The 57,197-nt window shown below is 68.4% G+C and carries 48 protein-coding genes and 1 tRNA gene (1 of these 49 only partly in view); 25 read left to right on the forward strand and 24 right to left on the reverse strand.

The genetic code is table 11. The annotated features are described in order from the left end of the window. Positions 1-6, reverse strand: partial view of a hypothetical protein gene (locus tag BLV92_RS31980; RefSeq protein ID WP_167626986.1) — the 5' end (the start) only. The gene continues 384 nt to the left of window position 1, outside the view; only the first 6 of its 390 coding nucleotides appear in the window; it begins with the start codon at positions 4-6; its stop codon lies off the left edge, out of view. A gap of 102 nt (positions 7-108) precedes the next feature. Between BLV92_RS31980 and BLV92_RS05100 the strand changes: the two genes are divergently transcribed. Then, positions 109-390 carry a hypothetical protein gene (locus BLV92_RS05100; RefSeq protein ID WP_090542843.1) on the forward strand — a complete coding sequence of 94 codons (282 nt, stop codon included), beginning with the start codon at positions 109-111 and terminating at the stop codon, positions 388-390. 103 nt (positions 391-493) lie between these two features. Here the strand turns inward: BLV92_RS05100 and BLV92_RS05105 are convergent, their stop codons facing one another. After that, positions 494-1,177, reverse strand: a complete 684-nt coding sequence (locus BLV92_RS05105) for a LysE family translocator (RefSeq protein ID WP_090542845.1) — start codon at positions 1,175-1,177, stop codon at positions 494-496. A gap of 78 nt (positions 1,178-1,255) precedes the next feature. Next, on the reverse strand, positions 1,256-2,827 hold the full coding sequence (locus tag BLV92_RS05110; RefSeq protein WP_090542847.1) for a UbiD family decarboxylase: 1,572 nt from the start codon (positions 2,825-2,827) through the stop codon (positions 1,256-1,258). A 590-nt stretch (positions 2,828-3,417) separates the two neighbouring features. Between BLV92_RS05110 and BLV92_RS05115 the strand changes: the two genes are divergently transcribed. Then, a complete protein-coding gene (locus BLV92_RS05115) occupies positions 3,418-4,593 on the forward strand; it encodes a lytic transglycosylase domain-containing protein (protein WP_090542848.1) in 1,176 nt (391 codons plus the stop codon). A gap of 124 nt (positions 4,594-4,717) precedes the next feature. On the opposite strand, the gene BLV92_RS05120 is transcribed toward BLV92_RS05115, so the two are convergent. From BLV92_RS05120 to ribBA, 4 genes are all read right to left on the reverse strand, one after another. Continuing rightward, positions 4,718-5,911 carry a pyridoxal phosphate-dependent aminotransferase gene (locus BLV92_RS05120; protein ID WP_090542850.1) on the reverse strand — a complete coding sequence of 398 codons (1,194 nt, stop codon included), beginning with the start codon at positions 5,909-5,911 and terminating at the stop codon, positions 4,718-4,720. A gap of 130 nt (positions 5,912-6,041) precedes the next feature. Next, positions 6,042-6,476 (reverse strand): transcription antitermination factor NusB, encoded by a 435-nt coding sequence (nusB, locus tag BLV92_RS05125; RefSeq protein WP_090542852.1) that lies wholly within the window; start codon positions 6,474-6,476, stop codon positions 6,042-6,044. Continuing rightward, positions 6,473-6,982, reverse strand: coding sequence for a 6,7-dimethyl-8-ribityllumazine synthase (ribH, locus tag BLV92_RS05130; protein ID WP_090542853.1), 510 nt, complete (start codon positions 6,980-6,982; stop codon positions 6,473-6,475). Before ribH ends, nusB begins: the two co-directional genes overlap by 4 nt. 68 nt (positions 6,983-7,050) lie before the next feature. Then, the gene (gene ribBA, locus BLV92_RS05135) at positions 7,051-8,223 is read right to left on the reverse strand and encodes a bifunctional 3,4-dihydroxy-2-butanone-4-phosphate synthase/GTP cyclohydrolase II (RefSeq protein WP_090542855.1); all 1,173 of its coding nucleotides are present in this window, start codon (positions 8,221-8,223) and stop codon (positions 7,051-7,053) included. A gap of 236 nt (positions 8,224-8,459) precedes the next feature. On the opposite strand from ribBA, the gene BLV92_RS05140 reads away from it, so the two are divergent. Both BLV92_RS05140 and BLV92_RS05145 read left to right on the forward strand, forming a co-directional pair. After that, on the forward strand, positions 8,460-8,738 hold the full coding sequence (locus tag BLV92_RS05140; RefSeq protein WP_090542857.1) for a type II toxin-antitoxin system RelE/ParE family toxin: 279 nt from the start codon (positions 8,460-8,462) through the stop codon (positions 8,736-8,738). 11 nt (positions 8,739-8,749) lie between these two features. Beyond that, positions 8,750-9,049 (forward strand): HigA family addiction module antitoxin, encoded by a 300-nt coding sequence (locus BLV92_RS05145; RefSeq protein ID WP_090542859.1) that lies wholly within the window; start codon positions 8,750-8,752, stop codon positions 9,047-9,049. A 63-nt stretch (positions 9,050-9,112) separates the two neighbouring features. Here BLV92_RS05145 and BLV92_RS05150 read toward each other — a convergent pair whose 3' ends face one another. The 8 genes from BLV92_RS05150 to BLV92_RS05180 form a co-directional block, all read right to left on the reverse strand. Further along, positions 9,113-11,485: a tetratricopeptide repeat protein gene (locus BLV92_RS05150; RefSeq protein ID WP_244283748.1), complete on the reverse strand. Its 2,373-nt coding sequence runs from the start codon at positions 11,483-11,485 to the stop codon at positions 9,113-9,115. Further along, on the reverse strand, positions 11,482-12,951 hold the full coding sequence (locus tag BLV92_RS32500) for an ATP-grasp domain-containing protein (protein ID WP_244283749.1): 1,470 nt from the start codon (positions 12,949-12,951) through the stop codon (positions 11,482-11,484). The genes BLV92_RS05150 and BLV92_RS32500 overlap by 4 nt, the downstream gene beginning before the upstream one ends. Before the next feature lie 29 nt (positions 12,952-12,980). Next, complete coding sequence (serC, locus tag BLV92_RS05155; RefSeq protein ID WP_090546837.1) at positions 12,981-14,075, reverse strand: 3-phosphoserine/phosphohydroxythreonine transaminase; 1,095 nt, start codon at positions 14,073-14,075, stop codon at positions 12,981-12,983. A 296-nt stretch (positions 14,076-14,371) separates the two neighbouring features. After that, the gene (locus BLV92_RS05160; protein WP_090542862.1) at positions 14,372-15,184 is read right to left on the reverse strand and encodes an alpha/beta hydrolase family protein; all 813 of its coding nucleotides are present in this window, start codon (positions 15,182-15,184) and stop codon (positions 14,372-14,374) included. Positions 15,185-15,314: 130 nt separating this feature from the next. Further along, positions 15,315-15,950 (reverse strand): riboflavin synthase, encoded by a 636-nt coding sequence (locus BLV92_RS05165; protein WP_090542864.1) that lies wholly within the window; start codon positions 15,948-15,950, stop codon positions 15,315-15,317. Positions 15,951-15,987: 37 nt separating this feature from the next. Continuing rightward, positions 15,988-17,109 carry a bifunctional diaminohydroxyphosphoribosylaminopyrimidine deaminase/5-amino-6-(5-phosphoribosylamino)uracil reductase RibD gene (gene ribD / locus BLV92_RS05170; RefSeq protein ID WP_090542865.1) on the reverse strand — a complete coding sequence of 374 codons (1,122 nt, stop codon included), beginning with the start codon at positions 17,107-17,109 and terminating at the stop codon, positions 15,988-15,990. 73 nt (positions 17,110-17,182) lie between these two features. After that, positions 17,183-18,478, reverse strand: coding sequence for a glutamate-1-semialdehyde 2,1-aminomutase (gene hemL, locus BLV92_RS05175; protein ID WP_090542867.1), 1,296 nt, complete (start codon positions 18,476-18,478; stop codon positions 17,183-17,185). A gap of 430 nt (positions 18,479-18,908) precedes the next feature. After that, positions 18,909-19,484 (reverse strand): hypothetical protein, encoded by a 576-nt coding sequence (locus BLV92_RS05180; protein ID WP_090542869.1) that lies wholly within the window; start codon positions 19,482-19,484, stop codon positions 18,909-18,911. A 248-nt stretch (positions 19,485-19,732) separates the two neighbouring features. Here BLV92_RS05180 and BLV92_RS05185 point away from each other — a divergent pair, with 248 nt between their 5' ends. Beyond that, a complete protein-coding gene (locus BLV92_RS05185) occupies positions 19,733-20,965 on the forward strand; it encodes a Bcr/CflA family multidrug efflux MFS transporter (protein WP_090542871.1) in 1,233 nt (410 codons plus the stop codon). 148 nt (positions 20,966-21,113) lie between these two features. Here BLV92_RS05185 and BLV92_RS05190 read toward each other — a convergent pair whose 3' ends face one another. The 3 genes from BLV92_RS05190 to zwf all read right to left on the reverse strand — a co-directional run bounded on the left by BLV92_RS05190 (position 21,114) and on the right by zwf (position 25,284). Further along, the gene (locus BLV92_RS05190) at positions 21,114-23,030 is read right to left on the reverse strand and encodes a bifunctional transcriptional regulator/glucokinase (protein WP_090542873.1); all 1,917 of its coding nucleotides are present in this window, start codon (positions 23,028-23,030) and stop codon (positions 21,114-21,116) included. Further along, positions 23,008-23,736, reverse strand: a complete 729-nt coding sequence (pgl, locus tag BLV92_RS05195) for a 6-phosphogluconolactonase (protein WP_090542875.1) — start codon at positions 23,734-23,736, stop codon at positions 23,008-23,010. Before pgl ends, BLV92_RS05190 begins: the two co-directional genes overlap by 23 nt. An 87-nt stretch (positions 23,737-23,823) precedes the next feature. Then, positions 23,824-25,284: a glucose-6-phosphate dehydrogenase gene (gene zwf / locus BLV92_RS05200; RefSeq protein ID WP_090542877.1), complete on the reverse strand. Its 1,461-nt coding sequence runs from the start codon at positions 25,282-25,284 to the stop codon at positions 23,824-23,826. A gap of 528 nt (positions 25,285-25,812) precedes the next feature. On the opposite strand from zwf, the gene BLV92_RS05205 reads away from it, so the two are divergent. From BLV92_RS05205 to BLV92_RS05220, 4 genes are all read left to right on the forward strand, one after another. After that, the gene (locus tag BLV92_RS05205; protein ID WP_090542879.1) at positions 25,813-27,060 is read left to right on the forward strand and encodes an ABC transporter substrate-binding protein; all 1,248 of its coding nucleotides are present in this window, start codon (positions 25,813-25,815) and stop codon (positions 27,058-27,060) included. A gap of 137 nt (positions 27,061-27,197) precedes the next feature. Continuing rightward, a complete protein-coding gene (locus BLV92_RS05210) occupies positions 27,198-28,142 on the forward strand; it encodes a carbohydrate ABC transporter permease (protein WP_090546838.1) in 945 nt (314 codons plus the stop codon). Then, positions 28,132-28,989 (forward strand): carbohydrate ABC transporter permease, encoded by an 858-nt coding sequence (locus BLV92_RS05215; protein ID WP_090542881.1) that lies wholly within the window; start codon positions 28,132-28,134, stop codon positions 28,987-28,989. The genes BLV92_RS05210 and BLV92_RS05215 overlap by 11 nt, the downstream gene beginning before the upstream one ends. A 37-nt stretch (positions 28,990-29,026) precedes the next feature. Then, entirely contained in the window at positions 29,027-30,145 is a 1,119-nt protein-coding gene (locus BLV92_RS05220; protein WP_090542884.1) for an ABC transporter ATP-binding protein, read from the forward strand. A gap of 94 nt (positions 30,146-30,239) precedes the next feature. Here the strand turns inward: BLV92_RS05220 and BLV92_RS05225 are convergent, their stop codons facing one another. From BLV92_RS05225 to trxB, 3 genes are all read right to left on the reverse strand, one after another. Next, positions 30,240-30,863, reverse strand: a complete 624-nt coding sequence (locus BLV92_RS05225) for a trimeric intracellular cation channel family protein (RefSeq protein ID WP_243842708.1) — start codon at positions 30,861-30,863, stop codon at positions 30,240-30,242. 13 nt (positions 30,864-30,876) lie between these two features. Then, positions 30,877-31,656, reverse strand: a complete 780-nt coding sequence (locus tag BLV92_RS05230) for a Smr/MutS family protein (protein ID WP_090542887.1) — start codon at positions 31,654-31,656, stop codon at positions 30,877-30,879. 209 nt (positions 31,657-31,865) lie between these two features. Next, positions 31,866-32,861: a thioredoxin-disulfide reductase gene (gene trxB, locus BLV92_RS05235; RefSeq protein ID WP_090542889.1), complete on the reverse strand. Its 996-nt coding sequence runs from the start codon at positions 32,859-32,861 to the stop codon at positions 31,866-31,868. A gap of 392 nt (positions 32,862-33,253) precedes the next feature. Here trxB and BLV92_RS05240 point away from each other — a divergent pair, with 392 nt between their 5' ends. Both BLV92_RS05240 and lolA read left to right on the forward strand, forming a co-directional pair. Beyond that, positions 33,254-35,575, forward strand: coding sequence for a DNA translocase FtsK (locus BLV92_RS05240; RefSeq protein WP_090542891.1), 2,322 nt, complete (start codon positions 33,254-33,256; stop codon positions 35,573-35,575). A gap of 42 nt (positions 35,576-35,617) precedes the next feature. Further along, positions 35,618-36,343, forward strand: a complete 726-nt coding sequence (gene lolA / locus BLV92_RS05245) for an outer membrane lipoprotein chaperone LolA (RefSeq protein WP_090542893.1) — start codon at positions 35,618-35,620, stop codon at positions 36,341-36,343. Positions 36,344-36,457: 114 nt separating this feature from the next. Here lolA and BLV92_RS05250 read toward each other — a convergent pair whose 3' ends face one another. Beyond that, positions 36,458-37,528 (reverse strand): MBL fold metallo-hydrolase, encoded by a 1,071-nt coding sequence (locus BLV92_RS05250; protein ID WP_090546842.1) that lies wholly within the window; start codon positions 37,526-37,528, stop codon positions 36,458-36,460. Between the two features lie 177 nt (positions 37,529-37,705). Between BLV92_RS05250 and BLV92_RS05255 the strand changes: the two genes are divergently transcribed. From BLV92_RS05255 to bioB, 11 genes are all read left to right on the forward strand, one after another. Continuing rightward, positions 37,706-38,101, forward strand: a complete 396-nt coding sequence (locus BLV92_RS05255; RefSeq protein WP_090542895.1) for a MerR family transcriptional regulator — start codon at positions 37,706-37,708, stop codon at positions 38,099-38,101. 192 nt (positions 38,102-38,293) lie between these two features. Further along, positions 38,294-40,120 carry a bifunctional isocitrate dehydrogenase kinase/phosphatase gene (aceK, locus tag BLV92_RS05260; protein ID WP_090542897.1) on the forward strand — a complete coding sequence of 609 codons (1,827 nt, stop codon included), beginning with the start codon at positions 38,294-38,296 and terminating at the stop codon, positions 40,118-40,120. Positions 40,121-40,165: 45 nt separating this feature from the next. Beyond that, positions 40,166-40,933: a carbonate dehydratase gene (gene can, locus BLV92_RS05265; protein WP_090542899.1), complete on the forward strand. Its 768-nt coding sequence runs from the start codon at positions 40,166-40,168 to the stop codon at positions 40,931-40,933. After that, complete coding sequence (locus tag BLV92_RS05270) at positions 40,926-42,119, forward strand: acetyl-CoA C-acetyltransferase (protein ID WP_090542900.1); 1,194 nt, start codon at positions 40,926-40,928, stop codon at positions 42,117-42,119. Before can ends, BLV92_RS05270 begins: the two co-directional genes overlap by 8 nt. A gap of 43 nt (positions 42,120-42,162) precedes the next feature. After that, the gene (locus BLV92_RS05275; protein ID WP_090542902.1) at positions 42,163-42,843 is read left to right on the forward strand and encodes an SDR family oxidoreductase; all 681 of its coding nucleotides are present in this window, start codon (positions 42,163-42,165) and stop codon (positions 42,841-42,843) included. Positions 42,844-42,914: 71 nt separating this feature from the next. After that, positions 42,915-43,376 carry a YchJ family protein gene (locus tag BLV92_RS05280; protein ID WP_090542904.1) on the forward strand — a complete coding sequence of 154 codons (462 nt, stop codon included), beginning with the start codon at positions 42,915-42,917 and terminating at the stop codon, positions 43,374-43,376. A 507-nt stretch (positions 43,377-43,883) separates the two neighbouring features. Continuing rightward, positions 43,884-45,242 (forward strand): dienelactone hydrolase family protein, encoded by a 1,359-nt coding sequence (locus BLV92_RS05285; RefSeq protein WP_090542906.1) that lies wholly within the window; start codon positions 43,884-43,886, stop codon positions 45,240-45,242. Positions 45,243-45,759: 517 nt separating this feature from the next. Then, entirely contained in the window at positions 45,760-47,118 is a 1,359-nt protein-coding gene (gene bioA / locus BLV92_RS05290; RefSeq protein WP_090542907.1) for an adenosylmethionine--8-amino-7-oxononanoate transaminase, read from the forward strand. Continuing rightward, positions 47,118-48,317, forward strand: a complete 1,200-nt coding sequence (gene bioF, locus BLV92_RS05295; RefSeq protein WP_090542909.1) for an 8-amino-7-oxononanoate synthase — start codon at positions 47,118-47,120, stop codon at positions 48,315-48,317. The genes bioA and bioF overlap by 1 nt, the downstream gene beginning before the upstream one ends. After that, the gene (bioD, locus tag BLV92_RS05300) at positions 48,314-49,045 is read left to right on the forward strand and encodes a dethiobiotin synthase (RefSeq protein ID WP_090542910.1); all 732 of its coding nucleotides are present in this window, start codon (positions 48,314-48,316) and stop codon (positions 49,043-49,045) included. Before bioF ends, bioD begins: the two co-directional genes overlap by 4 nt. 57 nt (positions 49,046-49,102) lie before the next feature. Then, positions 49,103-50,158 (forward strand): biotin synthase BioB, encoded by a 1,056-nt coding sequence (gene bioB / locus BLV92_RS05305; RefSeq protein WP_090542912.1) that lies wholly within the window; start codon positions 49,103-49,105, stop codon positions 50,156-50,158. Positions 50,159-50,556: 398 nt separating this feature from the next. On the opposite strand, the gene cytX is transcribed toward bioB, so the two are convergent. Continuing rightward, entirely contained in the window at positions 50,557-51,873 is a 1,317-nt protein-coding gene (gene cytX, locus BLV92_RS05310; RefSeq protein ID WP_090546843.1) for a putative hydroxymethylpyrimidine transporter CytX, read from the reverse strand. 431 nt (positions 51,874-52,304) lie between these two features. Here cytX and BLV92_RS05315 point away from each other — a divergent pair, with 431 nt between their 5' ends. The 3 genes from BLV92_RS05315 (at position 52,305) to BLV92_RS05325 (ending at position 55,304) form a co-directional block, all read left to right on the forward strand. Beyond that, positions 52,305-53,636 (forward strand): replication-associated recombination protein A, encoded by a 1,332-nt coding sequence (locus tag BLV92_RS05315; RefSeq protein WP_090546845.1) that lies wholly within the window; start codon positions 52,305-52,307, stop codon positions 53,634-53,636. Between the two features lie 133 nt (positions 53,637-53,769). After that, entirely contained in the window at positions 53,770-55,065 is a 1,296-nt protein-coding gene (gene serS / locus BLV92_RS05320) for a serine--tRNA ligase (protein ID WP_090542914.1), read from the forward strand. A 148-nt stretch (positions 55,066-55,213) separates the two neighbouring features. Next, positions 55,214-55,304, forward strand: a tRNA-Ser gene (locus tag BLV92_RS05325). 172 nt (positions 55,305-55,476) lie between these two features. On the opposite strand, the gene BLV92_RS32860 is transcribed toward BLV92_RS05325, so the two are convergent. Beyond that, positions 55,477-57,027 carry a methyl-accepting chemotaxis protein gene (locus BLV92_RS32860; protein ID WP_090542916.1) on the reverse strand — a complete coding sequence of 517 codons (1,551 nt, stop codon included), beginning with the start codon at positions 57,025-57,027 and terminating at the stop codon, positions 55,477-55,479. Positions 57,028-57,197 lie beyond the last annotated feature (170 nt).

Raw genomic sequence — 57,197 nt, forward strand, 5'->3', positions numbered from 1 at the left:
TTGCAACAAATGGTCTTCTCCGCCGGTCTGCCTTTTCGATACATTGGTACGCGTAGGCAGTATTCGTCATGCGGTGCGGCACGGTTGCCGGCCGCGAGGAGAAGAGAAGTGAACAAGAGCGTTCCGTATATCGTCGCCGCGGCGTTGGCCGTCGGCCTTGTCAGCGCGGCAGATGCCCATGTTTCGGTCGGGATCGGCATCGGCCTGCCGATCGCGCCGGCTTATCCGGTCGTCGCAGCGCCACCGGTCGTGTACTCGCCGCCGGTCGTTTATGCTCCGCCGCCGGTGGTGTACGCGCCTCCGCCGGCTGTCGTGGTCGGCGGTTATTACGGCCGTCCGTACTGGCATCACGGCTACTATCGCGGTTATCGCGGCTACTATCGTCGCTGAGCGGGCAGGCGGCCGTCGGCTACCTTCGAATGCGAGAACGGCGCAACGCCGGCTATCCGCCGGGTTGCGCCGTTTTGTTTTCCGGTGAAGTTCGTGTTGTGTGTTACAGCGCGCCGGCGGCGTTCGCGCCGTTCACGATCAGATCCCGGTAGCCGTGGACGATCACGCTGTACGAGAAATACGCAAACAGCAGCGCGGACAGCACATGGCAGCCGCGCAGCAGTCCTGCGCCAGCCCGCTTGCGTCCATGGCTTGCGAGGCCGCACAGGAAGATCGTCCATGCGAGCCCGCCGAGGAAGAATCCGCCGAGGAACAATAGGGCCGTGCCCGCCGTCGTCGCGCCCGACTTCGCAATCAGCGCGCCGCCGACCGCCGCGAACCACAGGATCGCCGTCGGCGACGACAGCGCGAGCAGCGCGCCGCGCAGGAAGCCGCGCGACGCATCGAGGTTCGGCGACGCCGCATCGGCTTCGCCCTCGACCGGCGGCGCGGCCGCCGGATTAAGCGCCTCGCGGGCCATCTTCCACGTGAGCATCAACAGGATTGCCGCGCCGCCGATCCACACGACCCAGCGGACCGGGCTGAATTGCAGTAGCGCGGCCATCCCGGCCAGCGCGAGCGCCGCATAGGTCAGGTCGCCGAAGCATGACCCGAGGCCGAGCCAGAAACCGGGCCGGAAACCGTGCGACAGCGTCAGCGAGATGATCGCGACATTGACGAGGCCGATATCGAGACACAACGACAGCGACAGGAAAAATCCATCGGACAGCAGCGACAAGTGAGACATGCGGACAGCTTTTTATTCGGATGAAGCGGCGGCGCGACCCGGTGCGCGCCGTATTAAAAAGATCGGTGAATCCCGCGGTCAACCCAGCCCAAGCTCACCGGCCAGACGATCGATACGCTGCTTCACCGCGTCGTCCATCTGGATCGCGCGTCCCCATTCGCGGGTCGTTTCGCCGGGCCATTTGTTGGTCGCGTCCAGACCCATTTTCGAGCCGAGCCCCGCGACCGGCGACGCGAAGTCCAGATAGTCGATCGGCGTGTTCTCGACCAGCACCGTGTCGCGGGCGGGGTCGATGCGCGTCGTGATCGCCCAGATCACTTCTTTCCAGTCGCGGATGTTCACGTCGTCGTCGACGACCACGATGAACTTCGTATACATGAACTGCCGCAGGAAGCTCCACACGCCGAACATCACGCGCTTCGCGTGGCCCGGATAACTCTTCTTCATCTGCACGATCGCCATCCGGTAGCTGCATCCTTCGGGCGGCAGATAGAAGTCGGTGATCTCCGGAAACTGCTTCTGCAGCAGCGGCACGAACACCTCGTTCAGCGCGACGCCGAGCACGGCGGGCTCGTCGGGCGGCTTGCCGGTATACGTCGAGTGATAGATCGCGTCGCGGCGCATCGTGATCCGCTCGACCGTGAACACCGGGAACCACTCCTGTTCGTTGTAGTAGCCGGTGTGATCGCCGTATGGTCCTTCGAGCGCGTGTTCGTACGCGGCGCTCGCGCCTTTCACAGGACGCGGCGGCGCGCCCGCGGGCGCGGGCTCCGGCGATCCCTGCTGCGGGTAGATGAAGCCTTCGAGCACGATTTCCGCGCGCGCCGGCACCTGCAGCGTATCGACGCCCGGCGTCAGGCATTGCGCGAGTTCCGTGCGCGCGCCGCGCAGCAGGCCGGCGAACTGGTACTCGGACAGCGTGTCCGGAACCGGCGTGACCGCGCCGAGGATCGTCGCCGGGTCCGCGCCGAGCACGACGGCGACCGGGTAAGGCTTGCCCGGATTCTTCAGCGCGAACTCGCGGAAATCGAGCGCGCCGCCGCGATGCGCGAGCCAGCGCATGATCAGCTTGTTGCGGCCGATCAGTTGCTGCCGGTAGATGCCGAGGTTCTGCCGCGTCTTGTTCGGGCCGCGCGTGACGGTGAGCCCCCACGTGATGAGCGGACCCGCGTCGCCGGGCCAGCAGGTCTGGATCGGCAGCTTCGCGAGGTCGACGTCATTGCCTTCCCAGACGATTTCCTGACACGGCGGCGAACCGACCGTCTTCGGCGCCATGTCCCAGACCGCCTTCACGAGCGACAGCAGCTTGCCGGCGTCCTTCAGCCCGCGCGGCGGCTCGGGTTCCTTCAACGCGGACAGCAGCCGGCCGACGTCGCGCAGCGATTCGAGCGCCGCGCCGTCGCCGGCGCTTTCCGGCGCATCGATGCCCATCCCGAGCGCGACGCGGCGCGGCGTGCCGAACAGATTGCCGAGCACCGGGAACGCATGGCGTTCGCGATTCTCGAACAGCAACGCGGGACCGCCGGCGCGCAGCACGCGGTCGCACAGCTCGGTCATTTCGAGCACCGGCGACACCGGCTGCGCGATGCGGCGCAGTTCGCCGAGCGTCTCCAGGCGACCGACGAAGTCGCGCAGATCTTTATATTTCATCAGGACCGGATTGAGGCCGCGCGAAGCGGCAAACGGGGGACGCCGCGGACCGCGGAATCGGCGGGCCGCATGCGCAAACGATTGTCGATTTTACCTGTGTTGGCTGGCACACGCTGGCGACCACTATGCACACCGGCTGGAAACGCGCATGGCGCGCGGGTTTGATCGGACTGAACACTGTTCATAATTACAATTAGTTATGACTTTGCTTTGTTATAGTGTTGACGATCTATAAAACCCTGATAGAATCCGTCCACACTGGTTGCAGGGCTTGAAATTTTTAACCATTGTCCCGGTCCTTCAGACGCAACGCGTCGCCGTTTTGCCGATTTCCTGCACGGCCTAGTACGGTCTAGTTTTGCTGTCCTCGCCAGCGCCCCTGCGCTGGTTTTTCCGCGCGAGAGTCTCGGCGCGTGCCCCTTGGCATGCTGACTTTCTGTCCCGAGAGACTCCGCGCACGGCGTATTTGCCGTATTCCCGACGTCGCTGCTGCTTAAGCCAGGGCGCGAGGCGTCGTGATCCCGCGAAAGGCTGCCGGCTTCATTGTCAGGCTGCCGCTCCACGGATCATGCAACATGGGAGATCTGTAGATGAACACCTGGTTATCGTGGTGGCGTGCTGACGAGCGTATCGCTCAGGTGCTGCGCGCGTTGCTGCGTCGCGGGACGCGACTGAGCCACCACCTGTTCAGCATCGTCGGCGGTTGCGCCGTCATGCTCGCACTCGCTGTCTGGTTGTTGCCTTCGTGGCGCGGCACGCTCGCCGCGCGCGTGATGCCGTTCGTGTCGGCCGCCGTGCAGGCCGGTCCCGCGCGGCTGCTGCAGGGTAATCCGTTGCCGTCGTTCGCGCCGTCTGGCGCGAAGCCGGACGACGACTCGCTCGCCGACAACGCCGGCGGCCCGACGCCGACCGCCACGCTCGCGGATGCGGGTACGGCCGCAGCCGGCGGCAACGTCGCGGGAGCGACGACGCTCGACGCGGTTACGCTGAACGGCCTCGACCCGCGCGCGCTGCCGAGCGTCGGCGCGCTCGCACGGATGATCCCGTCGCAACGGATCACGCCCGACGCGCGCGACGACCGCGTGCTCGTGTCGGAGCGCGAGCAAGGGCTTGTCTCGACCTACCTGTCGCGCCGCTATCGCGTCGCGCAGGAGCCGGTCGGCGAACTGGTGAAGGCCGCGTTCGACACCGGCCGCGAAGTCGGCCTCGATCCGCTGCTGCTGCTCGCCGTGATGGCGATCGAATCGGGCTTCAACCCGTACGCGGAAAGCGGCGTCGGCGCGCAGGGGCTGATGCAGGTGATGTCCAAGGTCCACTCGGACAAGTTCCAGTATTTCGGCGGCCAGAGCGCGGCGCTCGATCCGCTCGCGAACATCAAGGTCGGCGCGCTGGTGCTGAAGGACTGCATCGCGCGCGGCGGTTCGGTGCCGGGCGGGCTGCGGCTGTACGTCGGCTCGACGTCGCAGGACGATGGCGGCTACGGCGCGAAGGTAATGGCCGAGCGCGGCCGTCTGCGCGACGTCGCGCGCGGCCGTCGCGTGTCGATCACCGCGCCGCAGGCGCCGACGCCGACGCCGGCCCCGGCTGCGACCACCGTCAGCACGCCGGTGCCACAGCACGATGGGCGTCGTGTGCAGGTGACGCTCGACGGCGCGCATCCGCTGACCGAAAAGACCGCGTCGTCGCCGGCGAAGGCCGCATCGGAGCAGGACGACGCGAGCACGGCTGCGCAGAAGCACGCGCAAGCGTCGGAGATGGGCGTCTGACGACGGACAGTGGCGGGCAGCCGCCGCGCCGCTATCGGCGCAAAACGAAAAAGGCACCGCGAGGTGCCTTTTTTCATTGGGCCGGTTGAGCAACCTGCCCGAAACGAAACAGTGTCTGGCCGCGTCAGCGGCCAAACAGCCCGCGCAGCCGCTCGACTGCTTCTTCGAGCCGCTCATACGCGGTCGCGTAGGACAACCGCACGTACTGCCGGGGCGCGGCGACGCCGAAGTCCATCCCCGGCACCAGCACCGTGCCGGCCTCGTGCAGCATCGCGCGCGTGAGCGCGTCGCTGTCGCCGGCGGCCGGGTGCGCGACGCCGGTGCAGTCCGCGTACACGTAGAACGCGCCGTCCGGCATCACCGGCACCGAGAAGCCCAGCGATTCGAGCGCCGGCGCGATGAAGTCGCGCCGGCGGCGGAATTCGAGCCGGCGCGCCTCGTAGATCGCGAGGGTGTCCGGCTCGAAACACGCGAGCGCCGCATGCTGCGCGAGCGCCGACGCGCAGATGAACAGGTTCTGCGCGAGTTTTTCGAATGCGCCGGTGAGCGCCGGCGGCACCACGAGCCAGCCGAGCCGCCAGCCGGTCATGTTGAAGTACTTCGAGAAGCTGTTGACGGTCACGACGTCGTCGCCGAACGACAGCGCGGACACCGGCGGCGCGTCGTAGCTGAGCCCCTGGTAGATCTCGTCGACGATCGTGAAGCCGCCGCGCGCGCGGACGGCCTCGACGATCCGCTTTAGCTCGTCGGCCTCGATCGACGTGCCGGTCGGGTTCGACGGCGACGCGAGCAGCACGCCGCGCGTGCGCGGCGTCCACAGCCGCTCGACGTCGGCCGCGCTCAACTGGAAGCGCACGTCCGGGCCGCTCGGCACGAGCACCGGCTTGCCTTCGGCCGCCGCGACGAAGTGGCGGTTGCACGGGTAGCTCGGGTCCGGCATCAGCACTTCGTCGTCGCGATCGACGAGCGCGGTGCACGCGAGCAGCAGCGCCGCCGACGCGCCCGCGGTGACGACGATCCGCGCCGGATCGATCGTCAGGCCGTACGCGTGCGCGTAGTGCGCGGCGATCGCTTCGCGCAGCGCCGGGATGCCGAGCGCGCTCGTGTACTGCGTGACGCCGCGGCGCAGCGCGGCTGCGGCGGCCTCGACGACGGGTTCCGGCGCGGTGAAGTCGGGCTCGCCGATGCCCATGTGGATGATGTCGCGTCCCGCGCGTTCGAGTTTCGCGGCTTCCTTCGCCAGTTCCATCACGTAGAACGGCTGGATCGCGTCGACGCGGGCGGCAAGCCGCAGCAGCGGCTCGGCAACGGTGTTCATGCGGTGCTTCCGGTGGTAGCGGGGAGGGTGGCCGGCCGGCGCGGGCAAACCGCGCCGCCGGACGACGCACGCCGTGGCGCGCGTCGGAAAAGCGGGGGCGCGGACGGGTGAAGCGGCCCGCGCCCGGCTGTCACGACCGGCGGGCCGCCTGCGTTTCGGCGGCGCGCAACTGCACGGACAGCTTGTCGAGCACGCCGTTCACGTACTTGTAGCCGTCCGAGCCGCCGAACGTCTTCGCGAGTTCGACTGCCTCGTTGATTACGACGCGGTACGGAATGTCGACGTGATGCTTCAACTCGTACGTCGCGACGAGCAGCACCGCGCGTTCGACCGGCGACAACTGGTCGATCGGCCGGTCGAGGCTCGGCGCGATCGCGGCGGACAGCGTGTCCGACTCGCGGATCACGCCGTGCAGGATCGCGTCGAGATGCTCGTGGTCAGCCTTGTCGTAACCCTGGGCGCCGCGCAGTTGCGCGTCGATTTCGCCGGCGGGCACGCCCGACAGCAGCCACTGATACAACCCCTGCGTGGCCAGTTCGCGGGAGCGGCGGCGCGCGCTCTTCATTGGCGTTCCTCTTCCTCGTCTTCTTCTTCGTCGTCGTCGCCGTCGAGCTGTTCGAGCGCGACCGTCAGGTTCGCCATCTCGACCGCGACGCGGGCCGCGTCACGACCCTTCTCGGTCATCCGGGCGACGGCCTGTTCGTCGTTCTCGGTCGTCAGCACCGCGTTCGCGACCGGCACGCCGAAGTCGAGCGCGACGCGCGAGATGCCCGCGCCGCTTTCGTTCGACACGAGTTCGAAGTGGTAGGTCTCGCCGCGCACGACCGCGCCGAGCGCGATCAGCGCGTCGAACTGGCCGCTTTCGGCGAGCTTCTGCAGCGCGAGCGGGATTTCGAGCGCGCCCGGCACGGTGACGAGCAGCACGTCCTCGCCGGTGACGCCGAGGCGTTCGAGTTCTTCGATGCACGCGTCAGCAAGGCCGTTGCAGACGGGTTCGTTGAAGCGGGACTGGACGATGCCGATGCGCAGTCCGTCGCCGTCGAGGTTCGGTTGGTATTGTCCGATTTCCATGGTGGATCCGTAGTGTCGGTTGAGCGGGTGGCGCGGAGGGTGGGCCGCGCGCGGATTACGCGTGCAGATTACGCGTGCGACTCGGTGCTGGTGCTGCCTGCCGTCTCGGCCGGGCACGGCGCTTCGGTCTGGCCGCCCGGCATCGGCACGAAGCCGGTGACTTCGAGGCCATAGCCGGACATGCTGCCGAGCCGACGCGGGTTCGACAGCACCTGCATGCGGCCTACGCCGAGTTCGCGCAGGATCTGCGCGCCGATGCCGTAGGTCTTGAAATCCACCGGGCGGCGGGAGAGCGCCTCCGCGCGCTCCTTCTGATTGAACGCGCGGAACACGTCGACCAGATGTTCCTTGGTGTCGCCGCAGTTCAGCATCACGATCACGCCGTGATCGCGCGCGGCGATTTCCTTCATCGCGGCGTCGAGCGTCCACGAGTGCGTGGACGCGCCGACTTCGAGCAGATCGAGCACCGACAGCGGCTCGTGCACGCGCACGGCGGTGTCGCGCTCCGGCGACGGCGTGCCGCGCACCAGCGCGATGTGCGGCGAGCCGGTCGGCTGGTCGATGTACATCACCGCGCGGAATATGCCGTGCGCCGTGTGCATCGTGCGTTCGGCGACGCGCTCGACGATCGATTCGGTGCGGCTGCGATAGTGGATCAGGTCGGCGATCGTGCCGATCTTCAGCCCGTGTTCCTTCGCGAACTCGATCAGGTCCGGCAGGCGCGCCATCGTGCCGTCGTCCTTGATGACCTCGCAGATCACCGCGGCCGGCGTGAGGCCCGCGAGCGCGGTGAAGTCGCAGCCGGCCTCGGTGTGGCCGGCGCGCACCAGCACGCCGCCCGGCTGCGCCATGATCGGAAACACGTGGCCCGGCTGCACGATGTGCTCGGCCCGTGCGTCGCGCGCGACCGCGGCGGCGATCGTGCGCGCGCGGTCGGCGGCCGAGATGCCGGTGGTCACGCCTTCGGCCGCCTCGATGCTGACCGTGAACGCGGTGCCGTACTGCGTGCCGTTGCGGTAGGTCATCAGCGGCAGGTTCAACTGCTTGCAGCGTTCCTGGGTGAGCGTGAGGCAGATCAGGCCGCGGCCGTAGCGGGCCATGAAGTTGATCGCTTCCGGCGTGACGAATTCGGCGGCGATCACCAGGTCGCCTTCGTTTTCACGGTCTTCTTCGTCAACGAGGATCACCATCCGGCCGGCTTTGAGTTCGGCGATGATCTCTGGGGTGGAGGCGAGCGTCATGTCGGGTTTCTGTCGGGAAAGCGCACATTTTACGCCACGCGGGCGGGCGCGTCGCCGTCGCGACCGTGCGCGGCGCGGCGGCGGCCGGTTGCCCGGGGCGCACGGGATGCCCGGGATGCTGCACGGTCCGCCGCGCACCGCACGCCGGGTCGGCCGAACGGCCAACTGTGCGGCGCGCGATACAACAGGCACCATAGTAACGGTTGACGTTATTAACGTGAGGCGTTACTATCACCATGATTTCTTCGTTCGCATGCCGCGATACCGCGGCGCTCTTCGCGGGGCGCCGCATCGCCCGGTTCGTCCAGATCGAAACAGCCGCGATCCGCAAGCTGCAGCAGCTCAATGCCGCCGCCACGCTGTCGTTCCTCGCGGTGCCGCCCGGCAACCGGCTGGAACGGCTCGACGGCGACCGCGCCGGGCGCTATAGCCTTCGCATCAACGCGCGATGGCGCATCTGCTTTCGCTTCGACGACGGCGACGTGACGGAGGTCGAAATCGTCGACTACCACTGAGGAGCACTCACATGGCACGGGAAGTACCGCTCGCCACGCCCGGCGAGATCCTGTCGGAAGAGTGGCTGACGCCGATGGGCATCAGCCAGTACGCGCTTGCGAAGGCGATCGGCGTGCCGCCGCGCCGCATCAACGAGATCGTGCTCGGCAAGCGCGCGATCACCGCGGACACCGCCGTGCGGCTCGCCGTTTTCTTCGGCACCGACGCGCGCAGCTGGATGGACTTGCAGGCTCACTACGACACGGAGCTTGCCAGCGAGCAGTTGCGCGACGTGCTCGCGCGGATCAAGCCGCACGTGGCGCATGCGTGAGCGGCGGCGCGGCGTGTTTCGTTTGACCGGGCGTGGCGGCGGGCAGCGGGTTAGCTGCGCGGGTTAGCTGCTCCGGCCATTCCCCATCAGGTCGAACGCGGCTTCGATCTGCCGCGCGAACCGTGCGCCGTCCATCAGCGGCGAACGTTCGAGACGCGCGCGCAGGCTCTCGCGCAACGCCGCGAGCCGGTCCACGTCGCGCGCGAGCGCAACGGCGGTTTCGACGAACGCGGCGTCGTCGTGCGCGGCCAGTTCCAGCAGATCGAGATTCGCCAACTGGCTCAAGCCTGCGCGGCCGGCCGCGGTCCCGCCGACGCGCGTCACCACCGGCACGCCCATCCACAACGCGTCGAGGCTCGTCGTGTGGCCGTTATATGGAAACGTGTCGAGGCCGACGTCGATCGTGTGATAGGTCGCGAGGTAGGCCGCACGCGGGCGGAACGACACGAAGTCCACCCGCGCCGCGTCCAGCCCCTGTGCGTGCATGCGCTGCGCGATGCGCGCGCGGCTCGCGCCGGGCGGCACCATCAGCACCATCCGCGCGGCGGGGAGCGCATCGAACACGCCGGCCCACAATCGCAACGTGCGATCGGTCAGCTTGCAGGGGTTGTTCAGGCAGCCGAACGTGATCCGGCCCGTCGCCAGCGCGGGCAGCGCGTTCACCGCGGGGCCATCGGCCAGCGGCGCGTAGCACCAGAACGAATCGGCAAGGCGGAGCGAGCGTTCGCGGTAATGGCGGTCGCTTCCGGCCGGGTCGAGATGCGGGTCGGTCAGCCGGTAGTCGATCGACGCGAGCCCCGACGTGCCCGGATACGCAAGCCAACTCGCCTGCACCGGCGCGGGCCGGCGCGCGAACACGCCGAGGCGTCCGTCGGCCATGTGCATCGTCAGATCGACGAGGATGTCGATTCCATCGTCGCGGATCAGTTGCGCGACGCTCGCGTCGTCGAGGTCGCGCACGTCGCGCCACCGGTCGACATAACCGGCGAGCCGTCGCGTCATCGCGTCGGGGCGCGCGACGTTCGCATAACAGACGATCTCGAATCGCTCGCGGTCGTGATGCGCGAGCAGCGGCACGAGGAACAGCGCCTGGCAATGGTCGCGGAAGTCCGCGCCGACGTAGCCTACCCTCAGCCGCCGGCCGGATACGGACATCGGTCTTGCGGCAACGCGCGCATGAGCGTCGGGCTGCGACGCCAGCAGCGGCGCCTCGTGCTGCACCGACCAGTTCAGCGCCTCCGCGAGCACCGGGCCGGCCGTCTCCGACTGGAACCCGAGCGCATAAACGAGGTTGCTGTGCGCGACCACGTTCCGCGGATCGCTGGCGACGGCGCGACGGTAGCAGTCGATCGCGTCGTCGAGCGCGCCGCCGTCCTTCAGCACGTTGCCGAGATTGTTCAGCGTCGCCGAATGTCGCGGATCGTACGTGAGCGCGATCCGCAAATGCGCTTCCGCGTCGTCGTGCCGGCCGAGCACTCGCAGCAGGTTCGCCGCGTTGTTGCGCGCGGCGATGAAGTCCGGGCGCAGGCGCAATGCCGCGTCGAACGCATCGGCGGCCGCGCCGAATTCGCCAAGCCGCTTGCACACGCTGCCGAGGTTGTTGAACGCGTCCGCGTGCGCCGGATCGAGCGCGACCGCGCGCCGGAACTGTGCGGCCGATTCCGCATGGCGACCCGCGCCGTGCAGCGCGTTGCCGAGGTTGTACGCGGCTTGCGCGTCGTGCGGATCGAGTTCCGCCGCGCGCGCCAGCCATTGCGTGGCTTCGGCGAACGCCTGTCCGTCGCAGAGCGCGACGCCGAGATTGATCAGATTCGCGGTCGCTCGCGGATCGACGCGCACCGCGTCGCGCAGCAGCACAATCGCTTCATCGAGCCGGTCCTGTTCGCGCAGCAGCGTGCCGAGATTGGTGAGCGCGCTCGCGTGAGCAGGCTGCGCCGCGAGCGCGGCGCGATACGCGCGTTCGGCCGCGTCGGCCGCGCCGCTTTGCCGATGGCTGATGCCGAGGTTGTTCGCGGCGTCCGCGTGGGCCGGGTCGAGCGCAAGCGTCTGCGTATAGGCGTCGATCGCATTGGCGTGATCGCCGAGCGCCTGCAACGCGTTGCCGAGCGAGCAGTGCAGATCCGCCGACGCGGGATCGAGCGCGAGCGCCGCGCGGCATGCCGAGGCCGCGTCCGCGAAACGGTTCAGGCCGTGCAGCACCTGCGCGCGCACGAAGTGGCAGCGAAGGTCATCCGGCGCGGTCGCGAGCGCGTCGTCCAGTTGCGCCAACGCGCCGACGCCATTGCCGCATTGCCATTCGAGGATGCCAAGCCGGAAGCGGATCTCCGCGACGTCGAGGCCGTTGGCGAGCGCGGCTTCGTAAAGCGTTCGCGCGGTGTGCAGATCGCCGGCGAGATGGCGCGCGCGGGCTTCGGCGACGAGCGGGTTCGCCGTCACGCCGGCGCAACCGGTGACGAAAGCGGCGAAGCGAGCGGTGAATCCATGCGGCCGCCTCGTGCATCCAGCATCCGTTCGAACGCGGCGGCGATGCGCTCGATGAACGGGTTCTTGTGCGCAAGCGGCCCGTTGCGCGCTTCGCGGTGCGCGAGCATCGTCGCATTGGCCTCGAACACGAGCACCTGTTGCGCGGACGTGAGCGCGAAATCGAGTCCGCCGTAATCGAGGTCGAGCCCCCGGCCGATCTCGACGATCGCGTCCATCGCGCGTGCGCCGAGCGCCGCGCGCGGGTCGGCGAGAAAGCGCGTTTCTTCTTCGAGCTTCCAGCGGGTGTCGGTCATCTCCGCCGAGAAGTAGTGGACCATCCACTGCGGCGAGATCGCGAGGTGATACGCATACGGCTCGCGATCGACATAGATCACGCGGTACTTGCGGAAGTAGCCGTCGGCGCTGCGAAAGTCGTGATACGCGGTCAGGTAACACGGCGCATCGAGTGCGACGAGCGCGGGCCATAGCGTGTCGATCGACGCGTGCCGCGCAAGCTGCTCGCCGCCATGCACCGCGAGCGGCCGCATCAGCAGCGGGAACGTCACGTCATGCTGCGCGAGTTGCCGGGCGAGCGCGTCCGCGCTTGCGGGCTTCGCGTCGAGCCGGATGCAGCGCGGCACGATCGCGTCGCGCACCGGCGCGAGTTGCGTGGCGGTGCGATGACGAAACGTGCGCTCGATCGCATCGGGCGGATTGAGCACCGGACGTCCGCACCGGCGCGCGAAACGCGCGATGCGCGGCGACAACGGCTGCGCGATGTCCGGATCGCCGATCGCGTTGAACACCACGTCGTACGGCGGCAACCGCGCATCTTCCGCATCGTCCGCGTAGTCGATCGCATAACGGATGCGCGAGGTCGTCTCGAACGACAGCATCGCGTCGATCGGCACGTTGCCGGTCCCTTTGCCGACGCCGAGGATCAGCACGCGCCGCCGCTCGTCACGGACCGCCGGCTCGACGAACGCGCGCTGAAGCCGGTATGCGCGGTCGCGATGCGATAGCGCGCCGCGTTTGTCGCCTGCCGCTTCGAGCACGGCCGCGAGGTTCTGATGCGCGATCGCGAGATCGGGATGCACGCCGAGCGCGTGGAGATACCAGCGGATCGCGTCGTCGCGCCGGCCCTTGATCGCATAGACGGTCGCGACGTTGTACAGCACCAGTGCCATCTGTTCGGGCGGCGCATTGCCGAGCGCGGCGAGCGCCGCGAGCGCGAGCCGATGCGCGGTAAAACCCGCTTCGTCGCGCGCCGCGTGCGTCGCCTCGATCATCCGCGCATGCAGCGTCGCGTCGAGCGGCGCGGCGTCGAGTGCGCGCGACAGCCGTTCGATCGCATCGCTTTGCTGCTGCGTTTCCTGTTGAGGCGATCCATCGGACCTCGCGGACGCGTCGGGCGCGGGAGATTCGTCGGTGGGCGTCATCTGATGTCCTGGGCGGGTCGGATTCGGCGTCAAACCCGCTGCACGCTGAATTCGGTCAGCGTTTCGCACAGCGTTTCGACGGCTTCCGGCGTGACCGCGTTGTACAGCGACGCGCGCAATCCGCCGAGCGAGCGGTGGCCTTCGAGGCCGACGATCCCGCGTTCGCCGGCCGCGTCGACGAACGCGCGGTCGAGCCGTTCGTCGCCGAACGTGAATGCCGCGTTCATCCGCGAGCGCCACGGCAGCGCGGCATGCACGGCGACGGCGTCCCGCAGCGCGTCGAGCGTGCCGTACAGACGCTGCGCCTTCGTTTCGTTGATGCGCTGCATCGCCGCGAGTCCGCCAATGTCGTCGCGCAGCCAGCGCGTGACCAGCGTGAGCACGTAGATCGCGAACACCGGCGGCGTGTTGTAGTTCGAGCGATGGGCGATCTGCGTGCGCAGGTCGAGAATGTGCGGCAGGTCGCCGGGAATCCGCGCGAGCATCTCGCGGTCGATCAGCGCGACGGTGACGCCGGCCGGGCCGAGGTTCTTCTGCGCGTGCGCGTAGATCATCGCGAAGCGGTCGGCGGCGAGCGGCTTCGACAGGAAGTCCGACGACATGTCCGCGATGAGCGGCACCGACGGCGCGCGCGACGGCTCCGCGAACTGCAACCCTTCGACGGTCTCGTTCGTCACGTAATGCAGATACGCGGCATCGGCCGCGACGTCCAGCCGATCCAGCGCGGGCAGCTCGCGATAACCGCCGCGCTGTCCATCCCATGCGATCCGGCACGCGCGGACGCGGCCCGCTTCGGCCGTCGCGCGGCTGCTCCAGTAGCCCGAGTTCACGTATTCGGGCGGCGCATACGCATCCGTTGCGAAGTTCATCGGGATCGTCGCGAACAGCAGGCTGCTGCCGCCCTGCACGAACGTCACCGCGTAGCGGTCGGACAGGCCGAGCAGTTGCCGGATGTTGCGCTCGGCTTCGTCGAGGATCGCGCGGAACCAGTCCGACCGGTGGCTCATGCCGAGCACCGACAGCCCCGTTTCGGGCAGCGCGGCGATCGCGTCGCGCGTCTGGTTCAGCACGATGGGCGGCAGGGCTCCGGGGCCGCCGGAGAAGTTCAGGGCGTTGGGGGTCATCATCCGTGGGTCGAAAGCCGTCGGTCGGCCGCCGGACGTTCCGCGGACGAGGGAGAGGCGATCACGACAGGCTATCAACGGACGGCGCCGCGCAACGCGTGAAGCAAAGGGGTGAACCCATGCCTATTCCGGAACAAATGCCGGATGCGATGTATTTGGGACCCCGATATACGTCGTTTTCGTATAAAGCCGAAATAACGCGTAACTTTGGTAAGGACTTCGTTTGCGCGACAAGCCGTGCGTAAAGCCGGGCGGCGGGGTGTTTTCCCGTGCGCGGGCTTCTCACGGCAAGCGCGTCATTCGGCGGCGGACTGCGGCGCGCGTCCGTCCAGCCAGTTGCCGATGCCGTCGAGCACCTCCCGCTCGATGCCGAGGAAACCGTGCGGCGAGTGTCCGCCGCACTCGGCCTTCGCGTCGCCGCCGCCTTCGGTCGAATCGACCGCGACGAACGCGAAGTGATTGCGTTCGGCCAGCGCGCTGCCGCTCGCGAACGCGGACGCCGCGCAGCCGTCGTGCCGGTTCGCGACGACGAGCACGCGGGCCTTTGTGCCGTCCGCGTCGAGGCCCGACACGCCGGGCCTGCCGCGCTGCGAGACCGACACCGGCGAGGTCAGCACGTACGCGTCCGCGAGCGCCGGATCGCGTTGCAGCGCATTGCCGACCGACACGGTGCCGCGGCTCGTGCCGACGAGCGCGATCTTCGACGACGGGAAACGCTGCCGCAGCGCAGTGACGATCGCCTGGGTGTCCGCGAGCGATTCCTTGCCGAGCCGGAACAGGTCTTCGGAGCCGCTGGCGTGATCGGACGGCGTATCGACGAGCACCGCGGCGTTGCCGTGCCGGACCCAGTAGCCGGCGGAGCGGATCAGGAAGTTGCCCTTCAGCGAGGTTGGGCCGTCCGCGTTCAGATGCAGGTCGCCGTCGTTGCCGGCGAACAGCACGACGACCCATGGCGGGTTCGGCGTGGATGTTTCGACGTAGATCGGCTGCGTGACGCCGTCGCGGCTCGGCAGCGCGATCAGTTCGCCGGTCTGCGCGGCCGCGCCGTCGGCCAGGAGGAATCCCGTTGCGGACAACAGAATCGCGAGTGCGACCGTCGTGCGTTTCATTGTGATTGTCCTGTATCGGTCAGACGGCGATGGACGAAAAAAAGCACCTGCATCGCGGCAGGCGCCAGCATATAGCGTTTGTCGTCGCAGCGGCGGGTGAGCGCCGCTGAAGCGCCGGGCGCGGCGCTCGTCAGCGCGGCGTGCCCGGCGTGTCGCCGGAGGTCGAGAGCATCCGCTCCACGTAGCGCGCGATCAGATCGATCTCCAGATTGACTTGCTTGCCCGCCGCGAGATGCTTGAGCGTCGTGACCTCGACCGTATGCGGGATCAGGTTGATCGAAAACTCGCAGCCGTCCGCGCGGTCGTCCACCGAATTCACGGTGAGGCTCACGCCGTTCACCGTCACCGAACCCTTGTATGCGAGGTAACGGCCGATGTCGCGCGACGCGAGAATCCGCAGTTCGTGCGACTCGCCGACCGGCGCAAAACGCGTGACCGTGCCGAGCCCATCGACATGGCCCGACACGATATGGCCGCCGAGCCGGTCGTGCGCGCGCAGCGCCTTCTCCAGATTCACGTCGCCCAGCTCGCCGAGACCGACCGTGCGGTTCAGGCTCTCGCGCGACACGTCGACGTCGAACGTCGTCGCGGTCTTTTCGATCACGGTCATGCACGCGCCCTGGATCGCGATGCTGTCGCCCAGTTGCACGTCGTCGAGCCCGAGCGCGCCGGCCCCGACCGTCAGGCGGACGCCCGCGTCCGCATCGCCGCCGAGCGGGCGGACCGATTCGATGCGGCCCACGGCCGCGACGATTCCTGTAAACATCGTGCTGTCCCTTCAGTTCAGTGCGTTCGAAAAAGAGTCATCGCGCGGCGTTCGCCGCGGCGAAGCGGGCGAGGATGCGCAGATCGTCGCCGACGCGATCCACGCTATGGAACGTGAGCCGCGTGCGCGCGTCGAGCGACGCGGGCGCGGCGAGGTCGATCATCCCGAGCGCGTCGGTGCCGAGCAGCGACGGCGCAACGTAGATCAGCAGTTCGTCCACGCAGCCTTCGCGCAGCAGCGATCCGTTCAGCTTGTACCCGGCCTCGACGTGCAGTTCGTTTACGCCGCGCCGCGCGAGTTCGGCGAGCATCGCGGGCAGATCGACCTTGCCATGCTCGTTGCCGAGCGCGACCAGCTCCGCGCCGCGCGCGCGCAGCGCGTCGGCGCGCTCCGCCGCGCGTTCGTCGAGCGACGAGCAGAACACGAGCGTCGGCGCGCCCACGAGAATCTGCGCGTCCGGCGACACGTCGAGCCGGCTGTCGATCAGCACGCGCTTCGGCTGGCGCGGCGTATCGACCGCGCGCACGGTCATCCGCGGGTTGTCTTCCTTCACGGTGCCGATGCCGGTCAGGATCGCCGACGCGCGCGCGCGCCACGCATGGCCGTCCGCGCGCGCCGCGTCGCCGGTGATCCACTGGCTTTCGCCGGACGGCAGGCCGGTGCGTCCGTCGAGCGACGCGGCGATCTTCATCCGCACCCACGGCCGGTTGCGCGTCATCCGCGACACGAAGCCGATGTTCAGTTCGCGCGCCTCGTTCGCGAGCAGCCCGCAGCGCACCTCGATGCCCGCGTCGCGCAGCATCGCGAGCCCGCGTCCGGACACCTGCGGATTCGGGTCTTCCATCGCGGCGATCACGCGCGCGACCTTCGCTTCGATCAGCGCGTTCGCGCACGGCGGCGTGCGGCCGAAGTGGCTGCACGGTTCGAGCGTCACGTACGCGGTCGCGCCGCGCACGTCGTGGCCGCGCGAGCGCGCGTGCTTGAGCGCCTGGATTTCCGCATGGTCCTGGCCGGCCGGCTGCGTGAAGCCTTCGCCGATCACGGCGCCGTCCTTCACCAGCACGCAGCCGACGCGCGGATTCGGATCGGTCGTGTAAAGGCCGCGCACCGCGAGGGCGAGCGCACGTTCCATATGGACGAAATCGGTCTGCGAAAACATCGGGCTCTTCTGCTGATGACGGATTCGGAATGGGCCGCAATCGCGCGGCGAATGCCGCGCGACGCGGTGCGGCTTATTCGGCCTGCGCGGCGAACGCGCGACGGGCGGCCGCGATCGTTTCGTCGATCACCGCGTCGTCGTGCGCGCTCGACACGAAACCCGCTTCGTACGCGGACGGCGCGAAATAGACGCCCGCGTCGAGCATCCGGTGGAAGAACTGATTGAAGCCCGCGATGTCGCTTTTCGTCACGTCGGAGAAGCGCGCTGGCACGTTGTCCGCGAAATACAGGCCGAACATGCCGCCGACCGAATCGGCGACGAACGGCGCGTTCGCTTCGCGCGCCGCTTCGGTCAGGCCTTGCGCGAGGCGCGCGGTCTGCGCGCCGAGGCGCTCGTAGAAGCCGGGCGCCTGGATCAGTTGCAGCGTCTTGAGGCCGGCGGCGACGGCGATCGGGTTGCCCGACAACGTGCCGGCCTGATAGACCGCGCCGTTCGGCGCGAGATGATCCATGATGTCGCGGCGGCCGCCGAACGCCGCCGCCGGCATCCCGCCGCCGATCACCTTGCCGAGGCAGGTCAGGTCCGCCTCGATGCCGTACAGCTGCTGCGCGCCGCCGACCGCGACGCGGAACCCGCACATCACCTCGTCGAAAATCAGCACGCTGCCGTGCTTCGTGCACAGCCGGCGCAGCGCGCCGAGGAAGTCGGGCGAGCCCTTCACGAGATTCATGTTGCCGGCGACCGGCTCGACGATCACCGCGGCGATCTCGTCGCCGAACGCGTTGAACGCTTCCTCGATCGCTTCGACGTTGTTGTATTCGAGCACGGTCGTGTGTTTCGCGATGTCGACCGGCACGCCGGCGGACGTCGGGTTGCCGAACGTCAGCAGGCCGGAACCGGCCTTCACGAGCAGGCTGTCCGCGTGACCGTGATAGCAGCCTTCGAACTTGACGATCCGGTCGCGTTTCGTGAAGCCGCGCGCGAGGCGCAGCGCGCTCATCGTCGCCTCGGTGCCGCTCGACACCATCCGCACCTGCTCCATCGACGGCACGAGCTTGCAGATTTCCTCGGCGATCTCGATCTCGGCCTCGGTCGGCGCGCCGAACGAGAAGCCCTGCGACAGCACGCGCTCGACGGCCGCGAGCACGTCCGGATGCACGTGGCCGACGATCATCGGCCCCCACGAGCCGATGTAGTCGATATAACGCTTGCCGTCGGCGTCCCAGAAGTACGGGCCTTGCGCGCGCTCGATGAAGCGCGGCGTGCCGCCGACCGAACGGAACGCGCGGACCGGCGAGTTGACGCCGCCGGGGATGGTGCGCTGCGCGCGCTCGAAAAGAAGCTGGTTCCGGGACTGGGTGTTCGACATGAGGGACATGAGAGCAGGACCGTGAGTGATGACGCGCGGCGGGCGCTGCGGGCGCGGATGGACGGGCCAAACGGCGGGCGCGGGGCGCGGCGACGGGAGGTTTCGGCTGAAATTGTACCGGACTGGCGGGAATCGGGCCGGGGCGGCCGGAGCGGCGCGGGGGCGGGCGATGGGACGGTTCCGGGGCGTGCGTCGGGTGGGTTTGCCGCCAGAACGCCCTGGAAAAAGAACGCTCCGAACGCCGGGTTCCTCCAGCGGGGCGGCGTTTCGAACGTCAAGGCGTTCGGATGCGGCGCGCATCGAAGGGGACGCGTGCCGGAAACCCGAATCGTTGACGCGGGCAGGGCGGCCGCAGGCGCGACCCGACCGGCGGCCGGATCGACAACGGCCGGACCTGCCGGCGACGTCCACGCGGCCGTGCAGCCGTTCGCTACGCGCTGCGCGGCGCGCGTCTGTGTCGCGCTGGCGTTGGTGCAGATGCAGGTGCAGGTGCAGATGCCGGCGCGGGCGACTCCATCGCGGTTTGCTGCGTCAAGCCGCCGCCCGCGACCGGCAGCGCCGGCATCGGCCGTTTTCCGACCAGTTGCATCCAGCGTTTTTCCAGCGCGCCTTCGGCGATCGGCTTGATCGTCGTCCCCGAGCTTTGCGCGTCCCACGTCTGCACCGAGAACGGATGCACGCGCAGGTCGTCGCGCGCGATCACCACTTCGCGGTTCGCATCGACGAGCCAGTCGTACACGAAGTCGATGCACAGCCGGTAGCCGCGCTTGTACGTGGGGTCCGGCACCTCGTAGGGCGCGCGCGTCACGTAGCCGGAGCCGAACAGTCCGCGCGGCGCCGACGACACGCGATGCAGGAACACGCGGTCGCCGGGCAGGATGCCGCGCGCGAAGCCGCAGCCCCACGTGTCCGCGACCGCGTCGCCCGCGCTCACGCGCCGCGCGAAGTCGGGCAGTTCGGGCCACGGCCACTTCTTCGGGCTCCAGATCAGCAGAAAGGCGGTCATCGAGGTCGGCGGCGCGGGGCGTCGAAAGGGCAAAGCCCGCAGCTTACCCTGGCTGCGGCGGGCCGCGCGGCGTCCCGGCGCGTGCCGCGACGGGGAGGCGCGAGGCGCAGTCGGGCCGCCGGGCGTCGGGTACAATGCGACCCACTCATGGCCGCTTCGCGAGCGCCTCGCGAAGCGGCCGATAAACCGATTCAGATTCGGTTGCGCGAACATCGACCGCGCGGCCGGACGGCTTCCGCGGATTCCCGATGCCTCACTCGACCCGACGCCGGCCCGATGGCCGGCTGATCCTGTTGCTCGGCGCGCTCGCCGCCTGCGGCCCGCTCGCGACCGACATGTATCTGCCGAGCCTGCCGTCGATCGCGCAGTCGTTCGGCGTATCCGCTGCGGCCGCCGCCGCGACGCTGACGAGCTTCATGGCGGGTTTCTCGATCGGGATGCTGCTGTACGGCCCGGTGTCCGACGCCTACGGCCGCCGTCCGGTGCTGCTCGCGGGCGTCGCGCTCTTCATCGTCGCGAGCATCGCGTGCTGGCTGTCGTTCTCGATCGGCAACCTGATCGTGATGCGCTTCCTGCAGGCGCTCGGCGCGGGCGCGGCGTCGGTGCTCGCGCGTGCGATCGCGCGCGACGCGCACGAGCCGTCCGACGCCGCGAAGGTGCTGTCGATGGTCGCGCTCGTCACCTCGGTCGGCCCGCTGCTCGCGCCGCTGATCGGCGGGCAGTTGCTGCTGATCGGCGGCTGGCGCACGGTGTTCGTCGTGCTGACGCTGTTCGGCGTCGCGTGCGTGGTCGCCGCGTGGCTGCGCGTGCCGGAGACGTGGCCGCCCGAGAAGCGCGCGAGTTCGGCCGTGCTCAAGTCGTTCGCCGCGTATGGCCGGCTGCTGCGCGACCCGATCGTCTGGGGGCACATGCTGTGCGGCGGGATGGCGTTCGCGTCGATGTTCACGTATATCTCCGCGACGCCGTTCGTGTACATCCAGTATTTCCACGTGTCGCCGCAGCACTACGGGCTGTTCTTCGGGCTGAACGTGTTCGGCATCATGACCGGCAACTTCCTGAACACGCGTTTCGTCGGCCGGCTCGGCGCGCTGCGGCTCGTGTCGATTGCATCGACGATCAGCTGCGTCGCGTCGCTGTTCGTCGCGCTGATGTGCGTGACCGGGTGGGGCGGGCTGTGGTCGATCGTCGTCGGGCTGTTCTTCGTCGTCGCGGTGGTCGGCGTGCTGTCCGCGAACTGCGCGACCGACCTGATGTACCGCTATCCGCGTAACGCGGGCGCGGCCGCCGCCGTGTTCGGCGCAACGCAGCTCGGCCTCGGCGCGCTCGCGAGCGTCGCCGTCGGGCTGTGGCCCGGCATCTCGCCGGTCGGGATGGGCTGGACGATCGGCGTCTGCGGCGTGCTGTGCTACGTCGGCCGCATGATGGTCGTGCGCTGGCACGGCCGGCCCGCGCCGGGCGAAGCGAACGCGGTGTCGTCCTGACGGGCCTGCCTGTCGCTTGCGCGGTTCAGCCTGGCCGCGCTTCAAAAAAACAAACCCCACGTTCCGAAAAACGCGGGGTTGGTCGACAGTCGATACGGGTTGAAGCGTCGGCCGCGCGTCGCACCGCGCGGCCTCCCGTCGACGACGCTCAGTCGCGCGTCGTCGACGACGCGCCGTGACTCAGCCAGTCGAGCACCGCGGTCGCATCGTCGTCGGCGTTCTCCTTCGCGCGCGCAACCGCGTCGCTGACGTCGGCGTCCGGCGACGCGCGGCGGATCGCGACGCCGACCGCGAGAATGTCGATCATCAGCAGATGCAGGATCCGCGAGATCATCGACAGTTGCGACTCGCGCATCTCGATGTGGTCGGTTTCGAGCGCGACGGTCGCGCGCTTCGCGAGCGGCGTGTTGCTCGACGTGATCGCGATCACCTTCGCGCCGGCCTGCATCGCGACTTCGAGCACGCGCAGCAGTTCGGGCGCGCGGCCCGACTTCGACACCGCGACGATCACGTCGCCCCGGCCGAGCAGCGCGGCCGACGCGGCCTGCATGTACAGGTCGCCGTACGCGATCGTCGGAATGCCGAAGCGGAAGAACTTGTAGTGCGCGTCCTGCGCGACGATGTGCGAGTTGCCGAGCCCGTAGAACTCGATGCGGCGCGCGCTGTTCAGCAGCGTGATCGCCTGTTCGACGTGCTCGAAGTTCAGGTGCTCGCGCAGTTGAAGAATCGCGGACACGGTGTTGTCGAGCACCTTCGCGCCGAAGTCGGTTGCGGTGTCGCCGAGGTGCACCTGGCTGTGGCTCACCGGGATCGTGCCGGTCAGGCCGGTCGCGAGTTTCAGCTTGAAGTCGGACAGCCCCTGGCAGCCGAGCGAGCGGCAGAAGCGGATCACCGTCGGCTGGCTCACGTCGGCCTTGCGCGCGATGTCGACGATCGGGTCGTTGATGATCGAGCGCGGGTGATTCAGCGCGAGGTCCGCGACGCGGCGTTCGGCCGGCGTCAGCGCGTCGCGCATCTGGCGGATGCGCTCGAACACCGCCGACGAGCCGCCGCCCGCGCGGTTCGACAACTGCTCCGCGAGGATCGCGGACACGCCGAGGAACGCCGGATATTCGGCGGTGATCACGTAGGTCGGCACGTTCGCGAGATACGCGTCGAAGCGGCCCTTCGCCTCGAAGCGCGCGCGGAACGACGAGCGCGTGAACAGTTCGCCGAGGCGCGGCACGACGCCGCCGCCGATGTAGATGCCGCCGAGCGCGCCGAGGGTCACCGCGATGTTGCCGGCGAACGAGCCGAGAATCCCGCAGAAGCATTCGACCGCCTCGGCCGCGAGCGGCTCGCCTCCCTGCGCGCGCGTCACGACGTCGGCGGTGTCGAGGTTCGCGGGCAGGCGCTTCTTGTCGCGCGCGGCGAGCGCGCGGTAGATCAGTTCGATGCCCGGCCCTGCGCACACGCGCTCGAACGACACGTGCGGCCATTTCTTGCGCGCGAATTGCAGCACCAGGTCTTCGCGCTCGTCCTGCGGCGAGAAACTCGCGTGACCGCCTTCGCTGCCGAGGGCGATCCAGCGGTCGTCGGCCGGAATCAGGCCGGACACGCCGAGGCCGGTGCCCGGCCCGAGCAATCCGATCACGCTGTTCTGCCGGCGCTGGCCGCCGCCGACCTGTTGCCGCTGCGTGTCGGTCAGGCCCGGCAGCGCCATCGCGAGCGCGGTGAAGTCGTTCACGACGAGCAGCGTGTCGAAGCCGAGCGCGCGGCGCGTCGCTTCGATCGAAAAAGTCCAGTCGTGGTTGGTCATGCGCACCTGGTCGCCGTCGACCGGGTTCGCGATCGCGATCGCCGCGTGGTTCACGCGGCTGACCTTCGTGTCTTTCAGGTATTGCGCGATGACGTCGGCGACGCCCGGATAGTCCGCGCACGGATACACGCGCACCTGGCCGATCTCGCCCGGCGCGGTTTCGAGCGCGAAGCGCGCGTTGGTGCCGCCGATGTCGGCGAGCAGCCTCGGTCCGTCGGCGTGCTGGCCCGCGGTCGGGGCGGTTCTAGTTTGCACACCAGTAGACATCGAGTTTCACTCCCTTATCGTTGGCCAGCTTCGAGATGGCGTTTTTTTGTGGCGCGGCTGCGGCCTGTTGCAGCACCGCGAGCTTGCGGTCGCCCGCGATCAGCAGGAACAGGCGCCCGACCTGGCGCAGCGCGGCGAGCGACCAGCTCACGCGCGCATGCGGCGCGCTCGCCGGATGCACGGCGACGAACGGGCGCGGGGTCGTGATCGCTTCCTGCCATTCGGGCGCGTCCGCGAAGATCGACGCGGTGTGGCCGTCCTCGCCCATGCCGAGCACCGCGACGTCCGGCAGCAGCCGGCGCGGGTCCGCGTTCAGCGCGGCGATCTGCTCGTCCAGCGTTCGCGACGTATCGACGAGCGGCAGGAAGCGCGCGTGCGCGGCCTCGTTCTGCAGCAGCGTTTCATGTGCGAGGCGCGCGTTGCTCGCGGAGTCGGTGTCCGGCACCCAGCGGTCGTCGACGAGCGTGACGTCGATGTGCGGCCAGTCGAGGCGGTGGGTGGACAGCGCCGCGAGAAACGGGCGCGGGCTCGTGCCGCCGGACACGGCGAGGGTTGCACGGCGTGCGGGCAGGCCGGACGCGGCGGCCGGTGCGGCCACGTCGGGGGGCGCCTGAGCGGCGAGCGACGCCTGTAGCGCGTCGCCCACGGCTCTCGCCAGCGCGTCGATCTGGACGCGCGGGTCGTCGAAAGCGTGAAGCTCGATCACTTCTCCTCCATCCTGCTTTCTTGTTGGTCTGCGGTGTATTCCATCGGGATCCGGCGCATGCGCGTGGCGCACGGGCCGCCTTGCAAGTCAGTTCTCTTCTTCGAGCCAGCAGGTGCCGTGCTGCGCGAGCATCGCGCTCGACGCGGCCGGTCCCCACGTGCCCGCCGCATACGGCTTCGGCGGACGCGGCGAACTCGCCCATTCGTTCAGGATCGGCTCGACCCACTTCCATGCCGCTTCCTGCTCGTCGCGCCGCACGAAAAGCGCGAGCCGTCCGTTGATGACGTCGAGCAGCAGGCGTTGATACGCTTCCATCTGGCCTTCGCGGAAGAACTGGTCGAACGCGAGGTCGAGGTGCACGCTCGCGAGGTTCATCCCTTCGCCCGGCTGCTTCGCGAGACAGTACAGACGGATCGTCTCGTTCGGCTGCAGCCGGATCACGAGGCGGTTCGAGCCGGCCCGCAGCGCGGTTGCGCCGAGCGCCGAATGCGGCACCGGACGGAAGTTCACGACGATCTCCGCGACGCGGTCCGCGAGACGCTTGCCGGTGCGCAGGAAAAACGGCACGCCGGCCCAGCGCCAGTTCTCGATCTCGACCTTCAGCGCGGCGAATGTCTCGGTGCGGCTGTCCGGCTTCACGCCTTTCTCGGTCGCATACGCGGGCACCGGCTGGCCGCGGATCACTCCCGCATGATACTGGCCGCGCACCGCGACCTTCGGGATGTCGAGCGGATTGATCGGCTTCAGCGCGCGCAGCACGCGCAGCTTTTCGTCGCGCACCGAGTCCGAATCCATCGAATGCGGCGGCTCCATCGCGACGATCGACAGCAGTTGCAACAGGTGGTTCTGGACCATGTCGCGCAGCGCGCCGGTGTTGTCGTAGAAGTCGCCGCGGCCTTCGACGCCGAGTTCCTCCGCGATCGTGATCTGGATGCTCTCGACCCATTCGCGGCGCCACAGCGGCTCGAACAGCGCGTTGCCGAAGCGCAGCGCGAGCAGGTTCTGCACCGGCTCCTTGCCGAGATAGTGGTCGATCCGGTAGATCTGGCCTTCCGCGAAGATCTCGCCGACCGCGTCGTTGATCGCATTCGACGACTTCAGGTCGTAGCCGAGCGGCTTTTCGAGGACGATGCGCGCGTTGCCGTTCAGGCCGACGCCCGCGAGCGCGCGGCAGATCGGCACGAAGAGCGACGGGCCGGTCGCGAGATAGAACACGCGGATGCCGGGCAGCGGTTCGACGGCGTCGCGCAGTTTCGTGAAGTCCTCCGCGCGCGACAGGTCGAGCTTCACGTACACGATGCGTTCGAGGAAGCTGGCCCATGCGCTTTCGTCGAGGCCGTTCTTCGCGACGTGCGGCTTCACATGTTCTTCGACCCAGTTCAGATAGTCGTCGCGGGTTTCCTCGTGGCGCGCGACGCCGACGATCTTGCCCGACGGGGCAAGCATCCCCGAGCGATGCGCTTCATAAAGAGCCGGCAGGATCTTGCGCATCGACAGGTCGCCGGTTGCGCCGAACAGAACGAACGTGAAACTCAAATCGGTTTGCATGTGTCTCCGTCACAGTCCTTGGACGGCCGCCCACTGCTGCGCGCAACGGCCGTAGTGCGATAAAAATATTTTTGACACTGAATTGTAGTTTAACTACAATCCAAATCAAGAGGTAACGTTCATTCGACGAAAAAAGCGTGGCGGGCAAGCGGTACGGGCCTTCTCGCGCGGCTCTCCCGGGTGGGCGGGACGTCCTCGCATGTTAACGGACAACGGGTCTGTTCATGCAGGAGCCGGGCAGCCGGCTCGGGGGCGTGAGCCGCATGGCGCGCGGCACCTCGACCTGTCGCGGTTGCGCATGGCGCAGCGGCGGCCGGTGAAAATCAAAAGAGGAGACAGTCAGTTGCATTCCGAACCACTCATCTCTTGAGCGTCCAGCGGCCGGATACCGGCACGCGGCCCATGCGCGCGACGCGCGAGGCCAGTCCGGCGCCGACCGTCCAGTGTTTTGCCTGTTTGACCAACCACCGCACCCTGGCGACATCAGGGGCATTCGTTATTTGTTCAGGTGTCTGGAGGAGATAAGCAATGAAATTCCGTGCGATCATGGGCGCACTGTGCGCCGCGGGTCTGATGTGTGGCGCAGCGTCGGCGCAGGCAGCCGAGTCGTTGTCGGTGCTGCACTGGTGGACTTCGGGCGGCGAGTCGAAGGCGGTCGGCGTCCTGAAGGACGACATGCAGAAGCAGGGCTACGTCTGGAAGGACTTCGCGGTCGCCGGCGGCGCCGGCGCCGCGGCGATGACCGCGCTGAAGACCCAGGTGATCTCGGGCAACGCGCCGAGCGCCGCGCAGATCAAGGGGCCGCTGATCCAGGAATGGGCCGAGCAGGGCGTGCTGGTGCCGATCGATTCGGTCACCGGCGACTGGAAGGCGAACCTGCCCCCGCAGATCGACAAGATCATCCAGGCCGACGGCCACTACGTTGCCGCGCCGTTCTCCGTGCACCGCGTGAACTGGGTGTGGATCAACAAGGCCGCGCTCGACAAGGTCGGCGCGAAGCCGCCGACCACGTGGGCCGAATTCTTCACGGTTGCCGACAAGCTGAAGGCCGCCGGCATCCAGCCGGTCGCCGCGGGCGGCCAGCCGTGGCAGGACCTGACGCTGTGGGAAGACGTGGTGCTGTCGCAAGGCGCCGACTTCTACAAGAAGGCGATCGTCGATCTCGACCAGAAGACGCTGACGTCGCAGCAGATGGTCGGCGTGTTCGACACGGTCCGCAAGATCGAGTCGTACATGGACAACGGCCGCACCGGCCGCGACTGGAACCTCGCGACCGCGATGGTCATCAACGGCAAGGCCGCCATGCAGTTCATGGGCGACTGGGCGAAGGGCGAGTTCGCGAACGCGGGCAAGCAGCCGGGCAAGGACTACATCTGCGCGCCGGTGCCGGCGACCGAGAAGGCGTTCACGTTCAACGTCGACTCGTTCGTGTTCTTCCAGCAGAAGGACCAGAAGGCGGCGACGCCGGGCCAGCTCGCGCTCGCGAAGACCATCATGACGCCGGCGTTCCAGGAGCAGTTCAGCCTGTACAAGGGCTCGATCCCGGTGCGTCTCGGCGTGCCGATGGACCGCTTCGACGACTGCGGCAAGCGCGCGTACGCGGACGAGCAGGTCGCGATCAAGGCGGGCGGTTATGTGCCGTCGCTCGCGCACGGGATGGCGCAGCGTGACGCGACCGCCGGCGCGATCACCGACGTCGTGACGAAGTTCATGAACTCGACGCAGGATTCGAAGAGCGCGGTCGAAGCGCTCGCACGGGCTGCGAAGACGAAGTAATCATGAAGTAAGCGGCGGGCCTTCGCATGAAGGCCCGCCGTGCATCGCGGCTCGACGAGAGCCGGACCCCGCGCAACGGCGGCCGCGCAACGCGCAGCGAAGCGGCCGCCGGCGCGCACAGTTCCAGGAGTTGCGCAGTGACTGCTTCTCTTAGCGGAAAGGGCAACGCATCGACGTCCGCGCCCCGCCGCCGCACGTCGCCGATGGCGGCGCTTGCAGACCGCTGGATCCCGAAGCTGGTGCTTTCCCCCAGCATCCTGATCAGCCTCGTTTTCGTCTACGGTTTCATCGCGATTACCGGCTGGCTGTCGTTGACCAACTCGCGACTGCTGCCGCGCTACGACTTCGCCGGCTTCGAGCGTTATCGCGAGCTGTTCGCGAACGACGTCTGGTGGACGTCGGCCGCGAACCTCGGCTGGTTCGGCATTCCGTTCATCGTGATCTGCGTCGCGCTCGGGCTGTTCCTCGCGATCCTGCTCGACCAGCAGATCCGCAACGAAGGCGCGCTGCGCGCCGTGTTCCTGTACCCGATGGCGCTGTCGTACATCGTGACCGGCACCGCGTGGCAGTGGATCCTGAATCCGGACCTCGGCGTGCAGCAGGTGCTGCGCGACTGGGGCTGGACGAGTTTCGCGTTCGACTGGCTCGACGACCCGGACCGCGCGATCTTCTGCATCGTGATCGCGGCCGTGTGGCAGTCCACCGGGTTCGTGATGGCCCTCTTCCTCGCGGGGCTGCGCGGCGTCGACGGCGAAATCTTCAAGGCCGCGCAGGTGGACGGCGCGACGCTGCCGACCATCTACCGCAAGATCGTGATTCCGAGCATGCGGCCGGTATTCTTCTCGGTGCTGCTGATCCTCTGCCACATCACGATCAAGACGTTCGACCTCGTGGTCGCGCTGACCGCGGGCGGGCCGGGCACGTCGTCGTCGCTGCCGGCGATCTTCATGTACACGTTTTCGTTCAACCGTGGGCAACTGGGGGTCGGCGCGGCGTCGTCGATGATGATGCTCGCAACCGTCGTGGCCGTGCTCGTGCCGCTGATGTACATGGAGTCGAGGAGCACGCGCAATGCAGCCTAAGATGACGATAAGCCGCGCGGTCGTCTACGCGGCGCTGATCCTGTTCGCGCTTTATTTCCTGTTTCCGCTGTACGTGATGCTGTCGACGTCGTTCAAGGGCCTCGACCAGCTGCACACCGGCAACATGCTGACGCCGCCGTCGAACCCGAGTTTCGCCCCGTGGGTCAAGGCGTGGAGCGAGGCGTGCACCGGCGTGCGCTGCGACGGCATGAAGCCGTTCTTCATGAACTCGGTGAAGATGGTGATCCCGGCGGTGCTGCTGTCGTCGATCATCGGCGCGTTCAACGGCTACGTGCTCACGCACTGGCGCTTTCGCGGCGCGGATGCGTTCTTCACGATGCTGCTGGTCGGCTGCTTCATTCCGTTCCAGGCGATCCTGCTGCCGATGGCGCGGCTGCAAGGCTACTTCGGCCTGTCGAACACGATTCCCGGCCTCGTGCTCGTGCACGTCGTGTACGGGATCGCGTTCACGACGATGTTCTTCCGCAACTTCTACGTGAGCGTGCCGGCCGAGCTGGTGAAGGCCGCGCGCATCGACGGCGCGGGTTTCTTCATGATCTTCACGCGGATCATGATGCCGCTGTCGCTGCCGATCTTCATGGTGTGCCTGATCTGGCAGTTCACGCAGATCTGGAATGACTTCCTGTTCGGGATCGTGTTCTCGGGCGTCGATTCGATGCCGATCACGGTGGCGCTGAACAATCTGGTGAACACGTCCACGGGCGTGAAGGAATACAACGTCGACATGGCCGGCGCGATCATCGCCGCGCTGCCCACGCTGCTCGTCTATGTGATCGCCGGCCGCTACTTCGTGCGCGGCCTCACGGCGGGCGCGGTGAAGGGTTGACCATTCAAACAAGGCAGGACTGAAGGAGATTCACGGCATGGCAAGCCTTTCCATTCGCGACGTGACCAAGACCTACCCGAACGGGGTGCCGGTCCTGAAGGGCGTCAACATCGACATCGAGGACGGCCAGTTCCTCATCCTCGTCGGCGGTTCGGGCTGCGGCAAGTCCACGCTGCTCAACATGATCGCGGGCCTCGAAACGGTGACGAGCGGCGAGATCTCGATCGACGGCAAGGTGGTGAACAACCTGTCGCCGAAGGATCGCGACATCGCGATGGTGTTCCAGTCGTACGCGCTGTATCCGTCGATGACGGTGCGCGAGAACATCTCGTTCGGCCTCAACATCCGCAAGGTGCCGAAGGCCGAGCAGGCGCAGATCGTCGAGCGCGTGTCGAACATGCTGCAGATCCAGCATCTGCTCGACCGCAAGCCGGGACAACTGTCCGGCGGCCAGCGCCAGCGCGTCGCGATGGGCCGCGCGCTCGCGCGCGACCCGGTGATGTTCCTGTTCGACGAGCCGCTGTCGAACCTCGACGCGAAGCTGCGCATCGAGATGCGTTCCGAAATCAAGCTGCTGCATCAGCGCGTCGGCACGACGATCGTCTACGTGACGCACGACCAGATCGAGGCGATGACGCTCGGCGACCGGATCGCGGTGATGAAGGACGGCATCGTCCAGCAGTTCGGCGCGCCGCAGGAAATCTACGATTCGCCGTCGAACCTGTTCGTCGCGGGCTTCATCGGCGCGCCGCCGATGAACTTCATCAACGGCAAGCTGGTCGAGCAGGGCGCGGGCGTCGGCATGGAACTCGATACCGGCGTCGCGCGCGGCGTGCTGAACCTGCCGTTCGACGCGAACAAGGTGCGCGGCCACGTCGGCCGCGAGGTGGTGCTCGGGCTGCGCCCGGAGCGCATCACCGACGCGCGCAGTTCGCACGACGGCCACGGCGGCGAGTTGCAGACGCACCGCGTCCGGGTGGACGTGATCGAGCCGACCGGCCCGGACACGCTGGTGTTCGCGCAGGTGAACGGCAAGCGGATCGTGAGCCGCGTCCACCCGGGCGCGAACCCGTTGCCGCAGACGGACATGGACCTGCTGTTCGACGTGTCGAAGGCGGTGCTGTTCGATCCGCAGACGGAAGAGCGGATCGCGTAAGCGGGCGGCGGGGTTGTCTGCGTGCCGACGTTAAAAAGCCTCGTGCGTGCACGAGGCTTTTTCGTGTGTGCGGCCGCACGCGCGGGCAGGCCGGTCAATGCGGCAGCCGCACGTCGAACCGATAGGTGAGCAGCCGCGCAAGCAGGATGAAGGTCGTGGACAGCAGCACGTTGTACACCGCGTCGAGCGGCGTCTGCGCGAGCAGCAGATAAAGGCCGCAGCCCGCGAACGCGCAGGTCGCATAGGGCCGCGAGTCGCGCAGGATCAGCGGCACCTCGTTGCACAGCACGTCGCGCAGGATGCCGCCGAACACGCCGGTGGCGACGCCCATGATGACCGACGTGAACCACGGCATCTGGGCCGACATCGCGAGCGACGTGCCGGAGATGCTGAAGAGCCCGAGGCCGATCGCGTCCGCGACCAGCAGCGCGCGGTCGGACAGCACGCGCGACGTCCACTTCAGCACGACCGGCGCGAAGAACGACAGCACGAAGATCGCGAGCGCGTAGTTCTGGTGCTCGACCCAGTAGAACGGCCGGCGTTCGAGCAGCACGTCGCGCACGGTGCCGCCGCCGAACGCGGTCGCCATCGCGACGAGGAACGTGCCGACCGGATCGAGCCGCCGCCGGCGCGCCTCGATGAAGCCGGAAATCGCATACGCGAAGATCGCGAGGCGCTCGGCGATCGACAGCGCGAGCATCAGGCCGGGATGTTCGATCACGCGGGCTCCGTCAGCGCAACGGCGCCGGACCGCGATGCGCGCCCGGCGACTGCGGCTGCAGCAGCACGAGCACCGCGCCCGCGCCGCCGTCGTGCGGCCGCGCCTGGCAGAATGCGATCACTTCTTCCTTCTGCACGAGCCACGCGCGGACCTTGCCCTTCAGCACCGGCTCCTTGCCGACCGAGCCGAGCCCCTTGCCGTGGATCACGCGCACGCAGCGCAGCCCGCGCTTGCCCGCCTCGCGGATGAACGCCTGCAGCGCCTCGCGCGCCTCGTCGCGGCGCAGGCCGTGCAGGTCGAGTTGCGCCTGCACGATCCACGTGCCGCGCCGCAGCTTGCGCACGACCTCGCTGCTGACGCCGGGACGGTGGTAGTACAGCGAGTCGTCGGTGTCGAGCAGCGTTTCGGGATCGAAGTCGTCGGAGATCGCTTCGTGCAGCACGGCCTGTTCGTCGAGCTGCGTCTGCAAGGGGAGCGGCACTGGCGGCGCGCGCCGCTTCGGCGCGCGCGGCGGCGCGGTCAGCGGCGCGACCGCGCCGATCTCGCGGCGGAAGAGTTCGCTGTCCGCGGCGGACTCGACGCGCGCGGCGGCGGCTTCGGCCCGTTCGCGCTCGCGCTGCTGCGCCTGCGTCTTCAGCGCGGCGCGCAGTCCGCCGAGCCCGGAGAAGCCGTTGACCGGCTTGCCCGCAGCGTCGGGTTCGGCCGGCTGCGGGGCGTCGTTGCGCGGCGTCGCACGCTGGGCGGTGGAGGCGCGCTTCGGCTCGCCGGGATGGGGCACGTTCTTCGGCATGACAGAGACGTTCGAGAAATCGGACGGACATCGCGACGCCGGCAGCGCGTGAGCATGCCGGATCGCGGGTCGGCGCGGGGGCAAAAGAAAAGGGCCGCGGCTCACAGGCCACGGCCCTTCTTCGGGCGCGCCGACTGGCTTCAGGACGCTATTCTAGCCAGGCCTGCGACAGTCCGCGCGGCCGGCCGGTCCCGCAATGTGATCGACGATCAGCGGCCCGCTTCCGCGCTCATCACGTGCGGTTCGGTGATCTCGTGCACGCTCTCCAGGTAGCGTTGCGCGTCGAGCGCGGCCATGCAGCCGGTGCCCGCGCTCGTGATCGCCTGGCGATACACGTGATCCTGCACGTCGCCGGCCGCGAACACGCCCGGCACGCTGGTGCCGGTCGCGTTGCCGCTCAGGCCGCCGTTCGTGATGATGTAGCCGTTCTTCATCTCCAGCTGGCCTTCGAAGATGTCAGTGTTCGGCTTGTGGCCGATCGCGACGAAGATGCCTTGCAGCGCGATGTCGGTCGACTCGCCGGTGTTCACGTTCTTCACGCGCAGGCCGTTCACGCCGGAGTCGTCGCCCTTCACCTCGTCGAGCACGTGGTTCCACTTGATCTCGACGACGCCCTCCTTTTCCTTCTCCAGCAGGCGGTCGATCAGGATCGGCTCCGCGCGGAACTTGTCGCGGCGGTGGATCACGGTCACCTTCTTCGCGATGCCGGCGAGGTACAGCGCCTCTTCGACCGCGGTGTTGCCGCCGCCGATCACCGCGACGTGCTGCTGGCGATAGAAGAAGCCGTCGCAGGTCGCGCACGCGGACACGCCGCGGCCCATGAACAGTTCCTCGCTCGGCAGGCCGAGGTATTGCGCCGACGCGCCGGTCGCGATGATCAGCGAGTCGCACGTGTATTCGCCCGCGTCGCCGATCAGGCGGATCGGCTTTTCGGTCAGCTTCGCGGTGTGGATGTGGTCGAACACGATCTCGGTGTTGAAGCGTTCCGCGTGCTGCTGGAAACGCTGCATCAGTTCCGGACCCTGCACGCCGGACGGATCGGCGGGCCAGTTTTCGACGTCGGTCGTCGTCATCAGCTGGCCGCCTTGCGCGAGGCCGGTGATCAGGAGCGGCGACAGGTTCGCGCGCGCCGCATAGACGGCGGCGGTGTAGCCGGCGGGGCCGGAACCGAGAATCAGGACTTTGGCGTGTTTGGTGGCAGACATGGTCGGAATCCGTGGAAAGGCGCGGCGCATGGCCGACGATCTGCCGCGCGACGGTTGACCGGGGCGGCGGGCTCATGCACAAGGTTGGGCATCAGCCGGGCATTATAAAGGCCGCCCGCGTCGGCCGCCTCATCAAGGTTCCTGATCGGGACGATAGCGTCGGAGCCGGCCGGCCCGCGAGACCCGCCGGGCGTGGGATCGGCCGCCATGTAGCCGGCGCGTCTGCGCGTCGGCCAGGGGCGCGCCCATGCGGCAGGCTCGCGCGCTGTTGCCCCGCTGTTGCCCGTTACCGTCATTTACAGCCGGGGTGCAATCAACCCGTTTACAATAGGCCGGATCGGACGAAGGCGGCTCCGGCGCGCGCGCCGGGCCTTCTGCACCACCAGGATTCAATGGCCAAAGCTCCCTATTCCGCGCACGCGCAGGCTCTGCCTCACCGCATGTCGCGTCTCTTTACCGAAATCCGCTGGATTCTGCAGGTCGCGCTGTGCGTGTTCCTCGTGATGGCGCTCATCAGCTACAGCCGGCGCGATCCGAGCTGGACGCACGCCGCGCAGGTCGATCACATCTCGAACTGGGCGGGCCGCGTCGGCGCGTGGACGTCGGACATCCTGCTGCTGCTGTTCGGCCTGTCCGCGTACTGGTGGGTCGTGCTGCTCGCGCGGCGGATCTCCGCGAACTACCGGCGCATCACGAACCAGGACACGCTCGACGACGCCGGTGAAGATGCGCCGCGCGACCACGGCTGGATCGCGGAGGCGTTCGCGTTCGTGCTGGTGCTGCTCGCGAGCAACGGGATCGAGGCGCTGCGGATGTGGTCGCTGAAGGTGCAATTGCCGCGCGCGCCGGGCGGCGTGATCGGCGAGGCGGTCGCGCGCGGCGTGTCGCATGCGCTCGGTTTTACCGGCGGCACGCTCGCGCTCCTGCTCGCGCTCGCGATCGGGCTGTCGCTGTATTTCCGCTTTTCGTGGCTGTCGGTTGCGGAGCGGGTCGGCGAAGGCATCATTTCGGCCGTCACGTTCGCGAAGCTGCGCCGCGAGGCGGGCCGCGACCGCAAGCTCGGCGAGGCCGCCGCGGTCACGCGCGAGGGCAAGGTCGAGCGTGGCCGCGTGAAGATCGAGGAACACGAGCCGGTGACGATCGTGCCGCCGGTGCTGACGCCGCAGCGCTCGGAGCGCGTCGAGAAGGAGCGCCAGGTGCCGCTCTTCACCGACCTGCCGGGCGACTCGACGCTGCCGCCGATCGCGCTGCTCGATCCGGCGCCCGCGGCGCAGGAGACGATTTCCGCCGACGCGCTCGAATTCACGTCGCGCCTGATCGAGAAGAAGCTGAAGGACTTCGGCGTCGACGTCGCGGTGATCGCCGCGTATCCGGGGCCGGTCGTCACGCGCTACGAGATCGAGCCCGCGACCGGCGTGAAGGGCAGCCAGATCGTGGGTCTCGCGAAGGACCTCGCGCGCTCGCTGTCGCTCGTGTCGATCCGCGTGGTCGAGACGATCCCGGGCAAGAACTACATGGCGCTCGAACTGCCGAACCAGCGCCGGCAGACCGTGCGCCTGTCCGAGATTCTCGGTTCGGCCGTCTACGCGGACGCATCGTCCGCGCTGACGATGGGCCTCGGCAAGGACATCGGCGGCAAGCCGGTCGTCGCCGATCTCGCGAAGATGCCGCACCTGCTGGTCGCCGGCACGACCGGTTCGGGCAAGTCGGTCGGGATCAACGCGATGATCCTGTCGCTGCTGTACAAGGCGAGCGCCGAGCAGGTGCGGATGATCCTGATCGACCCGAAGATGCTCGAAATGAGCGTCTACGAAGGGATTCCGCATCTGCTGTGTCCGGTCGTCACCGACATGCGCCAGGCGGGCAACGCGCTGAACTGGACCGTCGCGGAGATGGAGCGCCGCTACAAGCTGATGAGCAAGCTCGGCGTGCGCAACCTCGCGGGTTACAACAACAAGATCGACGACGCGGGCAAGCGCGAGGAGAAGATTCCGAATCCGTTCAGCCTGACGCCGGACGATCCGGAGCCGCTCGCGAAGCTGCCGCACATCGTTGTCGTGATCGACGAACTGGCCGACCTGATGATGGTGGTCGGCAAGAAGGTCGAGGAACTGATCGCGCGGATCGCGCAGAAGGCGCGCGCGGCCGGCATCCACCTGATCCTCGCGACGCAGCGTCCGTCGGTGGACGTCATCACCGGCCTCATCAAGGCGAACGTGCCGACGCGGATGGCGTTCCAGGTGTCGTCGAAGATCGACTCGCGCACGATTCTCGACCAGATGGGCGCGGAGTCGCTGCTCGGGATGGGCGACATGCTGTACCTGCCGCCGGGCAGCGGGCTGCCGGTGCGCGTGCACGGCGCGTTCGTCGGCGACGACGAGGTGCATCGCGTCGTCGAGAAGCTCAAGGAGCAGGGCGAGCCGAACTACATCGAGGGCCTGCTCGAAGGCGGCACGGCGGGCGACGGCGACGAAGGCTCGGCCGGCGCGGGAACCAGCGGCACCGGCGACGAGTCCGATCCGCTTTACGACCAGGCGGTCGAAGTGGTCATCAAGAATCGCCGCGCGTCGATCTCGCTGGTGCAGCGTCATCTGCGGATCGGCTACAACCGCGCGGCGCGGCTGCTCGAACAGATGGAGCAGTCGGGTCTCGTGTCGACGATGTCGTCGAACGGCAACCGCGAAATCCTTGTGCCGACGCGCGAAGCGGAATGACCCGCGGCCGCGCGCCGGCCTTCGTTGACGGAGAAATCACAGATGCAGCAGATCGTCGGGCCGCAGGCCCGCTCAGCCCGTTCCACCGGTTCGTCCTCGTGGCGCGCGCTCGTGCGCCGCGCGGCGGGCGTCGCGCTCGGCGCGTCGGTGCTCGTCGCGTCGCACGCGTTCGCGAGCGGCACCGAGCAGTTGAAGCAGTTCGTCGCGCAGGTGCATGCGGCGCGCGGCACGTTCGTGCAGCGCGAACTGAAGGCGCAGCCGAATGCGAAGGACGCAAGCGACGCGATCGCGACGGCAACGCGCACCGCGACCACGTCGAGCGGCACGTTCGTGTTCGCGCGGCCGGGCAAGTTCATCTGGTCGTACGAGAAGCCCTACCAGCAACTGCTTCAGGCGGACGGCGAAACGCTGTACGTGTACGACAAGGACCTGAACCAGGTCACGCGGCGCAAGCTCGGCGGCGCGCTCGGCGCGAGCCCGGCCGCGATCCTGTTCGGCAGCAACGATCTGGAGAAGAACTTCACGCTGCGCGACGCGGGCGTGAAGGACGGCATCGACTGGCTCGAACTGACGCCGAAGTCGAAGGACACGCAGTTCCAGCGCGTCGGCATCGGCTTTCGCGACGGCAATCTCGAAGCGATGGAACTGCACGACGTGTTCGGCAACGTGACGCTGCTGACGTTCTCGGACATCCAGAAGAACCCGCCGCTGCCGGCGTCGCAGTTCAGGTTCGCCGTGCCGAAGGGCGCGGACCTGATCGACGGCTGACGCCGCGTTCGCGCGTCGCGCCGCCGTTTGCGGCGGCGACGCGCAAGGCCGGCGATTCCGCCGGCCTGTTTCCCCTGCCTTTCCTGCGGGCATCGCGCGATGCCCCTCACCGCGTCACACGGCGAAGCGGATCACCCCGTCGTCGCCGGTCGCGCGCTTCAGCTTCCCATCGAGCCACAGCAGATGCAGGTGCGCGAGCGCCTCGCCCATCGCGAACGTCATCTGGTGGATGTCCAGCTGGCGCTTGAACATGATCGGCACGATGTCCGATGCGCAGCGCGGCGCGCTCGCGCACGCGTCGAGCACTTCCGCGAGCCGCGCGTCGTGATGCGCGCGCAGTTGCGCGATCCGCGTGCTCACGCCGCGAAACGGCTTGCCGTGCGACGGCAGCGCCAGCGTCCGCTCCGGCATCGTCTCGTAGCGGCCGAGCGATTCCAGATACAGCGCGAGCGGATTGCCTTCCGGCTCGATGTCGAACACCGACACGTTCGTCGAGATGCGCGGCAGCACCATGTCGCCGGAGATCAGCACGTCGTCCGCCTCCGAATACAGCGCGCAGTGCTCGGGCGAATGGCCGAAGCCGGTGACGACGCGCCAGCGGCGCGCGCCGATCGTGACGGTGTCCGCCTCGCGCAGCCGCCGGTACTGGGTGGGAATCGCCGGCACGAGATTCGAGTAGTAGCCGCGCCGCTCGCGCAGCTTCGCGAGCGACGCCTCGTCGGTCAGCCCGTGCCGCGCGAAGTGGCGCGCCGCGCCGGCGCCGCCCGCATTCGAGCCGTCGCCGGCCGCCAGCACGCGGCCGTTCAGGTATTCGCCGAGCGTCATCCACAGCCGCACATTCCAGCGTTTTTTGTCGCCGCCCTCGCACAGCCAGTGCGCGAGCCCGAGGTGATCCGGATGGCAGTGCGTGACGATCACGCGCAGCACCGGCAGGCCGCCGAGCGCGGTGTCGAACACGTGTTCCCAGTGCCCCTTGATCGTGTCCGACGCGATGCCGCTGTCGACGATGGTCCAGCCGGCCTCTCCGTCGATCTCGTCGCGCAGCAGCCACAGGTTGATGTGATCGAGCGCGAACGGCAGCGGCATGCGCAGCCAGTACAGGCCGGGCGCGACTTCGAACGGCTGGCCGGGTTCGGGCAGCGTGTCGGCGAATGGATAGTCGAGCTGGTGTTCGAGGGCGTTCATTGCGGGGGTCTTCTCCATTGTTGTTCGTGATGCGCGGCGGCCCGCGCATGCGGTTCGTCGCGGTCGCCGCGCGGCGCGGTTGCGCGGCCGGCGAGTTGACGATAACGTAAACGTCGATTCTATCGCCCCTCGCCGCAGTCTGCTGCGTCGCCACGGGCGGGCCGCTTTCCTGCCAACATGACCCAATACACGATTACAGAACTCGCGCGTGAATTCGACGTGACGCCGCGCGCGATCCGCTTCTATGAAGACCAGGGCCTGCTCGCGCCGAGCCGCGAGGGCGCGGGCGGCCTGAAGCGCGTGTTCTCGGGCCGCGACCGCACGCGGCTGAAGCTGACGCTGCGCGGCAAGCGGCTCGGTTTCACGCTGTCGGAGATTCGCGATCTGCTCGACCTGTACGAGTCGCCGACCGATACGCTGCCGCAACTGCATGCGTTTCTCGCGACCGTGGTCCGGCATCGCGAGGTGCTGGAGCGGCAGCGCGAGGATCTCGACGCGACGCTGGAAGACCTCGCGCAGTACGAGGCGCAGGTGCGCGCGATGCTCGATGGAGGCGCGCAGCCGCCGAAGTAGCGGCGCGTTTCGCGGGGGCGGCGCGCTTTTTCGGCGTCGGCCCCGGGCGATACCGACGAACGCCGCCGGACGTCGCGGTTCCTTGCGCACGCGCCAGGAACCGCGACGCGCGGGCGGCCACGGACCGGCAGGGCCGCAGATGCCGGACGATACAATGACGCGTTCTTGAGCCGGCGGGTACGCACGATCGCCATGAATCATTTTCCGAAACTGCTGTCGTCGCAGATTGGCTTCGATGTCGCGCAGACGATGCTGGAAGGCTTCAATCGCCATTACCGCAACTTCAGCGACGCGGCGGTGCGCGCGAAGGGGCTGTTCGAGGCCGGCGACTGGCAGGGCCTGCAGCGGCTCGCGCGCGAGCGGATCACGTCGTACGACGACCGCGTCGACGAATGCGTGATGGCGCTCGAAGACGAATACGACGCGGAGAACATCGACGACGAGGTGTGGCAGCAGATCAAGCTGCACTACATCGGCCTGTTGACCACGCACCGCCAGCCCGAATGCGCGGAGACGTTCTTCAACTCGGTGTGCTGCAAGATCCTGCACCGGTCGTATTTCAGCAACGACTTCATCTTCGTGCGGCCCGCGATCTCGACCGAATACATCGAGAACGACGAGCCGGCCGCGAAGCCGACCTATCGCGCGTATTACCCGGGTAAGGACGGCCTCGCGGCGACGCTCGAACGCATCGTCACGAACTTCCAGCTCGAACCGCCGTTCGAGGACCTGAAGCGCGACGTCGGCTGCGTGATGCAGGCGATGACCGACCTGTTCGGCGAATTCGACGCGAAGCCGAATTTCCAGATTCACGTGCTGTCGTCGCTGTTCTTCCGCAACAAGGCCGCGTACATCATCGGCCGCGTCATCAACGGCGACCTGATGCTGCCGTTCGCGGTGCCGATCCGCCACGTGTCGCCGGGTCTGCTCGCGCTCGACACCGTGCTGCTCAAGCGCGACCAGCTGCTCGTGATCTTCGGCTTCTCGCATTCGTACTTTCTCGTCGACATGGAAGTGCCGTCCGCGTACGTCGAATTCCTGCGCACGCTGATGCCCGCCAAGCCGAAGGGCGAGATCTACACGTCGGTCGGGTTGCAGAAGCAGGGCAAGAACCTGTTCTATCGCGACCTGCTGCATCACCTGTCGCATTCGAGCGACCCGTTCATGGTCGCGCCCGGCATTCGCGGGCTCGTGATGATCGTGTTCACGCTGCCGTCGTTCCCATACGTGTTCAAGCTCATCAAGGACAGCTTCCCGCCGCCGAAGGAAACCACGCGCGAGCAGGTGCAGCAGAAGTATCAACTGGTGAAGCGCCACGACCGGCTTGGCCGGATGGCCGACACGCTCGAATATTCGAGCGTCGCGCTGCCGCTGTCGCGGCTCGACGACGCGCTGATCCGCGAACTCGAAACCCATGCGCCGTCGATGATCGAATACGACGGCGACAACCTCGTGATCCGCCATCTGTACATCGAGCGGCGGATGGTGCCGCTGAACCTGTATCTGCAGAACGGCAGCGACGAGGACGTCGAGCACGGCATCCGCGAGTACGGCGAGGCGATCAAGGACCTGATGCGCGCGAACATCTTCCCGGGCGACATGCTGTACAAGAACTTCGGCGTCACGCGCCAGGGGCGCGTCGTGTTCTACGACTACGACGAGATCGAGTACCTGACCGACTGCAACGTGCGCCGCGTGCCGGCGCCGCGCAACGAGGAGGACGAGATGTCCGGCGAGCCGTGGTACAGGGTCGGGCCGCACGACATCTTCCCGGAAACCTATCGCACGTTCCTGCTCGGCGACCCGCGCGTGCAGCGCAGTTTTCTCAGGCATCATCCGGACTTCTTCGAGCCCGAGTTATGGCAGCGGAACAAGGACATGCTGCTGCGCGGCGAGGTGCCGGACTTCTTTCCGTACGATCCGTCGGGCCGCTTCTGCATCCGTTATCCGGAGCGTTTCGCGCCCGCGCCGCCCGGCGCGGCTGCGCTTTCCGATGGTCAGTCGGTGCGCGCGGCGTGAGCGCCCGATAAGCGTCGCCCCGACACTTTTGCATCCCGAACTTTCATGACGAATCCAGCCGACAACCCGCTCGCTCACCTGTTCGAGAACAACGAAAAATGGGTCGCCGCGCGCCTCGCGGCCGATCCCGAGTACTTCTCGCGGCTCGCGCATCAGCAGGCTCCGGAGTATCTGTGGATCGGCTGCTCCGATTCGCGCGTGCCCGCGAACCAGATCATCGGCCTGCCGCCGGGCGAGGTGTTCGTACATCGGAACATCGCGAACGTCGTCGTGCATACCGACCTGAACTGCCTGTCGGTGATCCAGTTCGCGGTCGATCTGCTGAAGGTCCGGCACATCATGGTGGTCGGCCATTACGGCTGCTCGGGCGTCGGCGCGGCGCTGCACGGCCGGCGCGTCGGGCTCGCGGACAACTGGCTGCATCACGTGCAGGACGTGCGCGCGAAACACGCGGCGCTGCTGGAGGAATGGCCGCTCGGCGAGGCGCGGCATCGCCGCCTCGTCGAGCTGAACACGATCGAGCAGGTGGTCAACGTGTGCCGCACGACGATCGTCAACGATGCGTGGGCGCGCGGCCAGCCGCTGACCGTGCACGGCTGGGCGTACGGCGTGCACGACGGCCGGATGCGCAATCTCGGCATGACGATCGCCGCGCCCGGAGAGTTGCAGGCAACGTACGAGCGTTGCGTCGCGGCGGTGTCCGCGAGCGGCGCGCGTCATGCGCACAACGACGTGGTCGCCGCGGACGCCGTCCATCTCGGCGGCGTGCCGGCGGTCGTCGCAGGCGTCATCAAGGAGCTTAAACATGAGTGAGACACAGCAGGACCCGATCGTCATCGCCTCGGCGGCGCGTACGCCGCTGGCCGCGTTCCAGGGCGAGTTCGCCGGCTTCACCGCGCCGTATCTCGGCTCGGTCGCGATCCTCGCCGCCGTCCAGCGCGCGGGCCTCGCGCCCGAGCAGGTGGGCGAGGTCGTGATGGGCTGCGTGCTGCCCGCGGGCCAGGGCCAGGCGCCCGCGCGCCAGGCGGCGCTCGGCGCGGGGCTGCCGCTCGCGACCGGCGCGACGACGGTCAACAAGATGTGCGGCTCCGGCATGCGCGCGGCGATGTTCGCGCACGACATGCTGGTCGCGGGCTCGGCGGACGTGATCGTCGCGGGCGGCATGGAGAGCATGACGAACGCGCCGTACCTGCTGCCGAAGGCGCGCGGCGGGATGCGCATGGGGCATGGCGTCGTGCTCGACCACATGTTCCTCGACGGGCTGGAGGACGCATACGACAAGGGCCGTCTGATGGGCACGTTCGCGGAAGAATGCGCGCGCGAGTTCGACTTCTCGCGCGAGCGCCAGGACGCGTTCGCAATCGAGTCGCTCGTGCGCGCGAAGCGCGCGAACGAGGACGGCTCGTTCGCGTGGGAGATCGCGCCGGTCAAGGTGCCGGGCCGCAACGGCGACGTGACGGTCGCGCGCGACGAGCAGCCGTTCCGCGCGAACCTCGACAAGATCCCGACGCTGCGCCCCGCGTTCGCGAAGGACGGCACGGTCACGGCGGCGAATTCGTCGTCGATCTCGGACGGCGCGGCGGCGCTCGTGCTGATGCGCGCATCGACCGCCGAACGGCTCGGCGTGACGCCGCTCGCGCGCGTGACCGGCCATTCGACGTTCGCGCAGCAGCCGTCGAAGTTCACGACCGCGCCGGTCGGCGCGCTCGCGAAGCTGTTCGACAAGACCGGCTGGCGCGCGGCCGACGTCGATCTATTCGAGATCAACGAGGCGTTCGCCGTCGTCACGATGGCCGCGATGAAGGAGCACGGCCTGCCGCACGACAGGGTGAACGTGAACGGCGGCGCGTGCGCGCTCGGCCATCCGATCGGGGCATCGGGCGCGCGGATCATCGTCACGCTGCTCGGCGCGCTGCGCGCACGCGGCGGCCGGCGCGGCGTCGCGAGCCTGTGCATCGGCGGCGGCGAGGCCACCGCGCTCGGCGTCGAACTGCTGTAGGCTCGGCACTGGCGCATCGCAGGCGTCGCGACGAGGGGGCGAAATGAAAACGGCGTTGATCGTGGGCGCGTCGCGCGGCATCGGCCGCGAGTTCGTGCGGCAGTATCTGAAGGCCGGCTGGCGCGTGCTCGCGACCGCGCGCAGCGACGACGCGCTTGCCGCGCTGCGCGAAATGGGCGTCGCCGAACCGTACCGGCTCGACATCACGCGGCCCGAGGACATCGCGGCGCTCGGCCGGCGGCTCGACGGCGCGGCGCTCGATATCGCGCTGATCGTGTCGGGCGTCTACGGCCCGTGCACCGGCGGTGTCGAGGCCGTCACCAGCGAGGACTTCGCGCAGGTGATGAACGCGAACGTGCGCGGCCCGATGCAGTTGATCCCGACGCTGCTGCCGCTCGTCGAGGACGCGAACGGCGTGCTCGGCGTGCTGTCGAGCCGGATGGGCAGCATCGCGCAGACGACCGGCACGACCGGCTGGCTGTATCGCGCGAGCAAGGCCGCGCTGAACAGCGTGCTGAAGATCACGTCGATGCAGACCCGGCGCGCGACCTGCGTGTCGCTGCATCCGGGCTGGGTCCGCACCGACATGGGCGGCGCGCAGGCGGCGGTCGAGCCGTCGGTCAGCGTTGCCGGCCTGCGCGACGTGCTCGCGCAGGCGGCGGCCGCGCGCGACGTGTTCAACGGGCGCTTCTTCCAGTACGACGGCACCGAACTCGACTGGTAAGAAGGCGCTTACAAACCCGGCGGGGCGCGGCGCGATGCCGTCGCCCCGCGATTTTTTTTGCTTCGAATTCCATGAACGCTGAATTCGCGCGCGCGTCGCGCCCGACCGATTGCCCGTGCGGCGGCGCCGCGCCGAACCGCGCGTCCGGCGCGAAGCCGCCGCGTTATGCGGACTGTTGCGGCCGCTTCATCGACGGCGGTGATGGCGGCGATGCGCCCGCGACCGCGCTCGAACTGATGCGCTCGCGCTACACCGCGTACGTGCTCGGCGACACCGGGTATCTGCGCGCGACGTGGGCGGCCCACACGTGTCCGGCGGACCTCGACGCCGATCCGGCCGCGCCCGGCGCGCCGCGCTGGCTCGGGCTCGCGATCCGCCGCCACGACGTGCTCGACGCAACCCATGCGGAAGTCGAGTTCGTCGCGCGCTACAAGACCGGCGGCCGCGCGTTCCGGTTGCACGAGTCGAGCCGCTTCACGCGTGGAGACGATGGCCGCTGGCGCTACGTGGACGGCGACATCCACGAGAACTGACGCGATCGCGCCGACGCCGGCCGCGATCGCGGCGCGCGCGTTGGCGTCGCGGAACGCGGCCACGCAGCCGCAATCCGCACGACTGTTGGCGTCGCGCGACAGCACTTTTTTCCGGTCCGCCGCGAAGCCCGATCCGGCCTTGCCACGCGCCGCATTCGACGGCGCTGGCATGCGTTATGCCGGGTAACTCCTTAATTGCACAAATTGAATTTGTCGTGCGACGATGCCTCAACGGTACTCGCCGGCTGCGTGTAAACGGGCAGTAAGACATGCAGCCAGCGAAGCGGGTTCGACCTGCCGGCCAGCGATGGCGGCGGGTGCGGACGCGGTGCCGGCGGCTCGTCCGCGTCTGCGGACCGACGCCGCGCAGTTTCGGCCGGTTTCCTTCTCCCGTAACGGGTTCGACTGGCGTACACGTTGCCGCGTGCGCCCGGGTGTTTTGTTGTGTCGAAAGAGAAGGGCTCCGGATAATTACGAGCAGCGGTCCCGGCAGGGCGGGTGTGGCGAATGGCGTTCAGGAAGCTTCTTTCCGGATGGATGACGGCAGGTGCGATCTGCCTGCTGCCGGCCGCGCACGCGGCCGCGGCCTCAGCCGATTCGCAGCAGCAGGCTTCCGGCGCCGGCCCGGCGGCGCAGCGCGCAGCCGTTTCCGTCGCCGATCAGAGCGGCCCGCTCGGCAGCGCGCGGGTGCCGCGTCTCGCGCTCGACGACGCATGGTTGCCGACCGTCCGCGCGGACATGAACGAGCAGATCATCCGCATCCCGGTCGACGCGTCCGGCGACGTGACGCTCGAAACCACCGTCTATCGCCCGAACGGCCCGGGGCCGTTCCCGATGGTCGTGTTCAACCACGGCAAGATGCCCGGCGATCCGCGCAACCAGGAGCGCAGCGATCCGATGTCGTTCGCGCGCGAGTTCGTGCGTCACGGCTACGTGGTCGTCGCGCCGAACCGCCGCGGGTTCGCGGAGTCGGGCGGCAGCTACGAGCAGGACGGCTGCGACGTGACGCGCAACGGACTCGGCCAGGCGCTCGACGTCGCGGCGACCGTCGATTACATGTCGAAGCAGCCGTACGTGGACGCGCAGCACATCGCGGTCGCGGGCACGTCGCACGGCGGCCTCGCGACGATGGCCTACGGCACCGAAGCCGCGCACGGCGTGCGCGCGCTGATCAACTTCTCCGGCGGTCTGCGTCAGGACGCGTGCGACGGCTGGCAGGACAACCTGTCCGCCGCGTTCGGCGCGTATGGCGAGAAGGGCCGCGTGCCGTCGCTGTGGCTCTACGGCGACAACGATTCGGTGTGGTCGGCGGCGCTGATTACGCGGTTGTTCGCCGCGTATCGCGACGCGCAGCCCGCGCAGGCGTCGAGCGTCCCCGCGAAGCTCGTCGATTTCGGCTCGTACAAGAACGACGCGCACCGGCTCGTCGGCGATCGCGACGGCGTGCAGATCTGGTGGCCGCTCGTCGAGTCGTTCCTCGCGCACGAGGGCATGCCGACCGCCGTTCAATATCGCGTCGCGGATCCGGCCGCGCCGCGCGCGACCGACTTCGCGTCGATCGACTCGGTCACCGCGGTTCCCTATCTGGACCAGGCTGGCCGCGACGGTTATCGCAACTTCCTGAAGCAGTACCCGACCCGCGCGTTCGCGGTGTCCGATTCGGGCGCGTGGTCGTGGGCCGAAGGCGGCGACAACCCGATGGCGGTCGCGATCTCGAACTGCGAGAAGCGCAGCGACGATCCGTGCCGGCTGTACGCGGTCAACGACAAGGTGGTCTGGAACGACCAGACGGCCACCGCGCAGAACGGCAACAGCGGCAACAACGACGGCGGCGACGACGTTCGGCATTCGCTCGCGAGCCGGTAGCGGCTGCACACAAGTCCGCAGCAGCGGATGGCGGCGTGACGTCGCCGAACGCCGGCGTTTTGGCGCGATCCTGAACGTCGTCGGCGCGCGTCGCCTGCCGGCGCGGGTGATGCCGGTTTCTTCCTGATTTCTCTCCTGTTTTCCCCGGCGGCGGCGGTGCGGCGCGTGCATCGGCGCGCTGCCCTGCGGCTGTCCGTGGCGGCTTCGAACGCTGTCGATCCGTCGAAAATCCTCCCTCCTTTCCGCGATTTTCACCTTTCCCGTGCGGATCGGCCGAGCGCTTCCGGCCGCCCGAACCCTGCCGAACCTCACGGCTCCCCAAGATTTTTTGCATAAGCGCGGTTCACTCTGCCGTCGTCATCTGCGTCGATTTCGGGCGTTCGTTCGGGAACCGTCGCGTGCTGCGCCGAACGGCCATGAACTTCGCTTCACCCCTGTTCAAACCGGTGTTTTCGTGCTAGTGCATTGCGGCCGCGAACGCGCTAATCTCGGGGCCGCTGTCGTTTCTGGAGTCGTCTTGAACATCGTCTCGAACCCATCGGCCACCGAAGACTGGATCGCCCGCAGCCTGCGCGCGGTGTGGCATCCGTGCACGCAGATGAAGCATCACGAGCGCCTGCCGCTCGTCGCCGTCGCGCGCGGCGACGGCCCGTGGCTGTACGACCGCGACGGACGGCGTTATCTGGACGCGATCAGTTCGTGGTGGGTGAACCTGTTCGGCCACGCGAACCCGTCGATCAACGCCGCGCTGAAAACCCAGCTCGATACGCTCGAACACGTGATGCTCGCCGGCTGCACGCACGAGCCCGCCGTCGAACTGGCCGAACGGCTGTCCGCGCTGACCGGCCACACGCTCGGCCATGCGTTCTTCGCGTCGGACGGCGCGTCGGCGGTCGAGATCGCGCTGAAGATGAGCTTCCATTCATGGCGCAATCGCGGCGAGGCCGGCAAGCGCGAGTTCGTCTGCGTCGCGAACAGCTATCACGGCGAGACGATCGGCGCGCTCGGCGTGACCGACGTCGCGCTGTTCAAGGATGCGTACGACCCGCTGCTGCATCACGCGCACGTGGTCGCGTCGCCGGACGCGCGGCTCGCGCAGGCAGGCGAGCGCGCGGCGGACGTCGCGCGCCGCGCGCTCGCGGACGTCGAGAAGCTGTTCGACGCGCGCGGCGCGCAGATCGCCGCGCTGATCGTCGAGCCGCTCGTGCAGTGCGCGGCTGGCATGGCGATGCACGATCCGTCGTATCTCGCGGGGCTGCGCGCGTTGTGCGACCGTTATCGCGTGCATCTGATCGCGGACGAGATCGCGGTCGGCTGCGGCCGCACCGGCACGTTCTTCGCGTGCGAGCAGGCGGATATCTGGCCGGACCTGCTGTGTCTGTCGAAGGGCATCAGCGGCGGATATCTGCCGCTGTCGATCGTGCTGTCGCGCGACGCGATCTTCGACGCGTTCTACGACGACGACACCGCGCGCGGTTTCCTGCATTCGCATTCGTACACCGGCAATCCGCTCGCGTGCCGCGCGGCGCTCGCGACGCTCGACCTGTTCGAGCGCGACGACGTGCTCGCGCAGAACGCGCGCAAGTCCGCGCAACTGCGCGACGCGCTCGCGCCGCTCGCCGCGCACCCGCGCGTGAGCAACCTGCGCGAGCGCGGCACGATCGTCGCGTTCGATGCGGTGATCGACGACGCGTTGCAAGCGCGCACGTTCTCGCGCCGCTTCTTCGAGAACGCGCTACAGCGCGAACTGCTGCTGCGGCCGATCGGCACGACCGTCTACCTGATGCCGCCGTACATACTCGATGCGGATACGCAGACGCTGCTGGCCGAACGCACGCTCGAAACGTTCGAAGCGACCCTGGCGGAGGACCGGTGATGCAACTGCTCGACATGCTGGAAGAAGGCCTGCGCGACATCGACGCGCGCGGGCTGCGCCGCCGCCGCCGCACCATCGACACGCCATGCGACGCGCACATGCGGGTGGACGGCCGTGACACGATCGGCTTCGCGAGCAACGACTACCTCGGGCTCGCGTCGCATCCGCGCCTCGTCGCGGCGCTCGCGGAAGGCGCACAGCGTTATGGCGCGGGCAGCGGTGGGTCGCATCTGCTCGGCGGCCACTCGCGCGCGCACGCGCAACTCGAAGACGATCTCGCGGAGTTCGCGGGCGGTTTCGTCGATGCGCCGCGCGCGCTGTATTTCAGCACCGGCTACATGGCGAATCTCGCGGTGCTGACCGCGCTCGCCGGACGCGGCACGACGCTGTTCTCCGACGCGCTGAACCACGCGTCGCTGATCGACGGCGCGCGGCTGTCGCGCGCGGACATCCAGGTTTATCCGCACGCGGACGTCGACGCGCTGTCCGCGATGCTCGACGCGTCCGATTCGGCGGTGAAGCTGATCGTCAGCGACACCGTGTTCAGCATGGACGGCGACGTCGCGCCGCTCGCGCGCCTCGTTGAACTCGCGGAGCGGCACGGCGCGTGGCTCGTCGTCGACGACGCGCACGGCTTCGGCGTGCTCGGCCCAGAGGGGCGCGGCGCGCTTGCGCAGGCCGCGCTGCGCTCGCCGAACCTCGTGCTGGTCGGCACGCTCGGCAAGGCGGCCGGCGTGTCGGGCGCGTTCGTCGCCGCGCATGCGACCGTCGTCGAATGGCTCGTGCAGCGCGCGCGGCCGTATATCTTCACGACCGCGTCGTCGCCGGCGGTCGCGCATGCGGTGTCCGCGAGCGTGAAGCTGATCGCGGGCGACGAGGGCGACGCGCGACGCGCGCATCTGCAAACGCTGATCGGGCGCACGCGCACGATGCTGAAGGAGACCTGCTGGCTGCCGGTCGATTCGCACACGGCGGTGCAGCCGCTCGTGATCGGCGCCAACGACGCGACGCTCGCGATCGCCGCCGCGCTGGAGCGCGACGGCCTGTGGGTGCCGGCGATCCGTCCGCCGACGGTGCCGGAAGGCACGTCGCGGCTGCGCATCTCGCTGTCGGCTGCGCACTCGCACGCGGACCTCGACCGCCTGCACGCCGCGTTGCAGCGCGCGAGCGCCGACGCGCAACGCGAGGGCGCACGATGAGCGCGCCGCTTTCGCTGTTCGTCACCGGCACCGATACGGAGATCGGCAAGACGTTCGTCAGCGCGGCGCTGCTGCGCGGCTTCGCGCGCGCCGGGCTGCGCGCGGCCGGCATGAAGCCGATTGCGGCCGGCGCGTTCGAGCGCGACGGCGAGTGGCACAACGAGGACGCCGATCAACTGGACGCCGCCGCGGGCGTGTTACTGCCCGCCGCGATCCGCACGCCGTATCTGCTGAAGGAGCCGGCCGCGCCGCACATCGCGGCCGCGCTGGAGCACGTGACGCTCGACGTCGCGCACATCGTCGCGTGCCATCGCGATGCGCTCGCGCGCGCGGACGTTGTCGTCGTCGAAGGCGTCGGCGGCTTTCGCGTGCCGCTGACCGCGACGCACGACACCGCCGATCTCGCGGGCGCGCTCGATCTGCCGGTCGTGCTCGTCGTCGGGATGCGGCTCGGCTGCATCAGCCACGCGTTGCTGACCGCGGAATCGATCGCCGCGCGCGGGCTGCATATCGCGGGCTGGGTCGCGAACCGGATCGACCCGGCGATGACGTTCGCCGACGAGAACGTCGAAACGTTGCGCGAACGGCTCGCCGCGCATCACGACGCGCCGCTCGTCGGCATCGTGCCGCATCTGCGCGGCGCGAGCGCCGATGCGGCTGCCGCGCATCTGGACATCGACCTGCTGCTGACGCGCCTGCGCGGCGGCCCGGCGGTCCGGGCCGCGTAACGCGCGCCGGACCTCGACTGCATTCACGAATATTCAATCTAACGAAGGACCCACGACATGACTCAAGCCCACATCCAGCCCGCCGCCGCGGCCCAGACCGCGCCGCAGACGCCGGCCGCCGCCGCGCCGCGCTGGCGCGTCGCCGACGTCGTCGCGCTGTACGACCTGCCGTTCAACGATCTGCTGTTCCGCGCGCAGCAGGCGCATCGCGAGCACTTCGACGCGAACGCGGTGCAGCTGTCGACGCTGCTGTCGATCAAGACCGGCGGCTGCGAGGAGGACTGCGCGTATTGCCCGCAGTCCGCGCATCACGACACGGGCCTCGACGCGAGCAAGCTGATGGACGTCGAGGACGTGCTGTCGGCCGCGCGCGTCGCGAAGGAGAACGGTGCGACGCGCTTCTGCATGGGCGCCGCGTGGCGCAACCCGAAGGACCGTCACCTGGAGCCGATCAAGGACATGATCCGCGGCGTGAAGGCGATGGGCCTCGAAACCTGCGTGACGCTCGGGATGCTCGAACCGCACCAGGCGCAGTCGCTCGCGGACGCGGGCCTCGACTACTACAACCACAACCTCGACACGTCGCCGGAGTTCTACGGCCAGATCATCTCGACGCGCACCTACCAGGACCGCCTCGACACGCTGGAGCGCGTGCGCGACGCGGGCATCAACGTGTGCTGCGGCGGGATCGTCGGGATGGGCGAGTCGCGCCGCGAGCGCGCGGGGCTGATCGCGCAGCTCGCGAACATGGACCCGTACCCGGAGTCGGTGCCGATCAACAACCTCGTGCAGGTGAGCGGCACGCCGCTCGAAGGCACGGACGCGCTCGATCCGTTCGAGTTCGTGCGCACCATCGCGATCGCGCGGATCACGATGCCGCGCGCGATGGTGCGGCTGTCGGCGGGCCGCGAGCAGATGGACGACGCGTTGCAGGCGCTGTGCTTCATGGCCGGCGCGAATTCGATCTTCTATGGCGATCAGTTGCTGACGACCGGCAATCCGCAGGCGGAGGCGGACCGCCGGCTGCTCGCGCGGCTCGGGATTCGCGCGGAAGCCGCGCAGCAGTTGCCGGCCGAGGCGCAGCAGGGCGGTTGCGGGCATTGCGGCGGGTGATGCGTTAGCGGAGGGTTTGCGGCTTTCGGCGGCGTGGGCGCCGCTGGAAACCGCGAAGCCTCGTCTCGTTGAGGAACGAGGCTGGCAACGACGTGCGCGGTGCGGGCGGCGCGTGACGCGCGCTACTGGATAACGGAGCTTCGCGTTCCTGTGCCGCTATGCGGTTGAGTTTCGACGCGTCCATCGCGTCGCCATGCATTGCATGCCGGCAGTTGCGCGGGCAGCGCGATCTCTGTCCTCGAAACCAGGGGATACGGCTGCGGTCAGGCGGTGATCGCGACGCAACGGACCGCAGATGACCCGCGCGTGCTCCGTCGATTCATCATCGCGACAATACGCACGCCTGGATCCGGAGAGCCGAAGCGGCGACCACCAGGCCGCCGCTTTCACCGCTTCAATCAGGCATACGCCGCGCGCCGCCGCCCGGCGATCAGCAGATAACACACACCGCCGACCACCAGCGCCGGCAGCGTCGCGCCGACGTTCGGCAGCCACTGGTTCAGCATGTGATACGCGGCGATCCCGAGCGCCCACGCGAAGAACGCGCCGACGTGCCAACCGCCCGAGAACCCATATGTGCCGCGCAGGTCCGCGAGCGCCGCCGCGTCGATGCGGCGGCGTCGCACGATGAAGTGATCCGCGAGCACGACGCCGAACAGCGGCGCGAACACCGAGCCGATCAGCAGCAGGAAGTTTTCGTAGCGCGCCATCGGCACGACGATGGCGATCAGCGTGCACAGCGCGCCGAACGCCGCCGACAGCCACGGCACGCTGCCGCGCGTCCAGAACGTGCCGGTCGAGACGGCGGCCGAGTGGATGTCCGCGAACGCGTTGTCGATTTCGTCGATCAGCACGAGCAGCAGCGCGAGGCCGCCGCCGGCCTTCGCGAGCGCGGTCGTCAGCAGCGCGTCGCCGCCGCCGGCCGCGAGGCCGTACACCGCGCCGAGCGCATAGAACCACAGGTTCGCGATCCCGTAGCCGAGCAGCGTGCCGCGAAACGTCTCGCCCGCGCGGCGGCCGAAGCGCGTGTAGTCGGCGATCAGCGGCAGCCACGACAGCGGCATCGCGACCACGAGGTCGATTGCGCTGCCGAACGGCATCTCGCCGGTGCCGGGCCGGCGCATCAGCGCGCCGAGATCGTGCTGCGCGAGCAGGCTCCACGTGAGCCACACCGCGCCCGCGAGCAGCAGCCAGATCCCCCACGTACGCAGGAAACGCCGCACGAACGACAGCGGCCCGCTGATCGCGAGCAGCGTCGCCAGCAGCCCGAACAGCAGCGTCCACACGAGCGGCATCGACAGATTGAACGCCTGTTTCGCGAGCGCTTCGGCGGAGTCGCGCATCACGATGATCTCGAACGCGCCCCAGCCGACCAGTTGCACCGCGTTGATGACCGCCGGCACCGACGCGCCGCGCACGCCGAGCGTCGGCCGCAGCGACGACATCGCGGCGAGGCCGGTGTCGGTGCCGATCACGCCCGCGAGCGCGAGCAGCACGACGCCGATCACGCTGCCGATCGCGATCGCGATGAGCGCGTGCGGCAGCGCGAGGCCCGGCACCAGCAGCGCGCCCGCCTGCGCGACGAGCAGCCCGATGCCGAGCGAGAACCACAGCGCGAACGCGTCGCCGGTGCGGAACTCGCGGCGCGCGTCGGGCACCGGCACGAGCGGCGCGTAGGTGGGGCCAGCGTCGCTGGCGAGCGATTCCTGAGTCATCTGGAAAGCGATCCTGTCGTTGTTCGCCGGCCTGGCGGGCCGGCATCGTTGTTGTCCATGGCGGTGGCGTTGCGACGCGCGGTGCGCGGGCGGCAATACGGCCGGTGCGGCGACCGATGCGTGCGCGGCCTTCGAGGCCGTCGCGCGCCGCATCGCGTCCGTGCGGCGCGCGTTGCATACCGGCATGTCCGCTCGCGGTTTCGCGCCCCCGCGTCGCGCGGCCTCTCGAACCGCGCGCGCCGAAAGCCGCATGCGCCGCCGCCGGTCCGTCTCGCGCCGTCGCGCACGCTGTCATAATGCACGATTGCACTGCGGACGACACGCGCCGGCGAACGCCGCGCGGCAGCCTCGCGGGGACGGCCGACACCGGCCGATACCGGTCGTTCCGCCGCCGCGCCACGCCGGAAAGCCGACATTATCGCGAAAACGCCATGTTTGAAGAATCCCAAGCCAACGTCCCGCTCGCCGAGCGCCTGCGGCCGCGCTCGATCGACGAGGTGATCGGGCAGAAGCATCTGCTCGGCCCGAACAAGCCGCTGCGCGTCGCGTTCGAGTCCGGCGAGGCGCATTCGATGATCCTCTGGGGGCCGCCCGGCGTCGGCAAGACGACGCTCGCGCGGCTGATGGCCGCCGCGTTCCATGCGGAGTTCATCGCGCTGTCGGCGGTGCTGTCCGGCGTGAAGGACATCCGCGAGGCGGTCGAGACCGCGCAGGTGCATCGCGCCCACGGGCGGCAGACGCTCGTGTTCGTCGACGAAGTTCATCGCTTCAACAAGAGCCAGCAGGACGCCTTCCTGCCGCACGTCGAATCGGGCCTGTTCGTGTTCGTCGGCGCGACCACCGAGAATCCGTCGTTCGAGGTGAACAGCGCGTTGCTGTCGCGCGCGGCCGTGTACGTGCTGAAGAGCCTCGACGACGACGAGCAGCGCGAACTGCTGGAGCGCGCGAGCCGCGAACTCGGCGGCCTCACGTTCACCGACGATGCGCGCGCGGCGCTGATCGGCTCCGCCGACGGCGACGGCCGCAAGCTGCTGAACAACCTGGAGATCGTCGCGCGCGCGGCCGCGCGGCAGAAGCAGACCGGGATCGACGCGGCGCTGCTCGGCAGCGCGCTCGCGGAGAACCTGCGCCGCTTCGACAAGGGCGGCGATGCGTTCTACGACCAGATCAGCGCGCTGCACAAGTCGGTGCGCGGCAGCAATCCGGACGGCGCGCTGTACTGGTTCTGCCGGATGCTCGACGGCGGCGCGGACCCGCGTTATCTCGCGCGGCGCATCGTGCGGATGGCATGGGAGGACATCGGCCTCGCGGACCCGCGCGCGGCGCGCATCACCCTCGACGCGGCCGAGACGTACGAGCGCCTCGGCTCGCCGGAAGGGGAGCTGGCGCTCGCGCAGGCGCTGATCTATCTCGCGGTCGCGCCGAAGTCGAACGCCGGCTACATGGCATACAACGAGGCGCGGCGCTTCGTCAGCAAGGACCAGTCGCGCGCGGTGCCGATCCATCTGCGCAACGCGCCGACCAGGTTGATGAAGGAACTCGGCTACGGCCACGAGTACCGCTATGCGCACGACGAACCGGACGCGTATGCGGCCGGCGAGACCTATCTGCCCGACGGCATGCGCGATCCGCGGTGGTACGCGCCGACCCCGCGCGGGCTCGAAGGCAAGATCCGCGAGAAGCTCGCGCGGCTCGCGGAACTTGATGAAACGTGGCGCGACGAGCACGACGAAAGCAGCGGCGGCAAGAATCGCCGCGGCTGACGACGGCGGCTGACGACGGCACCCCGCGTCCGGCGGTCGTCGTGTCGTGCGGCGGCGGCACATGCCCGGCGGCCGCGCGACGCCGGTGCGCTAAAATCCCGGTTTCACACAACGAACCAGCTTCTCCACACCCATGCTCGACATCCAGCTGCTGCGCAAAGACCTCGACGGCGTCGCGAAGCGACTCGCCGACCGCGGCTACACCCTCGACGTGGCCGCGTTTTCCGCACTCGAAGCGGAACGCCGCGCGATCCAGACCCGCACCGAAGAACTGCAGTCGCGCCGCAACAGCCTGTCGAAGCAGATCGGCGCGATGAAGGGGCGGGGCGAGGACACGTCGGCGGTGATGGCGGAAGTCGGCGGCATCGGCGACGAGATGAAGACGTCGGCCGCGAAGCTCGACGAGATCCAGACGCGCCTGTCGGACCTGATGCTCGGCGTGCCGAACCTGCCGCACGACAGCGTGCCGGTCGGCCGCGACGAGCGCGACAACGTCGAGGTGCGCCGCTGGGGCACGCCGCGCGCGTTCGACTTCGAGGTGAAGGATCACGTCGACGTCGGCACGCCGCTCGGCCTCGACTTCGAGACCGGCGCGAAGCTCGCCGGCGCGCGCTTCACGATGCTGCGCGGGCAGATCGCGCGGCTGCACCGCGCGCTCGCGCAGTTCATGATCGACACGCACACGCAGCAGCACGGCTACACCGAGGTCTATACGCCGTACATCGTGAACCCGGAGATCCTGTACGGGACCGGCCAGCTGCCGAAGTTCGCGGACGACATGTTCCGCGTCGAGAAGGGCGGCGGCGAGAACGTCGTCACGCAGTACCTGATCTCGACGTCCGAGATTTCGCTGACGAATACCGTGCGCGAGAGCATCGTCGACGGCGCTGCGCTGCCGGTCCGGCTGACCGCGCATTCGCCGTGCTTCCGCTCGGAGGCGGGTTCGTATGGCCGCGACACGCGCGGGATGATCCGCCAGCACCAGTTCGACAAGGTCGAGATGGTGCAGATCGTGGCGCCGGAGACGTCGTACGACACGCTCGAACAGATGGTCGTGCACGCGGAGACCATCCTGCAGAAGCTGGGGCTGCCGTATCGCGTGATTACGCTGTGCACCGGCGACATGGGTTTTTCCGCGTCGAAGACGTACGACCTCGAAGTGTGGCTGCCCGCGCAGAACACATATCGCGAGATTTCGAGCTGCTCGAACACCGAGGCGTTCCAGGCGCGCCGGATGCAGGCGCGCTACCGCAACGCGCAGGGCAAGACGGAACACGTGCATACGCTGAACGGCTCGGGCCTCGCGGTTGGGCGCACGCTTGTCGCGGTGCTGGAGAACTATCAGAACGCGGACGGTACGGTGACGGTGCCTGATGCGCTGCGTCCGTACATGGGCGGCGTGGCGCGGCTGGAAGCGGCGGCCGGCTGATCGTCCGGTTCACGAAAATTCTTTGCAACAGGGCTTGGATTCTCTTTTCAAGTATCCTATAATCTTCGCTTCGCCAGCCAGCGACCAGTTGGCGAAGCGGTAGCGGAAGGGTTTTTCCGACGCTGCCGGCAGTAAAAAGCAGTACCCCGGAGAGGTGGCAGAGTGGTCGAATGTACCTGACTCGAAATCAGGCGTACGGTTTCCCCGTACCGTGGGTTCGAATCCCACCCTCTCCGCCAGATTAAAAAAAGCCCTGCAAGTCAATGACTTGCAGGGCTTTTTGCTTTTCGGGTGGTAGCGGGTCGGGCAGCAGTCATGCTTGCGGTAGGTCCCGCCCCGGCTCGGGCTTCCGTATCCCGGACCGCACCAGCGCGCCGCCAACCTCGCCACGCGCCGGCCCCGCCAGCCAACTCACCCCTGCTGCAACCTGAACATCCCCACCACCTCGTGCATCCGCGACGCCTGTTCCTTCAGCGCCTGCGCGGCCGCCGCCGCTTCCTCGACCAGCGCCGCGTTCTGCTGCGTGACCTCGTCCATCTGCGTAACCGCCTTGTTCACCTGATCGATGCCCTCGCTCTGCTGACCCGACGCCGCCGCGATCTCGTCCATGATCGCGGTCACGCGCTGCACCGCGTCGTTGATCTGCGTCATCGTCGCGCCCGCGCGGCCGACCAGTTCGGTGCCGTTGCTGACCCGCTCGACCGACGCGCCGATCAGCGACTTGATCTCCTTCGCCGCCGCCGCGCTGCGCTGCGCGAGCGAGCGCACCTCGCCCGCGACGACCGCGAAGCCGCGTCCTTCCTCGCCGGCGCGCGCGGCTTCGACGGCCGCGTTCAGCGCAAGGATGTTGGTCTGGAACGCGATTCCTTCGATCACGCCGATGATGTCCGCGATCTGCTTCGAGCTGGCGCTGATCTCGCCCATCGTCGACACGACCTCGGCCACCACCTCGCGCCCCTGGCTCGCGACGCCATACGCGTTGTTCGCGAGTTCGGCCGCCTGGCGTGCGTGCTCGGCGTTCTGGTGCACGGTCGTCGTCAACTCGGCCATGCTCGCGGCGGTTTCTTCGAGCGAGGCGGCCTGCGCCTCGGTGCGCTGCGACAGGTTCGAGTTGCCGGCCGAAATCTCGGTCGTCGCGGTCGCAATCGATTGCGCGCCGTCGCGCACCGACACCATCGCGTCGGTCAGGCGCGTCTGCATCGCGCCCAGGCCCTCCATCAACTGGCCCATTTCGTCGCGCGAGCGGACCTCGACCCGATGGCTCAGGTCGCCGTCCGCGATGCGGCGGAAGTGCGACAGCGCCTCGTCGAGCAGCCCGACAATCGAGCGGCGCAGCGTGTACCACGCGAACGCGGCCATCAACAGGCCGACCGCGAGGCCGATCGCCGCGAGCCACAGGATCAGCCGGAAGCGTTTTTGCGCGGCGTCGTAAAGCTGCTGCGCCTGGGTCGCCTGCAGCTTTTCGAGCGCGGCCGTGCGGTCGGTGACTTCGTTGAACGGCCCGGTCAGGCGGTTCGAGATCAGGTCGGCGAGCGCCGCGTTGTCGTGATCCTCGATCGCCTTGAACGTCGCCGCGACCGGCCCGGCCATCACCGCGTCGCGCTTCGTCTCGACCTCGTCCGCGAGCCGCCGCTCGTCGCCTTCCGCGGGCAGCGCGCGGTACGTCTTCCACGCCTTGTCCGCGATCTCGAACTGCTCGCGCGCGTGCTGCACGAGGTCGGCCGCGTCGGGGCGCGACGGCAGCGCGGCGATGCGGTCGAGCACGAGCCGGCCGCGCGCATAGAAGAAATCGACCTTGCCTAGCGCGGTCGACGATGCGAGCTGGTCCGTGTACATCTCTTTCTGGTCGGCGTTGCTCAATGCGATGCCGGTCACGCCGAGCGCCGCGCCGACGATGAGCATGAGGCCCAGCAGGCCCATCACGAGCGCGAGCCGGGTACGAATGGTGAGATTTCTGAGCATGGAATTTCGCGTCGAAAAACAGGAAGCAGGGATGTGGCGAACCACAAGTCATCCGGGTTTACGGCCGCGCGGCTCGAATTTTGAAGGGTTAGGGACACGCGGTTACCAGGAAACCCGCGTTTGAAAGCGGCTAGTCGGCCGGGGGAATGGGAGATGGAAGGTGGCGGCGC

The sequence above is a fragment of the Paraburkholderia caballeronis genome, from assembly GCF_900104845.1.
Classification (GTDB): Bacteria; Pseudomonadota; Gammaproteobacteria; order Burkholderiales; family Burkholderiaceae; genus Paraburkholderia; species Paraburkholderia caballeronis.

Coding starts and splice junctions, on each gene's coding strand:
- serS (WP_090542914.1), top strand. CDS start 53,770: ATGCTCGACATCCAGCTGCTGCGCAAAGACCTCGACGGCGTCGCGAAG.
- nusB (WP_090542852.1), bottom strand. CDS start 6,476: ATGAAGAGCGCGCGCCGCCGCTCCCGCGAACTGGCCACGCAGGGGTTG.
- ribH (WP_090542853.1), bottom strand. CDS start 6,982: ATGGAAATCGGACAATACCAACCGAACCTCGACGGCGACGGACTGCGC.
- BLV92_RS05140 (WP_090542857.1), top strand. CDS start 8,460: ATGATTTCTTCGTTCGCATGCCGCGATACCGCGGCGCTCTTCGCGGGG.
- BLV92_RS05190 (WP_090542873.1), bottom strand. CDS start 23,030: ATGTCTACTGGTGTGCAAACTAGAACCGCCCCGACCGCGGGCCAGCAC.
- bioD (WP_090542910.1), top strand. CDS start 48,314: ATGAGCGCGCCGCTTTCGCTGTTCGTCACCGGCACCGATACGGAGATC.
- hemL (WP_090542867.1), bottom strand. CDS start 18,478: ATGTCGAACACCCAGTCCCGGAACCAGCTTCTTTTCGAGCGCGCGCAG.
- BLV92_RS05270 (WP_090542900.1), top strand. CDS start 40,926: ATGAGTGAGACACAGCAGGACCCGATCGTCATCGCCTCGGCGGCGCGT.
- BLV92_RS05275 (WP_090542902.1), top strand. CDS start 42,163: ATGAAAACGGCGTTGATCGTGGGCGCGTCGCGCGGCATCGGCCGCGAG.
- BLV92_RS05115 (WP_090542848.1), top strand. CDS start 3,418: ATGAACACCTGGTTATCGTGGTGGCGTGCTGACGAGCGTATCGCTCAG.
- BLV92_RS05215 (WP_090542881.1), top strand. CDS start 28,132: ATGCAGCCTAAGATGACGATAAGCCGCGCGGTCGTCTACGCGGCGCTG.
- bioF (WP_090542909.1), top strand. CDS start 47,118: ATGCAACTGCTCGACATGCTGGAAGAAGGCCTGCGCGACATCGACGCG.
- trxB (WP_090542889.1), bottom strand. CDS start 32,861: ATGTCTGCCACCAAACACGCCAAAGTCCTGATTCTCGGTTCCGGCCCC.
- BLV92_RS05145 (WP_090542859.1), top strand. CDS start 8,750: ATGGCACGGGAAGTACCGCTCGCCACGCCCGGCGAGATCCTGTCGGAA.
- serC (WP_090546837.1), bottom strand. CDS start 14,075: ATGACCCCCAACGCCCTGAACTTCTCCGGCGGCCCCGGAGCCCTGCCG.
- BLV92_RS05240 (WP_090542891.1), top strand. CDS start 33,254: ATGGCCAAAGCTCCCTATTCCGCGCACGCGCAGGCTCTGCCTCACCGC.
- ribBA (WP_090542855.1), bottom strand. CDS start 8,223: ATGACGCTCGCCTCCACCCCAGAGATCATCGCCGAACTCAAAGCCGGC.
- BLV92_RS05185 (WP_090542871.1), top strand. CDS start 19,733: ATGCCTCACTCGACCCGACGCCGGCCCGATGGCCGGCTGATCCTGTTG.
- ribD (WP_090542865.1), bottom strand. CDS start 17,109: ATGTTTTCGCAGACCGATTTCGTCCATATGGAACGTGCGCTCGCCCTC.
- BLV92_RS05220 (WP_090542884.1), top strand. CDS start 29,027: ATGGCAAGCCTTTCCATTCGCGACGTGACCAAGACCTACCCGAACGGG.
- BLV92_RS05165 (WP_090542864.1), bottom strand. CDS start 15,950: ATGTTTACAGGAATCGTCGCGGCCGTGGGCCGCATCGAATCGGTCCGC.
- can (WP_090542899.1), top strand. CDS start 40,166: ATGACGAATCCAGCCGACAACCCGCTCGCTCACCTGTTCGAGAACAAC.
- BLV92_RS05250 (WP_090546842.1), bottom strand. CDS start 37,528: ATGAACGCCCTCGAACACCAGCTCGACTATCCATTCGCCGACACGCTG.
- bioB (WP_090542912.1), top strand. CDS start 49,103: ATGACTCAAGCCCACATCCAGCCCGCCGCCGCGGCCCAGACCGCGCCG.
- BLV92_RS05205 (WP_090542879.1), top strand. CDS start 25,813: ATGAAATTCCGTGCGATCATGGGCGCACTGTGCGCCGCGGGTCTGATG.
- cytX (WP_090546843.1), bottom strand. CDS start 51,873: ATGACTCAGGAATCGCTCGCCAGCGACGCTGGCCCCACCTACGCGCCG.
- BLV92_RS05160 (WP_090542862.1), bottom strand. CDS start 15,184: ATGAAACGCACGACGGTCGCACTCGCGATTCTGTTGTCCGCAACGGGA.
- aceK (WP_090542897.1), top strand. CDS start 38,294: ATGAATCATTTTCCGAAACTGCTGTCGTCGCAGATTGGCTTCGATGTC.
- BLV92_RS32500 (WP_244283749.1), bottom strand. CDS start 12,951: ATGACGCCCACCGACGAATCTCCCGCGCCCGACGCGTCCGCGAGGTCC.
- BLV92_RS32860 (WP_090542916.1), bottom strand. CDS start 57,027: ATGCTCAGAAATCTCACCATTCGTACCCGGCTCGCGCTCGTGATGGGC.
- BLV92_RS05120 (WP_090542850.1), bottom strand. CDS start 5,911: ATGAACACCGTTGCCGAGCCGCTGCTGCGGCTTGCCGCCCGCGTCGAC.
- BLV92_RS05315 (WP_090546845.1), top strand. CDS start 52,305: ATGTTTGAAGAATCCCAAGCCAACGTCCCGCTCGCCGAGCGCCTGCGG.
- BLV92_RS05110 (WP_090542847.1), bottom strand. CDS start 2,827: ATGAAATATAAAGATCTGCGCGACTTCGTCGGTCGCCTGGAGACGCTC.
- BLV92_RS05180 (WP_090542869.1), bottom strand. CDS start 19,484: ATGACCGCCTTTCTGCTGATCTGGAGCCCGAAGAAGTGGCCGTGGCCC.
- BLV92_RS05285 (WP_090542906.1), top strand. CDS start 43,884: ATGGCGTTCAGGAAGCTTCTTTCCGGATGGATGACGGCAGGTGCGATC.
- BLV92_RS05105 (WP_090542845.1), bottom strand. CDS start 1,177: ATGTCTCACTTGTCGCTGCTGTCCGATGGATTTTTCCTGTCGCTGTCG.
- zwf (WP_090542877.1), bottom strand. CDS start 25,284: ATGCAAACCGATTTGAGTTTCACGTTCGTTCTGTTCGGCGCAACCGGC.
- BLV92_RS05255 (WP_090542895.1), top strand. CDS start 37,706: ATGACCCAATACACGATTACAGAACTCGCGCGTGAATTCGACGTGACG.
- BLV92_RS05230 (WP_090542887.1), bottom strand. CDS start 31,656: ATGCCGAAGAACGTGCCCCATCCCGGCGAGCCGAAGCGCGCCTCCACC.
- lolA (WP_090542893.1), top strand. CDS start 35,618: ATGCAGCAGATCGTCGGGCCGCAGGCCCGCTCAGCCCGTTCCACCGGT.
- BLV92_RS05280 (WP_090542904.1), top strand. CDS start 42,915: ATGAACGCTGAATTCGCGCGCGCGTCGCGCCCGACCGATTGCCCGTGC.